Raw genomic sequence first — 54,663 nt, 5'->3', positions numbered from 1 at the left:
CTCGGCGTCGTCTACGGCGACATCGGCACCAGCCCCCTCTACGCCTACAAGGAGGCCGTGAAGGCGGCCGGCGGCGGGGCCGTGACGCCGCCCGTCGTCGTCGGCGCCGTCTCGGTGATCTTCTGGGCGCTGATCCTCATCGTCTCGCTGAAATACGCGATCCTGATCCTCCGGGCGGACAACCGCGGGGAGGGGGGGATCGTCGCCATGCTGGCCCTCCTCGGCGCCCGGCAGGCCCAGCCGGGGACGTGGCAGGCGCTGCTGCTGGTGGTCGGGCTCGTGGGCGCGGCCCTGCTCTACGGGGACGGGGCGATCACCCCCGCCATCTCGGTGCTCTCGGCGGTGGAGGGGCTGAAGGTCGATGCGCCGGGCCTCGCCCACTACGTGGTGCCGATCACCCTGGTGATCCTGGTCGGGCTGTTCGCGGTGCAGTTCCAGGGCGTGGCCCGGATCGGGCGGATCTTCGGGCCGGTGATGCTGGTGTGGTTCGCCGCCCTGGCGCTGCTCGGCATCGGCGCGATCCTGCGCGCCCCGCAGATCCTCGAAGGGCTGAACCCGTTCCGGGCGGTGGACTTCCTCGTCCATGCCGGCTGGGGCGTCAGCTTCGCTATGCTCGGCGCCGCCTTCCTCGCCGTGACGGGGGGCGAGGCGATGTACGCCGACCTCGGCCATTTCGGCGCCCGCCCGATCCGGCTGGCGTGGTTCGCCCTGGTCCTGCCGGCCCTGATGCTGAACTATTTCGGCCAGGGGGCGCTGCTGCTCGCCGAACCGGACGCCATCGAGAACCCGTTCTTCCGCCTCGCCCCCGACTGGGCGCATATCCCGCTGGTGGGCCTCGCGACGCTGGCGACGATCATCGCCTCGCAGGCGATCATCTCCGGCGTGTTCTCCCTCACGCAGCAGTCGATCCAGCTCGGCTTCCTGCCGGCCATGCGGATCGTCCAGACCGCCAGCGACGAGCGCGGGCAGATCTACGTGCCGGCGGTGAACTGGCTGCTCGGCATCGCCACCCTGGTGGCGGTCGTCGTGTTCGGCTCGTCCGACGCCCTCGCCGGGGCGTACGGCATCGCCGTGTCGATGCTGATGGCGATCACCACCCTGCTCGCCGCCCTCATCGCCCTGAAATGGGGCTACAACCCGGTGGCGGTGTTCGCCGTGAACGGCTTCTTCCTCGCCATCGACCTCGTGTTCCTGGGGGCCAACAGCGTGAAGCTCATGGAGGGCGGGTGGTTTCCCCTCGTCCTCGCCGGCATCGTCGCGCTGATGATGCTCACATGGCGCAAGGGCAACATGCTTGTGGAACAGGCCCGGGTCGCCCTCCGCCAGCCGGAGGATGCGTTCCTCACCGGGCTCCGGCATCAGACGATCACCCGCCTGCCGGGCACGGCGGCCTTCCTGTCCTCCGCCGAGCACGGGATCCCGCTGCATCTCTCCCGCTTCGTGGAGCGCAGCCATGCCCTGCACGAGCGGGTGCTGATCGTCACCGCCCTCTACGAAGAGACGCCGACCGTCCCCCTCGAAGGGCGCGCCCAGGTGTCGATGATCTCGCCGGATTTCTACCGGGTCGTGCTGCGCTACGGCTTCATGGAGGACGCCTCGATCCCGCAGGGAATCGCCTGCGCGGTCGAGGCCGGCCACCTGCCGCCGCAATGCATCGAGGACGTCACCGTATTCATCGGTCACGAGACCGTGATTCCGAAGGACGACGAGCGCGGCATGGCGATCTGGAGGGAGAATCTGTTCGCATTCATGCAGCGCAACGCCGAGCGTACAGGGGCTTTCTTCGGCGTTCCAACCCGGCAGGTGGTGGAAGTGGGCACCGAGATCGAGATCTGAAGGCGAAACACTCTGGTGGAACCTTGGCGGCCCGCCGCCGTTCGAGTCGCCTGAATGGGCAGTCGGCCACGGGCCGCTGCCGCAACGACGGAGACGTCCGATGAACAGAGATCGTATGGAAGGCGGGATCCGCCACATCCGCGGCCGGGTGAAGACCGCCACGGGGGCCCTGCGCGGGCAGCCCGGCCGGCAGGTCGAAGGCGCCCTCGATCAGGCGGCCGGTGCCGCCCAGTACGCCTACGGCCGGGCGCGGGAGACCGCCCACGACCTGCGCCGGGATGGTGAGCATCTCTACGAGGACGGCCGCAACCGCGCCCGCGCCCTGGCCGACGAGGCGCGCTCCCGCGGCGAGGCCTTCGCCGACGAGGCCGTCCAGCGCGGCCGGCAGGTCCGCTCGCAGGCGGTCCACCACGGCCGGGATATCGCCCGCCGCGCCGACGAGAACCGCGGGACCACCCTCGCCCTGGTGGCGGCCGTGGCCTTCGGCTTCGGGCTGCTGATGCGCTCCGGCCGCCGCCACTGAGGGGGCTGCGCCGGGCCACCGGCCCGGCGCCACCGCCACAACGCATAAAGACATCTTTATGTCTTGATTGCTTCCCCGCCCGCGAAGTGCTAGTCCGGCCCCCGGATCGCAACGCGAGCGCGGAGGGCTGCATGGCCAAGGATTACGTCGTCAGGGATATCGGGCTGGCCGAGTACGGCCGGAAGGAAATCTCCATCGCCGAAAGCGAGATGCCCGGCCTGATGGCCATCCGCGAGGAGTACGGCGCGCGGCAGCCCCTGAAGGGCGCCAAGATCGCCGGCTCGCTCCACATGACGATCCAGACCGCGGTCCTGATCGAGACGCTGAAGTCCCTCGGCGCCGACATCCGCTGGGTCTCGTGCAACATCTACTCGACCCAGGACCACGCCGCCGCGGCCATCGCCGCCGCCGGCATCCCGGTCTTCGCCGTGAAGGGCGAGACCCTGGAGGAGTACTGGGACTACACCTCGCGCCTGTTCGACTGGCATGACGGCGGCATGCCGAACATGATCCTCGACGACGGCGGCGACGCGACCATGTTCGTCCACCTCGGCCTGCGCGCCGAGAACGGCGACACCGCCTTCCTCGACAAGCCGGAGAGCGAGGAGGAGGAGATCTTCTTCGCGCTGCTGAAGAAGAAGCTCGCCGAGAAGCCGAAGGGCTGGTTTGCCGGCCTCGCCGAGGCGATCAAGGGCGTCTCCGAGGAGACGACCACGGGCGTGCACCGCCTCTACGTCCTCGCCAAGGAGGGCAAGCTGCTCTTCCCGGCGATCAACGTGAACGACTCGGTCACCAAGTCGAAGTTCGACAACCTCTACGGCTGCAAGGAGTCGCTGGTCGACGGCATCCGCCGGGGCACCGACGTGATGATGGCCGGCAAGGTCGCCATGGTCGCGGGCTTCGGCGACGTGGGCAAGGGCTCGGCCGCCTCCCTGCGCAACGCCGGCTGCCGCGTGATGGTGTCGGAGATCGACCCGATCTGCGCGCTCCAGGCGGCGATGGAGGGCTACGAGGTCGTGACGATGGAGGACGCCGCCCCGCGCGCCGACATCTTCGTCACCGCCACGGGCAACCGCGACATCATCACCCTCGACCACATGCGGGCGATGAAGGACCGGGCGATCGTCTGCAACATCGGCCACTTCGACAACGAGATTCAGGTCGCCGGCCTGAAGAACCTCAGGTGGTCGAACATTAAGCCGCAGGTGGACGAGATCGAGTTCGCCGACGGCCACCGCATCATCCTCCTGTCGGAGGGGCGCCTCGTGAACCTCGGCAACGCGACGGGCCATCCGTCCTTCGTGATGTCGGCCTCGTTCAGCAACCAGACGCTGGCCCAGATCGAACTCTGGACCAACCCGGGCCGGTACGAGCGGCAGGTCTACACCCTGCCCAAGGCCCTCGACGAGAAGGTCGCCGCCCTCCACCTCGCGAAGGTCGGCGCCACCCTGTCGAAGCTGCGGCCGGACCAGGCGGCGTATATCGGCGTCGCCGAAAGCGGCCCGTTCAAGCCTGATCACTACCGCTACTAGAACTATCAGACACGGTACAACAGAAGGCCCGGCGTCCCTCGCCGGGCCTTTCGTTTGTCAAGTCGAAAACCGCACATTCGGGTGTGTCTTCTGAGTGTCGTTAACGGGCGATTTACCCGCCGCGGCCACGGCCACGCTTCGTTCTCCTTCCGGCCGGAATCTCCCCCACGGTAAGGTGCCCGCGACTCAGTAACAGGGCGTTCCGCCGTGGCTCCGACGGGGCTGCGGCAGCGACGGTGCGTTTCGCGCCGCGCGGGCGCACGCCGGCGGTGACGAGAGCTTTGGGGGCAGGGCGAATGCGGGTCGGACGTGCGGCGCAGCTGCGGGTCGGCGTGGGGATTCTCGCGCTGTTCGCAGCAGGCGCGGCCTTTGCGGAAATGCCGGAAGTCCCGGCCACCCACGGACCGCGGGAAATGCACGGCGTGGCCGGGCTCGCCGTGTTCGGCGGGCTCGTGGCCTTCGCCGTGATCGTGGCCCTTCTCTATCTGTACGAGCGCGCCCGCTGGACCCGCCGGGAGCAGGATCTCGTCGCGGCCCTCAACATCCTGCGCGGCGCGCACGACCGGGCGGAGATGCTCCTCAACGCCGACCGGCAGGTCGTCATCACCTGGGACGAGGCGAGCGAGCCGGTGATCGAGGGCGATGTCGGCATCGCCCTGGACGGCGACCGCCCGGCGGCGGGCTCGGCCCGGCGCGTCCTCGCCTTCGGCGCGTGGCTCATCGCCGCCGACGCCCATGCCGTGGAGGCCGCCCTGGAGACGCTGCTCACCCGCGGCAGCGGCTTCTCCCTCGACCTGCGGACCCAGACCGGCCGCAGCATCGAGGCCCAGGGGCGGACGGTGGCCGGGCGGGCCCTGCTCCGCCTGCGCGAGACCAGCTCCGAGCGGCGGGAGATCGCCGACCTGCGGATCACCCTCGATGAGACCCGCCGCGGCCTCTCGGCCCTGTCGAGCCTCCTCGATGCGATTCCGCAGCCGGTCTGGCGGCGCAACAGGGATGGGGCGCTCGCCTGGGTGAATGCCGCCTACGTGGCCGCCGTCGAGGCGGGGAGCCGCGAGGCCACCCTCGATGCGGGGCTCGAACTGCTCGACCGGCCGGCGCGGGAGACGATCGTCCGCGAGGAGGCCACGCTCAGCGCCGGCGCGTCCCGCCGGGCGACGCGGGTCTCCGCAGTGGTGGCGGGCACCCGCCACGTCCTCGACGTGTACGAGGCTTCCCTCGACGGGGGGAAGGTCGGCATCGCCGTGGACGTCTCGGAACTGGAGAGCGTCCGCGCCGACCTCCAGCAGCAGATGAACGCCAACGCGCGCACCCTCGATCAATTGCCCACCGCCGTGGCCATGTTCGACGTCGGCCAGCGGCTGATCTTCCACAACACCGCCTACCGGGCGCTCTGGGACCTCGATCAGGCCTTCCTCGACAGCCGCCCCTCCGACGGGGAGATCCTCGATCACCTGCGCTCCCAGCGGAAGCTGGAGGAGCACGCGGATTTCCGCGCGTGGAAACACGGGGTGCTCGCCGCCTACCGCGCCGCCGAGGCGAACCAGGCGTGGTGGTATCTCCCCGACGGCCGCACGCTGCGCGTCGTGGCCGACCCCAACCCACAGGGCGGCCTGACCTACCTGTTCGAGGACATGTCGGACCGGCTCAACGCCGAGTCGCGCTACAACGCCCTGCGCCGCCTCCAGGCCGAGACCCTCGACACCCTGGCCGAGCCGGTGGCGGTGTTCGGCGCGGACGGGCGCCTGCAGCTCGCCAACCGCGCCTTCACGACAGCGTGGCGCCTCGAGCAGGAGATGGTGGACGCAAGGCCGCACGTCGATGCGGTGATCGCCCGGTGCAAGGCCTTCGCCCCGGCCGAGAACCAGTGGCTCGACATCCGCGACGCGGTGGTCGGCCTGGAGGCCCGGGCGGCCCTGGCCCGGCGGATCGAGATGGTGGACGGCACCGTCCTCGACTGCGCGATACAGCCCCTGCCGGAGGGCGCGACCCTGCTGACCCTCATCGACGTCACCGCCAGCGTGAACGTCGAGCGGATGCTCACCGAGAAGAACGAGGCGCTGGAGAAGGCGGCCGACCTGCGGGACACCTTCGTCCACCACGTCTCCTACGAGCTGCGCTCACCCCTCACCAACATCATCGGTTTCACCCAGCTCCTCGGGGACGAGACGGTTGGCGACCTCAACACCCGGCAGCGGGAATATGCCGACCACATCATGCGCTCGTCCGGCGCCCTGCTGGTGATGATCAACGACATCCTCGACCTCGCCTCCATCGATGCCGGCTCCCTGGAGCTGCAGCGCGAGGACGTGGACGTGCAGGCCACCGTCGATGCGGCCGTGCGCGGCCTGGAGGACCGGCTCGCCGAGGCGCGCATCGCCCTCTCCGTGGACGTGGCGGAGGATGTCGGCAGCGTCCGGGCCGACGGAAAACGGATCCGGCAGATCCTGTTCAACCTGCTCTCCAACGCGGTGGGCTTCTCGGATCCCGGCCAGCGGGTGGAGATCGCGGCCCGCCGCTCGGCGCGCGACCTGATCCTCAGCGTGCGCGACCACGGCTGCGGCATGACCCCCGAGGTCCGGGACCTCGTCTTCAACCGATTCGAAAGCCACACCCGCGGCACCCGCCACCGGGGGGTGGGGCTGGGCCTCTCCATCGTCCGCTCCTTCGTGGAGCTTCACGGGGGCCGGGTGGAGCTGGAATCCGAGCAGGGCATCGGCACCTGCGTCACCTGCATCTTCCCCCTCCAGGCACCGGACGAGCCCCGCCACACGCCCATGCCCCGCACCGAGCGCTCGCGGATCTCGGTTGCCTAGGGCCGCCCCCGCGCCCGCCATCCCGGTGGCGCGGGCGCAGGATGGCGCAGGTCGGCGGCGGCCTGCGCCGATGTCATCCGGAAACATGGGTCGTGCCACCGGATCGCACCGCCGCGCTTGATCTCGCCCGGCCCGAGGCCCACGGAAGCGGGATGTCCGAGAGAACAGAATCCGGGTGGGCCGTCTTCGCCATCGGCGATTTCCGGCTGTTCGGTGGGGCGCGCTTCCTCACCGGCCTCGCCTATCAGATGCAGGCCGTGGCCATCGGCTGGTTCGTCTACGACCTCACGCATTCCGCCCTGGCCCTCGGCCTCGTCGGCCTCGCGGGGTTCCTGCCGGCCATGCTCAGCGCCCTGGTGAGCGGCCACGTCGCCGACGTCTACGAGCGGCGCATCGTCGGGTCCGCCGCCTTCGCCCTCCAGGCCGTGGCGAGCTTCGGCCTCCTCGCCTACGCGCTGAGCGGTGCGAGCGCCGTCTGGCCGCTCTACGCCCTGGTGGTGGTGGTCGGCACCGCCCGCGCCTTCGCCAACCCGGCCCTCCAGGCCCTGCTGCCGACCCTCGTGCCGACGGAGCTGTTCGGCTCGGCAATCGCCTGGAACGCCTCCCTCTGGCAAACCGCCTCGGTGATGGGGCCGGCGCTGGGGGGCCTGCTCTACGCCCTCGGACCGAAGGTGGTGTTCGCCGCGGCGGGCACGAGCTTCGCCCTGGCGAGTATCGCCGTCGCCCTCATCCGCCACCGCCCCGCACCGGTCACCGAGCGGCCAGCGATCACCTGGGCGGCGCTGCTCGCGGGCATCGGCTACATCCGCTCGCAGCCGGTGGTGCTCGGTGCCATCAGCCTCGACCTGTTCGCGGTGCTGTTCGGCGGCGCCACGGCGCTGCTCCCGATCTACGCGGCCTCCGTGCTGCATGTTGGGCCCCTCGGCCTCGGCCTGCTGCGGAGCATGCCGGCGGCGGGCGCCGTCACCACCGCCGTGCTCCTCGCCTACTACCCCCTGCGGCGCCATGCGGGCGTGCGGATGCTGCGGGCGGTGGCGGTGTTCGGCGTGGCGACGGTGGCCTTCGGCCTCTCGACCTCCCTGCCGCTCTCCATGGCCTGCCTGTTCGTCACCGGCGCCGCCGACATGATCTCCGTCTACGTCCGCCAGAGCTTCGTGCAGGGCGAGACGCCGGACGCGATGCGGGGGCGGGTGGCGGCGGTGAACACCGTGTTCATCGGCGCCTCGAACGAGCTCGGGGAGTTCGAATCGGGCCTGCTGGCCGCGGCTGTGGGGGCGGTGCCGGCGGTGGTCCTCGGCGGCCTCGCCACGATCGGGGTGGCGGCCCTGTGGGGGCGCCTGTTCCCGCCGCTGAAGGCGCGGGACCGGCTGCTGACGCAGGCCTGAGAGGCGGGCGCCGCCGTCAGACCGCCCGGGCGCGGACGGGGCTGCACACCGAAACGATGGTCTCGCGCAGCGCCGCGGGGGTGAAGGGCTTGATCAGGCAGGCGTTGACCCCGGCGCGGCGCGCGGCGGGGAAGCAATCGGCATTGGCCTGCGTCGTCATGATGATGAACGGGATCTCGCGCATCGCCCGATCCGAGCGCACCCGCCGGAGGAGCTCGTAGCCCGTCATCGGCGTCATGTTCCAGTCGGAGATGACGAGCCCGTAGCGGCGCTCCGCCAAGTGGTCGAGCGCCGCGCTGCCGTCGGCGGCCAAATCGATCTCATGGAAGCCGAGGCGGCCCAGGATGGCCTGCACCACCTCCGCCACCATCGGCACGTCCTCGACGAGGAGGACAGGCGGGAAGCCGGTGAAGGGCATAGGTCTTCCGCGAGCGAGGGCGCCGGGTCCGGTCGCGATGACACAACCGGATCGTCCACACCTTTCCTGCCAGACCGGGGTTAGCGAAAAGCTGACGGCGTGTGCCCCGGCCGGGGAAGCGACACTATGTCCGATACCGGACTCAGCGCCCCGCCAGGAGGGGCGACCAAGTGGGGTCGGAGGCGTAGCTCGGGGTCGGCACGGGCTGCTCCACGTGGCCGGTGATGTCGACCATGAACAGCTTGCCGCCGCCCTGGCCGCCCGGATCGCGGAAGAACACCACGTACTGCCCGTTCGGCGAGAAGGACGGGCTCTCGTTGTGGAAGCCCTCGGTGAGGACGCGCTCGCCGGTCCCGTCCGTCTTGGCGACGCAGATGGCGAAGCCACCGTTGCGCTGGCGGGTGTAGGCGATCAGGTCCCCCCGGGGCGACCATGCCGGCTGAGACGCCGAGCCGGTGCCGAAGGTGATGCGGTGCGGGTTCGAGCCGTCCGCACCCATGACGTAGACCTGCTGCGAGCCGCCACGGTCCGATTCGAAGGCGATCTGGCTGCCGTCCGGCGCATAGGTCGGCGAGGTGTCGATGGCCAGTCCGCTGGTGATCGGCTTCTGCACCTTCGAGGCGATGTCCATGGTCACGATGTCGGCGTTGCCGCCCTGCTGCACGCTCATCACGAGGCGGCGGCCATCGGGGGAGAAGCGCGGGCTCGCGCTCATGGAATCCACCGAGCCGAAGGCCGTCCGGGAGCCGGTCTCGAGGTTGATGACCTGCACCCGCGGCTGGTGTCCGCTGGCCTGGGCCATGAAGGCGATGTCCTGGGTGGTGGGCGAGTAGCGCGGGGCGACGATCGACATCTCGCCGCTGGTGATGGCGCGGACGTTGGCGCCGTCCTGGTCCATCACCATCAGGCGCTTGCGGCGGTTCTCCTTCGGGCCGGTCTCGTCCACGAAGGCGATGCGGCTGTCGAACCACGGCCCGAGGCCGGTGATCTTCGTGTAGACCTGGTCCGAGACGAGGTGCCCGGTGCGGCGGGCATTGGCCGGATCGGTGGCGTATTGCTGGCCGATCATCTGCTGGCCGGAGGTCACGTCCCAGAGGCGGAACTCCACCTTCAGCCGCCCGCCGGCGTCGCGCACGACCCGGCCGGTGACGAGGCCCTGCACCCCCGTGGCCCGCCACTTCTCGAAGTTCGGCGCGGCGTCGAAGGGCGGGTTCTCGGGGAAGCGGGCGCGCTCCAGGGGCGTGAAATAGCCCGAACGGCGCAGGTTGTTGGTGACGACGCCGCTCACGAGCCCGCCCAGGCTCGGATCGCCGCCGAACTCGGCCACCGCGATGGGCATGGGCTGGAAGCTGCCCCCGCCGATTCGCAGCTGGAGCTGCGCCTGGGCCGGCCCGGCGAAGCCGATGGCCGCCGCGAGCAGGGCGAGCAGGGCCAGGAGAGGGCCGGGCAGCGTGGAACGGTGCCGGCGAGTCGGGCTGTCGATCATCGTCTCGGTCGTCATGCGGACGGGGAGGGTGGCGGCGGCGACGCGGGTTCCGGCGTCACGTCGCCGTGAACTCGAACTCCGCATTGATCGCCTTCCAGTCGTTGTAATACGGCGCGTAGGTGGCCGGTATGCGATAGGGCGCGCACCGCCTCACCGCCCGAAGCGCGGCCTGGGCGATGGACTGGTCCACGGAACTCGCCCCGCCGCGCATGATGCGCGGCTCGGTGCTGAGGGAGCCGTCCTGGTTCAGGCGGATATCCAGCACCGGCAGGACCACGCCCTGCGCCGCGCCGGGGGGCGCCGAGTAGCACCGCTCGATCTGCTGCTGCAGCATGCCGACCAGCGCGTCGCGCAGGGACGGCGACAGGCGCTGGGCCGTGCCCGTGGCGGCGCCGAGGGCGGCCATCTTCTGCACCGCGTGGCCCGTGGCCCCGGTCGATTGCGAGGGCGCCTTCGACGCCAGCACGGAGCGGATGTCGCCCGCGTTGAACTTGTCCGCCAGGGCCGACTGCTGGCGCGCCTTGGCCTCCGCATCGGCCGTGCCCTTCGCGTCGGCGAGGGCCTTCGCCTTGGCCTTGGCGGCGGCCTCCGCCTTGGCGGCAGCCTCGGCCTTGGCCTTCTCGGCGGCCTCCGCCTTGGCCTCCGCGGCGGCCTCCGCCTTCTCGCGCTCCGCCTCGGCTTTGGCCTCCGCGAGCTCCTTCTGGCGCTCGGCCTCCGCTTCCGCCTTGGCCTTCGCCTCAGCGACCTTCTTGGCCGCCTCAGCCTTGGCCTTCGCCTCCGCCGCCTTGGCCTCGGCCGCCTTCTTGGCCGCGTCGGCCTTGGCCTGGGCGGCGGCTTCAGCCTCCTGGCGCTCGATCAGCTTGTCCAGCTGCTCGCGCTTCTCGGCCTCGGCCTCGGCCTTCGCCTCGGCGGCCTTGGCGGCGGCGTCCGCCTTCGCCTTGCTCTCGGCGGCGGCGGCCTTTTCCGCAGCGGCGGCTTTGGCGGCGGCGGCCTTTTCCGCGGCGGCCGCCTTGTCGGCAGCGGCCTTTTCGGCGGCGGCCTTGGCCGTCTTCTCGGCCTCGCGCTTCTCCTGCGCCGCCTTGGCCGCCTTGGCGATCTCGGCCTCGGTCACGTCGGGCTCGGCGCGGAGCGGCATCTCGTCCGCGTTGGCGAGCTTCATCTGCGCCGTGCGCGTCGGCGCCGTGGGGGCGTCGGTCTTGGAATTCTCGGGCTCGCGGTCCTCGACCTTCTCGGCCTGACGGTCGGCGCGGCTCTGGGCGTTCGGCATCGGCTTGTCGGCCTGCCGCTCGCCCTTGGTGATCTCGGAGAACTGGTTCTCGGTGATCACCTCGACGGGCACGCCCTCCTGCGCCTCGGGGAGGGCGGGGGCGGAGACGCCGAGCAGGACGAGGCCGAGCAGGGCCACGTGGGTGCCGGCCGAGATCCAGACGCCGGGCTCCCGGCGGTCGAACGCGGGCAAGGAGATCGCCAACTCAGCGCCCCTCTAGTGCTCGGGCTCGGTGACGAGGGCGACGTGACGGAAGCCCCCGCCCGTCACGATGGCCATGACCTGCGCCACGCGGCCGTAATCGACGCGCTTGTCGCCGCGGACGAACACCCGGTCCTCGGTGCCGTTCTTGGCGGAGGCGGTGAGCTTCTGCACGATGGTGTCGTCGGTGAGTTCGTCCTCGCCGAGGAAGATCTGGCCGGTCTGGCGGATCGAGAGGGTGATCGGCTTCACGTCCGAGTTCAGGGGGGAGGCCTTGGACTGGGGGAGGTCCAGGGGCACGCCCACCGTCATCATCGGCGCCGCCACCATGAAGATGATGAGGAGAACGAGCACGACGTCGATGAACGGCGTCATGTTGATTTCGTTGATGGCGCCACTGCGTCGGCCGCGCCTGCGCCGCCGCTTCGTCCCGCCTTGCCCAGCCCCTGCCGCCATGGCCATCGGTCGGTCTCCTCAGGCGGCCAGCGACAGGCGTTCGTCGATCTGCCGCGACAGGATCGCCGAAAACTCGTCCGCGAAGCCTTCCAGGCGCGACTGGGCTTTGGAGACCTCGGCCTGGAGCTTGTTGTAGGCGAGCACCGCCGGGATGGCCGCGAACAGGCCGATGGCGGTGGCGAACAGGGCCTCCGCGATGCCCGGCGCCACGACGGCCAGGGAGGTGTTCTTGGAGGCCGCGATCGAGGTGAAGGCGGTCATGATGCCCCAGACCGTGCCGAACAGGCCGATATACGGGCCGGCGGAGCCGATGGAGGCGAGGAACAGCAGGCGCGATTCGAGCCGCTCCACCTCCCGGTGGATGGTGACGTCGAGCTGCTTCTCGATCCGCTGGGAGAGCGACTGCACCTGGCGGCCGGAGCCCTCGAAGGAGCGCTTCCACTCGCGCATGGCCGCCACGAACACCGCCGCCAGGCCCGTCGCCGGACGGTCGTTGAAGGAGCGGAACAGCTCCTCCAGGGAGCGGCCGGACCAGAACGCGTCCTCGAACGCGTCCATCTCCTTGCGGATGCGGCGGAAGAGGATCGTCTTGTCGACGATGATCGACCAGCACCACACCGAGGCGCTGAGCAGGCCCAGCATCACGATCTTCACGACGAAGTGCGCCTGGAGGAACAAGCCGAGCAGGCTCATGTCGGCCACGGGGGCGGCGGCCTGCATCGCGTCGGCTGGGTTCATCCGTCGAAGTCTCCTGCTCCGGGCCGGCGCGGGCAGGCGCATCACCGCCCCGCTGCCGGAAATTCGAGCGATATCAATGCTATCGCTCGCGAATCTGTCGAAAGTAAGGGCCGGACCCGTCCGGGCACGTTCGCGTGGTCTTCCGGATTTTAAGGGCTTGCCAGGGTTAAGGATCCGTTGAGAACCCGGCGATCTTGAGGCGATTCCGCCCCGGCGGCTGGACCGGGGCGGGGCGGTCTCCCTATGGTGCGCGCCAAGAGGAACGCCACAGGACTCCGCCGTGACCGCACCCGTGCCGAATCTGCCCGACATGCTGCGCGGAGAGGGCGGCCGTCTGCTCGGCTGGTCCTGCCTCGCCGACGTCGCCCTGGCAGGCCTGATGGCCCAGGCGGGCTTCGACGTCGTCCTGCTCGATCAGCAGCACGGAACCTACGACGTCGCCACCTGCACCGCCGGCCTGACCGAGCTGGCGCTCGCGGGCACGCCGGGCCTCGTGCGGATCGCGGTGGGCGATTTCGCCATGGCCTCGCGGATGCTCGACGTCGGCGCGGCCGGCATCGTCGCGCCGATGATCAACACCGAGGCCGATGCCCGGGCACTCGCCGCGGCCACGAAGTTCCCGCCCATGGGCCAGCGCAGCTGGGGGCCGGACCGGGCGATGTGGTTCTCCGGCCTCGCCGACCCGCAGGCCTACCTGACGCAGGCCAACGCCCGGACCATGACCATCGCCATGTGCGAGACCAGGGAGGCCATCGCCAACCTCCACGCCATCCTCCGGGTGCCGGGGATCGACGGCATCCTCGTGGGGCCGGGCGACCTGTCCATCGCGCTCTCGAACGGCGCCAGCTTCGATCCCACCGGCAGCGCGGTCACGGAGGCCCTTCGGGAGATCGTCCGCACCACCCTCGCCGCCGGCAAGATTCCCTGTGCCTTCGCCGCCGGCCCCGCCCGCGCCCGGGAGATGCTGCAGATGGGCTTCAAGCTGGCCTCGATCGGCTACGACGGCGTCCTCGTGGCGGACGCGTTCGGGAAGGCGCTCGCCGAAGCGCGGGGGTGATCCCTCCCATCCCCGTCATCGCTTCGCTGCGCGCACGATGACCGGGGTGGCAACGTGAGGGCGATCCCACCGTTACGGACCGGGACGCCGCCCCGGCACATGTGACTGGCACGACGAAGAACGGCGCGGTAAGGCCGCATCGCCGAGAGGCGGGGAAGGGAAGGGTACGCCGATGCCGACAGCCTTCATCTACGACCATGTCCGCACCCCCCGCGGGCGCGGCAAGGCGGATGGTGCCCTCCACGAGGTGACGGCCCTGCGCCTGGCCGAGACCGCCCTGCGCGCCCTCAAGGACCGCAACGGCCTCGACACGCGGCTGGTGGACGACGTGATCCTGGGTTGCGTCGATCCGGTGGGCGAGGCGGGGGGCGACATCGCCCGGGCCGCCGCCCTGGTGGCCGATTACGGAATCCACGTCCCGGGCGTGCAGATCAACCGCTTCTGCGCCTCCGGCCTGGATGCGGTGAACTTCGCCGCGGCGCAGGTGATGGCGGGCCAGCACCACATGGCGGTCGGCGGCGGCGTCGAGTCCATGAGCCGCATCGGGATCGGTGCCTCCGGCGGCGCCTGGCCCGTCGATCCGGCCATCGCCGTCAAATCCTACTTCATGCCGCAGGGCATCTCGGCCGACCTGATCGCCACGAAATACGGCTTCAGCCGCGACGCCTGCGACGCCTACGCCGTGCGCTCGCAGGCGCTGGCCGCCCAATCCTGGCAGGACGGCCTGTTCGACCGCTCGGTGGTGCCCGTGCGCGACGTGAACGGCATCACCCTCCTCGACCGGGACGAGCACATGCGCCCCGGCACCGACATGCAGTCGCTCGCCGCCCTCAAGCCGTCCTTCGTCCAGATGGGCCAGATGGGCGGCTTCGACGCCGTGGCCACGGATGCGCACCCGGATGTCGAGTTCGTGGAGCACGTCCACCACGCCGGCAACTCCTCCGGCATCGTCGATGGGGCGGCGGCCGTGCTGATCGGCTCGCGGGAGGCCGGCGAGGCGGCGGGGCTGAGGCCCCGGGCGCGGATCCGCGCCTTCGCCAACATCGGGTCGGATCCGGCGCTGATGCTCACCGGGCCGGTCGACGTCACCGAGAAGGTGCTCTACCGGGCGGGCCTGACCCTGGACGATATCGACCTGATCGAGGTCAACGAGGCCTTCGCCGCGGTCGTCCTGCGCTTCTGCCAAGCCTTCGACCTCGACCCCGACGCGGTGAACGTCAACGGCGGCGCCATCGCCCTCGGCCATCCGCTGGGCGCGACGGGGGCGATGATCCTCGGCACCGCCCTGGACGAGCTGGAGCGCACCGGCAAGGAGCGCGCCCTGATCACGCTCTGCATCGGCGCGGGCATGGGCACCGCCACGATCATCGAGCGGGTGTGACCGCGCCGCGACGGCGACGTGCCGGACAAGGACTTGCGGCCGTATCGTTTTCCACGGAAACGGGCGGTGCGCCATGACGGCCGGGACAACGAGCCGGCCGCCCATCCACGCCACATCACGGGAGGACACCCCTTGAACCGCCTGATCGCCACCCTCTGCCTCGGCGTCGCCCTGTCCGCGCCGCTCGCCGCCCGCGCCGACGACATGGGCGACCGGGTCGCCGCTGCGACCAAGCTCGTCAACAAGACGCTGATCAAGAACCTCCAGACCGGCTTCGGCGTCGCCCTGGAGAAGACCACCGCGGCCATGCCGGAAGCCCGCGCCGACGCCGTGCGCAAGGAGCTGAACGCCGAGTTCGAAAAGCAGCGCGCCCTGATGGTCGAGGGCCTGTCGAAGGACTACGCGGAGAAGTTCAGCCTCGCCGAGCTGAAGCACCTCGACGAGATCTATTCCGACCCGGTCTACGAGAAGTTCCAGACCATGAACGCCGATCCGAACTCCTCGGTGACGGCGATCTCGCAGAACTCGGTCACGAAGCTCCTGAACATGCTGGCCGTCGCCTCGGCGACGGACAACACGCCCCCCGGCGCGCCGCCGGTGCCGGTGGCGCCGCCCGCCGCGAAATAAGGGCCGGCGGCCCGTGGTGACCGGGCGGGGCTCGGCGTTCCGTCACGCGGCTTGCGCGGCGGATGCCGGCGCCAAGCCCGGCACCGCGGGCAGCGCCTCGATGAGGGGACGGGCGAAATGGTAGCCCTGCACCAGATCGATGCCGAGGCCGCGCACCGCGTCGAGTTCCGCCGCGGTCTCGATGCCCTCTGCCAGCAGGGCGATCCCGAGGGACCGGCCGATCGCCACGATGCCGGCGACGATGCTGCGGCGGCGCGGGTCGGCATCGATGCCGCGCAGGAGGTCCATGTCGATCTTGATGAGGTCGGGCTGGAAGTTCGCCAGCAGGCTGAGGCCCGCGAAGCCCGCGCCGAAATCGTCCAGGGCGGTCATGAAGCCCTGCCGCCGGTAGGCCGCGACGATGCGCTTCACGTGCTCGATGTCCCGGAAGCGCTCGTTCTCGGTGAACTCGAACATGATGCGGTCGTGGGAGAAGCCGACCCGCCGCGCAGCCTCCAGGGACGCTTTGATGCAGGCATTCGGCTCATAGACGGCGTTCGGCATGAAGTTGATGGAGAGGCGCACGTCGTCATGCGCCGGGAACAACCGCCCGGCGAGTTCGATCGCCTTCACCCGCGCCGCCTGGTCGAAGCGGTAGCGGATGTCGTCATCGACCTGAGACAGGATCGCGCCGGCCGGCTCGCCTCCGGCCCCGCGCACGAGCGCCTCGTAGCCCCATACCCGCGCGGTCGACATGTCCAGGATCGGCTGGAAGGCCATCGTGAACGCGAACGGCAGCGGCGTGGAATCCCGGCAGGCGGCACAACCAGGGTTTGCTCTCATCTTCATGTCCCGCGACGGCCCCCCGGCGCCCGCGGGTATGCGACGGAAAATCTATACGCCCGATTAAAAACGACCGACATGTATTGGACAGGCGAGACTTGCGGAGGAAAGACGGCATGACTTCAGATCACTTCCGCTTAGAGACGGATGCCGACGGCATCGCCCTGGCCGTGTGGGACATGGCGGGCCGCTCGATGAACGTCATCACCGAGTCGGTGATGGAGGAGCTGTCCGCCATCATCGAGGCGGTCGCCTCGGACCCGGCGATCAAGGGCTGCGTCATCGCCACGGGGAAGGAGAACTTCTCCGGCGGGGCCGACCTCACCATGCTCCAGGGCCTGCGCGCGGCCTACGAGCGGCTGCGGGCCGATGAGGGCGAGGAGGCGGCCATGCGCCGCTTCTTCGAGGAATCCCGGCGCCTCACGCTGCTGTTCCGGCGGCTCGAGACCTGCGGCAAGCCCTTCGCAGCGGCCATCCACGGCCTGTGCCTCGGCGGCGCCTTCGAGCTGGCCCTGGCCTGCCACCACCGGGTGGCCTCGGACGCACCCCATACCCGCATCGGCCTGCCGGAGATCAAGGTCGGGCTGTTCCCCGGCGGCGGCGGCACCCAGCGGGTCGCCCGGCTGATGCAGACCGGCGACGCCCTCCAGATGCTGTTCAAGGGCGAGCAGATCCGCGCGCCCATGGCCAAGGGCATGGGCCTCGTCCATGCCGTGGCTCCGGTGGCCGAGATCGTCGCGCAGGCCAAGGCCTGGATCCGGGACGGCGGCTCGGCGGTCGCCCCCTGGGACGTGCCGAAGTACAAGGCGCCCTCGGGCAAGGTCTACTCGCCGGCCGGCATGCAGGTCTGGCCGGCGGCCAACGCGATCTACCGCCGCGAGACCCACGACAACTACCCCGCCGCCAAGGCGATCCTCGCCTCGGTCTACGAGGGCCTGCAGCTGCCGATGGACTTGGCGCTGAGGGTCGAGAGCCGGTACTTCGCACAGATCCTCCGGACCAAGGAGGCGGCGGCGATGATCCGCACCCTGTTCCTCTCCATGGGCGAGCTGAACAAGGGCGCGCGGCGGCCGAAGGACGTGCCGCCCGCCAGCCTGCGCAAGGTCGGGGTCGTCGGGGCGGGCTTCATGGGCGCGGGCGTCGCCTATGTCAGCGCGCTGGCGGGGTTCGAGGTCGTGCTGATAGACCAGAGCGTCGAGGCGGCCGAGAAGGGCAAGGCCCACGCCCACGCCCTCGTCACCGGCCAGATCAACAAGGGCCGGGCCAAGACCGCCGACCGCGACGCCCTGCTGGCGCGCATCACCGCCACGGCGGATTACGCGTCCCTCGAAGGGTGCGACCTCGTGATCGAGGCGGTGTTCGAGGATCCGCGGATCAAGGCCGAGGTGATCGGCCGGATCGAGGCGGTGATCGGCCCGGACACGGTGTTCGCCTCCAACACCTCGACGCTGCCGATCACCGGGCTGGGGCAGCACAGCCGGCGGCCGGACCTGTTCGTGGGCATCCACTTCTTCTCCCCCGTCGAGAAGATGATGCTGGTGGAGATCATCAAGGGCGGGGCCACGGGGGACCGGGCCATCGCGGTGGCGGTCGACTACGTCCGGGCGATCAAGAAGACGCCCATCGTCGTCAACGATTCCCGCGGCTTCTTCGCCAACCGCTGCGTCGGCGCCTACCTCCTCGAAGGCCACAAGATGCTCGCCGAGGGCGTGCCGCCGGCCATGATCGAGAGCGCGGGGCGGCAGGCGGGCATGCCCGTCGGCCCCCTGTCCCTCAACGACGAGGTCGCCCTGGACCTAATCCTGAAGATCGCCAGGGCCACGGAGGCCCAGGTGGGCCCCGAGGCGGTGGATCCCGCGCAGAGGACGATCCTGACGACGATGGTCGAAGGGCAGGGCCGGCTCGGGCGCAAGAACCGCAAGGGCTTCTACGACTACCCCGAGGGCGCGCCGAAGCGCCTGTGGCCGGGCCTCGCCGCGCTCCAGCCGAATCGGCTGGCTGCGGAGCAGGTGGACTTCGCGGAGCTGAAGCACCGCCTGCTGGTGGTGCAGGCGCTGGAAGCCGCCCGCACGGTGGGGGAGGGGGTCGTCACCGATCCCCGGGAGGCCGATGTCGGCTCGATCCTGGGCTTCGGCTTCGCGCCGTTCACGGGCGGGGTGCTCTCCTATATCGACTTCATGGGCGTGCCGGAGTTCGTCGCCCTGGCCCGCGGCCTCGAAGCCGTCCACGGCCCGCGCTTCGCGGTGCCCGACAGCCTCGCCGCCATGGCCGAGAACGGGGGGACCTTCTACGGCGCCGCGAAGCAGGCGGCATAATAGGGCCTCACCGCCACCCCCGCGCCGCCCTCGGGAGCCCGGCGCGGCGATCCACGGGCTCGCGACGCGGGGGAGGGTGCCTCACGCCACCCGGACCAGCCGCGTCGCGAGGGTGGCGAGGTCCGAGGTGTTGTCGGACAGGAGGTCGGTGACGTCGCCGACCTCGAGGGCCTTCACGTGGCGGCAGCGCTGGCCGAAGCGGCCAGCCATGCAGGTGCAGCGCAGGACGGCGCCGCTCGTCCGCTCCTCCAGCGTCACGGTGTAGCGGTTGCCCGTGGAGCCGCGCATCTGGAAGCTGAGGGAGGCCGAAGTCGGTGCGAACGCAGCCATGGCCCGTCCGCTGATCCCCCCGCGTCCCGGCGCCGGGCGGGCCGACTCGCCGGGCACCGCGGTCACCGGCACGCCGATGGCGGCGGCGAGGCCGCGGACATCCGCCGCCCCCGTCTCGCCCATGGCGGCCAGCGCGATGCGCGCGCAGGCATAGGCGTCCTCGCCCGCATCGTGATGCTCGAAGGTGATGCCGAGCCGCCGGGCGACCTTGCCGAGGCCGCACCCCTCCGGCGCGGGGAACACCCGCCGGGCGACCTGGACCGTGCAGAGATACGAGAAATCCGGCACCGGCAGCCCGGCCCGCCCGAGCCCCGCCCGCAGGACGCCGAGATCGAACGTCGCGTTGTGGGCAAGGATCACCCCGCCCGCGAGGTCGGCGAGGTAGGGCGCCATCACCTCCGCGAAGCCCGGCTCGCCGGCGACGTTCGACGGGAGGATGCCGTGGACGCGGATGTTGCCGGGGGAGAAGCGCATCTCCGGGGGCCGGATGAGGTGGCTCTCCCGGCGCACGACCCGCCCGTCCGCGATCCAGGCGAGGCCGACCGCGCAGGCGCTGTCGCGCCGCTCGTTGGCGGTCTCGAAGTCGAGGGCGAGGGTGATCATGGGGCCGCGCGTTCCCGGAGCGTTCCCCGAAACTACGCCGCCCGCGACTCCGGCTTCAAGCCCGTTCCACCAGGGCGAGCCAATCCGCCTCGCTGACGACGCGGACGCCGTGCTTCTCGGCATCCTTCAGCTTGGAGCCCGCGCCGGGCCCCGCCACCACCAGATCCGTCTTCGCGGAGACCGAACCCGAGACCTTCGCGCCGAGGCGCTCGGCCACCGCCTTCGCCTCGTTGCGGGTCATCTGTTCCAGGGTGCCGGTGAAGACCACCGTCTTGCCGGCGAAGGCCGTGGCGGAGGCGGCGCGCTCCATCGGTTCGGTGCGGACCTCCTTCAGGAGCTCCGCCACCGCCGAGGCGTTGTGCGGCTCGGCGAAGAACTGGATCAGCGCGTCGGTCGCCACCGGGCCGACCTCGCCGTCGTCGGCGAAGGCGCGGTAGGCGTCGCCGGGCCGCTGCCCCGCGGCCCGTTCCAGGGCCGCGCGCGCCGCGTCGATGTCGCCGTAATGGGCGATCAGGCTGTCCCGCTGGCTCGACGTCAGGCGCACCCGCTCGCCCGGTATCGGCTCGGCCCCCTCGGGGGGAAGGCCCGAATCGAGCAGGCGGTCGCGGGTGGTCGGGCCGATCCGGGGCACGGCGGAGACCTCGATCCAGTCGAGCCCGCCCTGCGTTCGCGCCGCCGCATCGATCCCCGCGATCAGCGCGGGCATGTCGGCGAACCGCTTGGCCAGGGCCTTGGCCGTGGCCTCGCCGATCTGCGGGATGCCCAGGGCGAACAGCAGGCGGTTGAGGGGGATCGAGCGTCTGGCCTCGACCCCCGCCAGCAGGTTCTTGATCGCCTTGTCCTCGTCGTCGCCCTTCTTCTTGGCGGCCTTCTTCGGCAGCTCGGCCCCGGCCCGGCGCTCGGCGGACAGCGCCTCTCGCCGGGCCACCACGGCGTCCTTCAGCCTCTCGAAATCGAGCCGGAACAGGTCGGCGGGTTGGCGGACGAGCCCCGCCTCGAACAGCACCTCGATATAGGTCTCGCCGAAGCCCTCGATGTCGAAGCCGTTGCGCGAGACGAAGTGCTTCAGCCGCTCCACCCCCTGCGCCGGGCAGATAAGCCCGCCGGTGCAGCGGCGCACCGCGTCGAGCTTGCCCGTGCGCGGGTTGACCGCCCGCACCGCCCGGCTGCCGCAGGCGGGGCAACGCTCGGGGAACACGAACGGGGCGGAATCCGCCGGGCGCTTGGCGAGGTTGACATCCATGACCTTGGGGATCACGTCCCCGGCGCGGACCACCGTGACCGTATCGCCGACGCGGATGTCGCGGCCCTCGCGGATCGGCTCGCCGTCGGCGCCGACGCCCCTCACGTAGCCCTCGTTGTGCAGCGTGGCGTTGGAGACGACGACGCCGCCCACCGTCACCGGCCGCAACTTGGCGAGGGGGTTGAGGGAGCCGGTGCGGCCGACATTGATGACGATGTCCTCCAGCACCGTCGTCGCCTCCTCGGCCGCGAACTTGTGGGCGAGCGCCCAGCGCGGCGAGCGCGAGACGAAGCCGAGGCGCTTCTGGAGGGCGATGTCGTCGACCTTGTAGACGACGCCGTCGATGTCGTAGCCGAGGTCGGCCCGCTCGGCGGCGATGCCCCGGTAATGGGCGAGCATGCCCTCCGTGTCGGTGAAGGTGCGGGTGCGCGGGTTCACCGGCAGGCCCCAGGCGGCGAAGCGTTCGAGCACGCCGGACTGCGTGTCGGCGATCGACGCCGAGACCTCGCCCCAGGCATAGGCGAAGAAGCGCAGCGGCCTCGAGGCGGTGATCGCGGGGTCGAGCTGGCGCAGGGAGCCCGCCGCCGCGTTGCGCGGGTTGGCGAAGAGCGGCTTGCCGGCCGCCTCCTGCCGGGCATTGATGCCGGCGAAATCCTCGTGCGACAGGTAGACCTCCCCCCGCACCTCGCAGGTGTCGGGCCAGCCCGTGCCCTTCAGGCGCTGGGGGATGTCGTGCACCGTCAGCGCGTTGGCCGTGACGTTCTCGCCCTCCTCGCCGTCGCCCCGGGTCGCGGCGGTGACGAGCCGGCCCTTCTCGTAGCGCAGCGACAGGGACAGGCCGTCGATCTTCGGCTCGGCGGTGAAGGCGAGCGGCCTGTCCTCCGGCCAAGCCAGGAACCGGCGCACCCGCGCCACGAACTCCGCCACCTCCTCGTCGGCGAAGGCGTTGCCGAGGGAGAGCATCGGGACCGCGTGGCGGACCTTGGCGAACTTCTCCGAGGGCTTCGCCCCGACCGCGGCGCTGGCGGCGCCTGTCCCGGCGAGGTCGGGGAAGGCGGCCTCGATGGCCTCGAGGTGGCGCCGCAGCCGGTCGTACTCGGCATCGGAGATGTCGGGGGCGTCCTCCTGATGATAGAGGCGGTCGGCCTCGGCGATCCGCTCCGAGAGCTGCGCGTGCTCCGCACGCGCCTCCTCGGCGGTCAGGGGGGACAGGTCGGGGGACGGGTCGGTCTGCGCGGCGGCCATGCCGGGCTTCTAGGGCATTTCGGGCCGGATTGGAGGCCTCCCGGCACCGGAATCTGCGGCCCGCCCGATGAATGACGGGGGATACGGAGCATGGCGCGGGCGGATGTGGTCGTCGTCGGCCTCGGCCTCGATCCGGGGCGGCTCGCCCGCTGTGCGGGGGTTCTGGATCCGGAGGAGACGGACCGCGCCGGCCGGTTCCTCCGCGCTGCCGACCGGGCACGCTTCCTCGCCAGCCACGCCGCCCTGCGCGCCGTCGTCGGCGCGGCGCTCGGCCGCCCGGCCGCCTCCCTGCGCTTCGGGCGGGACGCCGATGGACGGCCGTTCCTGGCGGAGCCCGCCGGCACCGGCCTCGACATCAACCTGTCCCATTCGGGGGGCGTCGCCCTGGTCGGCCTCGTCCGCAGCGCGCGGATCGGCGTCGATGTGGAGGTCCGCCGGCCCTTGCCCGACGCCCTGCGCATCGCCCGCGGCCACTTCGCCCAGGACGAGGCCTGCGCCCTCGAAGCGTTGCCGCCGGAGGCCCGGGAGGCCGCGTTCTTCGCCCTGTGGACTCGCAAGGAGGCGGTGGTGAAGGCCCTCGGCGCCGGCCTCTCCCTACCCCTCGCCGCATTCTCGGTCAGCGTGCCGCCGGCCCCGCCGCGGATGCTGCGGATCGCGGGGGAGGCGGCGGGCTGGACGCTGGCCGCCATCGAGGCCGGACCCGGCGTCTGCGCCACGGCGGCGGTCCCCGCGGCGGGCTGCACGATCCGCACGACGGCCCTCCCGGCGGGCTGGGCGGACGAGTTCGATGCGAAATGACGCTCCGGGCGCTTGCGGCCTGGGAATGGCGTCGCTATAAGCCGGCTCGCCGGTCGCGCCACAGCGCCCGCCGGCCTTCGGAGTGTAGCGCAGTCTGGTAGCGCACCACGTTCGGGACGTGGGGGTCGCAGGTTCAAATCCTGCCACTCCGACCAAATTTCCCGCTTTCATCGCATGAGCCGTGTTCCGCATTGCGGCGGTGGCCCGCCGTCCGGCAGGGCGACGGTCGCCGGGATCGGTGACGTTCTCCCGCCCTTCTTCGCCGATGCGCTCGACAGGGCGGGACCGGCGAGACTACTCCCTTGTCCCATGCTGTCTTCCCCGGGGATGGGACGGTGCTGACCGACACGCAGCGTCAGGCGCTCGCGGCGCTGGCGGATTGCTTTGCCGAAGACGGCATCCTCATCGATGCCCAGAACATCCGTGCGGCCCTGGCCTGCATTCAGGATGCGGCGTTCCGTGCCTCGGCGGCGGAGGCCGATGCCCTGCGCGTGCGGAGCCAGCTCGACGAGGCCCGGCAGCGGGTGGCGACCTTCGAGACGGCGGGGGTGGCCGGGGGCTGGAAGCAGCGGGCGCAGATCGCCGAAGCCGAGGCCGAGCGCCTCAAGCGCGAGCGCAACGAGGCGCGCTCCACCGCCCAGGGCATCCTGGCCTCCCTCAAGCAGCAGGGCGAGGCCGCCGACGCCGCCGAGGCGTCCGCCGCCGCGCTGACGTCACGGGTCCAGGACCTGGAACGCGCCCTGCGCGAGGCGGTCTCGGCCATGCGCAGCTGCGTCGCCCTCACCGCGCCGTTTCGGCCGAGCCCCTTCCCGGACATCGGCGCCGGGGGCGATCCGCCCCCTCAGGAGGAGGCGACGGCGGCGGAGGATGCCGGGGCCGAGGCGCCCTAGCGCTCCGACGCACTCACTTCATTCGTGCACATGAGCACTCGCTATTCGTGTTTGCATCGATTTTTCCAGACACGGCTGTTGCCTTCGTCTGGATCGACGCCCTAGCGAATCTCGCCCGACAGGCGGCCGCGCAGCGCTCCCAGGAGGGTGTAGCAGGCGATGACGCAGCCGACGCTCATGGCACCGAGGCAGCTGATGGTCCGCACCGGCTCTCCCCGCGCCAGGACGATGGCGACGGTGACGGGAATGACGGCGAGGACGAACAGGACGGTCATCGCGATACCCTTACGGAACCTCTCCGACCCTTGGACCGAATTGGTTAACGGATTGCGCGGCCCCCGGCTCAAGGAAACGGGCGATGCTCCGTTGACTTGCGTCGGAACGGGTCTCTAATTCCTTGGACATTCGGACGCAGAGGAGGAAGCATGCGGTCATTGCGCGTCACCGGCCACGGGGTGGATCTCGGTGAGAGCCTGCGCACCCGGGTGGTGGAACGGATGGCGGCGACGCTGTCCAAGTACCTCGACCCGCACATGCAGGACGGGTGCACCGGCCACGTCACCCTCCGCCGCGACGGGAGCTCCTATCGCACCGATTGCGTGCTGCACCTCGTCTCCGGGCTGACGATGGAAGCGGTGGGCTCCGCGCATGACCCCCGCGCGAGCTTCGAGCAGACCGCCGACCGGCTGGAGACGCGCCTGCGCCGCTACAAGCACCGGCTGAAGGAGCACGCCTCGGCCCCGAAGGACGGGGGCGGGATGGAAGCCGCCTACGCCGTGCTGGCCGCCCCCGATGAGGAGGATATCGAGCCCGAGCCGGAGGGCGATGCCCATCCCCCGATCGTGGCCGAGACCACCCGAGCGCTCCAACGCCAGACGGTGGGAGAGGCGGTGACCGCCCTGGACCTGACAGGATCTCCGGTGGTTGTCTTCGTCCACGCTGGCACCGGACGCGTCAACATCGTATACCGGCGCAGTGACGGGGCGATCGGCTGGGTCGATCCTCCGGCTGGCGGCGCCTGAGCACCATCGGGTCGCCGCGGAACAGAGCCGGAACCGTCTCCGTGGTCCAGCATTGGACCGAGGCGTGTCCGTCTCCGGTTGGGCACGGCGATCTTGAGGGGCCGGCTCCCTGGGGGAGCCCGGCGGCGGGGCAACGGTCGTTCCATGCCACTACTCGCGTTTCTTGACCCCGAGTCGGTGGTCTCCTCCCTGCGCGCCCGCTCGAAGAAGCAGGTGCTGCAGGATCTGGCGGTCCACGCGGCCCGCCGCCTGCCGATGCTGGCGGACAGGGCGGTGTTCGAGACGCTCCTCCAGCGGGAGCGCCTCGGCTCGACCGGGATCGGGGAGGGCGTGGCGATCCCCCACGGCAAGCTGCCCGGCCTCGACCGGCTATTCGGCCTGTTCGCGCGCTTCGACCGTCCCATCGACTTCGAGGCCCTCGACGGCGAGCCCGTCGATACCGCCTTCCTCCTGCTCGCCCCGGAAGGGGCGGGGGCGGACCACCTCAAGGCCCTAGCGCAGGTGGCGCGCGTCCTGCGCGAGCCGGGGATGCTCGCCAGCATCCGGGCCGCCCGCGATGCGGGGGCGCTCTATGCCCTGCTCACGCGCAACGCCGCCTCCCGGGCCGCCTGATGCCGCTCCGCCGTCCGTTCGCCGCGTTCGCCATCCTCGGCTTCGCGGCACCCGCCCTGGCCCAGGGCGGCGATGCGACCTGCCCGCGGGACGTGCTGGTCGCCCAGTCGATGCAGCGACAAGCCATCGACCAGCTGGAGCAGGCCGACGTCAGCGACACGGAGAAGAGCTGCCGGGTCTGGCGCCGCCATGTCGAGACGATGAGGCGGGTCGCCGCCGTCTACGGGCGCTGCCTCTCGGGCACCGAGCGCACGAGGGGACTCGCGCAGGTGCAGGGCTCCGAGAAGGAGTTCGCGGTGGCCATCCGCGACCGCTGCAAGGGCCTGTAGAGCGCCGTCTCCGAACCCTGGATCGTGAGCCGCGATGCGCGTTCCTCGCGACGCGGGGGAGGGGGCTCAGACCGCGCTGCGCGGAGGCGTGGTCCCCGTTGGGCGGACCGTGGGCCGGCGGGAAAAGGCTGGATGAATCAGCCAGCCGTCATGATCCCGTGCCGTCATTGCGAGCGCAGCGACGCAATCCAGGGACGCGCCACGTCCTGAGAGGGTCTGCTGCCCTGGATCGCTTCGCTGCGCTCGCAATGACGGAAGGGGCACGTTCTCCCATGCCGAGTCGGTGCAGACGGCTCACTCGATCCCGCGTATCAGCGGCTCGGCCACCATCTTCACCGGCTTGCGGCGGCCCATCAGGATCGCCGCCCTCGACCGCTCGGGATCCGCCTCGAAGCGCGTCCGGACCCAGCTCACCAGGAACTTCAGGTATTCGGAGGCCAGAAGCCGCGCCGCGGGCGGGTTACGCCACCACGCGTCCGCATCGAACCCCTCCGTCACCACCGGGTGCGGGACGATCCGCTCGCTCTCCTGCAACGCGTGGTCCAGTTCGATCAGCGTGCGCGGCATGTGGTAGTTCGAGGTCACCACCGCCACGGTGCTGAAATGGTGTGTGCGCATCCAGCGCCGGGTCTCGATGGCGTTGCCGATGGTGTTCCGCGCCCGGTAATCGAGATCGACGCAGCAGGCGATGAGGTCCCGTTGGGTGGGGTTGAGGCGGGCGATCTCCTCGCGGCTCGTGCGCTCGTTCACCCCGGTGATCAGGAGGCGGCGGCCGTAGCCCGCCGCCAGAAGGTCGATCGCGTCGCCGATCCGCTGTGCACCGCCGGTCAGGGCGACGATACCGTCCGTGCGGCCCTCGGGTATGCGCTCCTGCCGGGCGACGGTGCCGACGAAGGTGAGGAAGCCGCCGACCAGTGCGACGACGCCGAGGCCGGCGGCGACGGCACCACAGCGCAGGGCCCTGTCCCGGCCCGCATGGCCCGGCCCGGCGCCCGGTCCCTGGGTCGTCGGCGCGTCCGCACGCTCGTGCCAGACCCAGCCGATGGCATCGGTCGCGAGGGAGACGGGAGCGCGCGTCATCCGCGTGTTCATCCTCCGGAGCCTAGCGCCGAATGCGGCGTGGTGGAGGCAGCCGGTGCGGCTGCCCACAGATCACTCTCCCAACAGGTTGCCAAACACTTAAGGTTCCCCGCGGTTCACACTGCTGAGTTGCGGGCTAAACCCAACTGCAATCAGCCGAGGTAGCGTCGCACCGTGAGGCGGGAGACGGCCCCCGTGACGAGGGATGCGATTCCCCCGATCAGGGCGATGCTGAAGAAGCCGCGCCAGCCGATATGGAAGGCGCCGAACAGGGCCTCGATCTCCTGCCCCGCCGGCCCCGACGAGGCCGAGCCGGTGACGAGCCCGGCGATCACGAAGGCCAGGATCGCGCAGGCCGCCCCGATCCCGCCGCCCCGGAGGCCGAGGCCGAAGAACCGGGCCTGGAAGGCGCGGGCGATGTAGTCGTCCCCTGCGCCGACGAAGTGCAGCACGTCCACCACTTCCTTGTTGCCCGCCATCGCCCCCCTCGTGGCGAAGGTGACGGCGAGGCCGGTGGCCACCAGCACCAGCACCACGAGGCCGATGCCCGCGCCCACGAAGGCGCTCGCGGCGGTGGAGAGGCGCTGCAGCCAGAGCGCATGGTCGTCGAGGCTCGCAACGCCCGGCAGGGCCGCGACGAGCTTCGTCCTCAGGCTCCCGAGGTCGACCCTGTCCCCCGACATCCGCAGGGCGATCAGGCGCGGCACCGGCAGGTCCGACAGGTCGAGGCCGCTGCCGAGCCAGGGTTCGAGCAGCCGCTCCGATTCGGATTTCGAGAAGATGCGGGTCCGGGCGACCCCGGGCTCCTGCTTCGCGATCGCCTCCGCCTTGGCGACGTCGGCGTCCACGTCGCGCCCGGGGCCGGGGCGGACCTGGATGGTCACCTCCTGCGCCACGCTGCTCTGCCACTGGGCGGCATTGGTCGCCACCATCTCGGCGGCGCCCGCGCAGAGCCCGGCGAGGAAGGTCAGAATGGCGATCACCGCCGCCAGCGAACGCCCGGCGGCGGTGTCGGTGGGCACCAGGGGCGCGTTGCGCCGCAGGTTGGCCGGGAGTGTCGGATCGGTGGGGAACGCCGCCGCGGCGCGGGCCCGGGCCTTGGCCGCGATGCTCATTCCTCGATCCGCAGCCGGCCGGCATTCAGCACCATCCGGCGGGCATTGACGGCATCCATGATGCCGAAATCGTGGGTCGCGATGATCACGGACGTGCCGAGCTTGTTGAGTTCGAGGAAGAGGCGCAGGAGCCGCCGGCCGAGGGCGGGATCGACGTTGCCGGTGGGCTCGTCGGCCAGCAGCAGGTCGGGCCGGGCGATCAGCGCCCGGGCGATGGCCGCGCGCTGCTTCTCCCCGCCCGACAGGAGGGGAGGGAGGGCGTGCATCCGCTCGCCGAGGCCGACCCAGCGCAGCAACTCCACCACCTCCCCCCGGTAGCCCGATTCGGAGCGGCCCTGCACCCGCAGGGGGAGGGCGACGTTCTCGTAGGTCGTGAGGTGGTCGAGGAGGCGGAAATCCTGGAAGACCACGCCCATCCGGCGCCGGAGCAGGGTGAGCTTCTCGCTGGAGATGCCGGACACCTCCTCGCCGAAGATCGCCACGGTGCCCCGCGTCGGGCGGACGGAGAGCAGGATCAGGCGGAGCAGGGTCGTCTTGCCGGCGCCCGAGGGGCCGGTGAGGAACTGGAAGGAATGGGGCGCGATGCGGAAGCTGACGTCGGAGAGCACCTCCGGCCCCAGGCCGTAGCGCATGCCGACGTGCTCGAACTGCACCACGGGCCGTTCGGCCCCCGGCAGCAGGCTCTTCATGGTTGCCTGAAGGTTCAACGCCGTCCCGCTGCTTCGCCCGTGGGCTGTGTTCCGGAGCCACCGCGCCGGGCGCGGCGGCAGCCCTTGCGGCTTCACGCGAGGTTAACCCCGTTCCGGCACCTTTTCTCAAGAGTTTTTCTGCCGTCCGGCGTCGCGGGGCGGCGGAGCGGCTGCGTCGAGTATCCCGCCGATGTTGATTACCTGCCCGACCTGCGCCAGCAGCTACCGCATCGATGCGGCGAAGATCGGGCCGGAGGGCAGGTCCGTCCGCTGCGCCGCGTGCCGCGAGACATGGTTCCTCACCCCCGGCGACGCCACCGAAGAGGCGGCGGAGGCGGACGTCGCCGCCTCCGCCGAGGCCCCCGCCGACCCGGTGACGGAATCCGCCTGGGAGGAGGCCACGGCGGCGGTCCGCGAGGCCGCGGCGCCGGACACCGTGCCGGACGAGGCCCCCACGCCCCGCACGCGGAAGGCCAGGGGGACGAAGACCCGCCCGGCGCGGCGTCCCTTCGCCGCGGCCGCCCTGCCCCTGTCGCCGGCGGCGCTCGTCGTCCTGGCCCTCCTCGCCGCCCTACCGGTGGCCTGCCTCGCCCGGAACGCCGTCGTCCGGATGGTGCCGCAGACCGCCTCCGCCTTCGCGACGGTCGGCCTGCCGGTGAACCTGAGGGGCCTGGAGATCCGCGACGTCGTCGCGGTCCAGCACCCGGCCGTGGAGGATCGCTCCGCCGAACTGGTGGTCGAGGGCGACCTCGTGGGGGTGGGCCGGGCCGACATGCCGGTGCCGGCCCTGCGGATCGAGATCAGCGATGCCGCCGGCAAGCTGCTGCGCGCCTTCCCCGCCCCGGCCCCCCGGGCGATCCTCGGGACCGGGGAATCGGCCCGGTTCCGCGCCCGCCTGACCGATCCCCCGGCCGAGGGCCGGGCGGTCGTGCTCCGCTTCGCCGACGCGGCGCCCGGCGACCGTCGCTGACACCGCGCGGATCCGCGACACTCGGCGGCGACGGCCGGGCTGCGCCGTGGCGCGGGGACCGCTATAGCTGCCGGCGTGCCCTTCACCGAGGGCCGCGCCGACCGGGATCCCGCCGCGATGTCGTCCAACACCCTCGTCCTCGTCGCCTGCCTCGCCGTCGCGGTGGTGCTGGCGCTCGGCCTCGCCAACATGATGCGCGGGGGCAGCGCCAGCGTCTCGCAGCGGCTGATGCGCCTGCGGGTGCTCCTGCAATTCGTGGCGATCGTGCTCATCATGGGCGTGGTGTGGTGGCGCTCGGCCTGACCGCCCCGCCACTGTGACCGCCGCGCCGCATGCCCGGCTTTTCAGGGACCGCCGGGGATGAAACCGGCTTCAACGGCCCAGCTCCGTGATAGTCTGTTCGGACTTTCACGCCGTCGTCCCGTCCGCCGAGCCCGCATGACCGCTTCTTTCCGCGCCCTTCTCGCAGGCCTCGCCATCGGCGCCGCCCTGGTGCCCGCCGCCGCCGCCGACCTCGGCTCCGCGCCGGCCCCCATCGCCTACGCGGCCCCGGCGCAGCCCCTCAGCTTCGTCTCGGAGCTCCGGATCGGCGGCGCGGTCCAGGATCCCGGCAGCGCGGAGGGCAAGGCCCGGGGCTTCAGCACGGAGAACGTGAACGGCGAGGTGCTGCTGGCCAAGCCGGTGATCTTCCAGGATCCGTTCTGGCAGGCCTTCATCCCGCGGCCGACGGTCGGCGGCAGCTACAACACCGGCGGGCGCACCAGCTACGCCTATCTCGGCGCCACCTGGACCGTCGAGATCCTGCCCGAAACCCTGGGCCACCGCGTCTTCATCGACGGGTTCTTCGGCGGCGCGGCCCATAACGGCTACACCGGCCCGAAGGCGACGACGCCCTACGGCTTCAACACCCTGGGCTGCTCGCCGCTCTTCCGCGAGGCCGCCGCCCTCGGCTATCGCCTGACCGAGCATTGGTCCATCATGGCCACCGTCGAACACATGTCGAATGCCGGCCTCTGCGCCAACAACCGCGGGCTGACCAATTTCGGCGGCAAGCTCGGCTACACGTTCTAAGAGCCCCTCACGACACTCCCGCTGCGCCGTCCAGGCCGGCGGGAGGGCGCCCGATGACCGGGCGCCTCGTGGGGCGCTCTAAGGCGCCCCCGCCGGCACGGCGCGGGGCGGCGCGGGAGCAACCCTTGGTCAAGCTGAACCGGATCTACACCCGCACGGGCGACAACGGCACCACCGCCCTGGCGGACGGCCAGCGCCGCTCCAAGGCGGACCTGCGCGTCGAAACCTACGGGACGGTGGACGAGACGAATTCCTGCCTCGGCCTCGCCCGCCTCCACGCGGACGAGCACTTGGACCGGATGCTCGGCGCCGTCCAGAACGACCTGTTCGACCTCGGCGCCGACCTCGCGACCCCCGAGGGGCCGAAGCCGCTGCCCTACGAGCCGCTACGGATCGTCGCCTCGCAGGTCCAGCGGCTGGAGCGGGATATCGACGCGCTCAACGCCACGATCCCGCCGATCAAGTCCTTCGTGCTGCCCGGTGGATCGGCCTGCTCGGCCTACCTCCACCTCGCGCGGACGGTGTGCCGCCGGGCCGAGCGGCTGGCCGTGAACCTCGCCGCGACGGAGGGGGAGATCGTCTCACCCGAAGCGATCCAGTACCTCAACCGCCTCTCGGATTTCCTCTTCGTCGCGAGCCGTGCGGCGAATCGGGACGGGGCGGACGACGTGCTGTGGGTGCCCGGCGCGAACCGCTGAGGCCGGGCGGAATCAACCGCTCGGGCGAGGCCGCCCCGCGTTGACAAGGCAGAAATGTGGCCGCTACGGTCCCGCCGCCTTTCGCGGGGGTCGGCCGTGCGCGCCTGCGGCGCGTGGCCGTCCTGCGACGACAAAGAAGAACAGCGGGAAGGATCGAGACCGCCATGAAGGTTCTGGTGCCCGTCAAGCGGGTGGTCGACTACAACGTCAAGATTCGCGTGAAGGCGGACGGCTCGGGCGTCGAGCTCGCCAACGTGAAGATGTCGATGAACCCCTTCGACGAGATCGCGGTGGAAGAGGCGATCCGCCTGAAGGAGAAGGGCAAGGCGACCGAGATCGTCGCGGTGTCGATCGGCCCGCAGCAGGCGCAGGAGACCCTGCGCACCGCCCTCGCCATGGGTGCCGACCGGGCGATCCTCGTGAAGACCGACGTGCATTGCGAGCCCCTGGCCGTGGCCAAGCTCCTGAAGGCAATGGTCGAGAAGGAGAGCCCGCAGCTCGTCATCCTCGGCAAGCAGGCGATCGACGACGATTCGAACCAGACCGGCCAGATGCTCGCCGCCCTCCTCGGCTGGCCGCAGGGCACCTTCGCGTTCAAGATCGAGCCCGGGGAGGGAAGCCTCGACGTCACCCGTGAGGTCGATGGCGGCCTGCAGACGGTGACGCTCCAGCTCCCGGCCATCGTCACGACGGACCTGCGCCTCAACGAGCCGCGCTACGCCTCCCTGCCCAACATCATGAAGGCGAAGAAGAAGCCCCTCGACGAATCGAGCCCCGAGGCCCTCGGTGTCGACGTGACCCCGAAGCTGACGGTGCTGAAGACCGCCGAGCCGCCGGGCCGTTCCGCCGGCGTCAAGGTCGGCTCGGCCGCCGAGCTGGTCCAGAAGCTCAAGGTCGAAGCCGGCGTCATCTGACACCCCTCACCGAGGCTGCGCTCCCGCGGTGGCGGTCGAGCGCGGCCCCCACCAATCGGGATTTTCGCACATGACCACGCTTCTCTACGTCGAGCACTCCGACGGGCAGATCAAGGACGGGACGCTGAAGGCGCTGAGCGCGGCCAACCAGATGGGCGCGCCCGTGCACGCCCTCGTGGCCGGCAGCGCGGGGAAGGCGGCGGCCGAGGCCGCCTCCAAGCTGGAGGGCGTCGAGAAGGTGCTTCTGGCCGAGGACAGCGCCTACGATCACGAACTCGCCGAGCCGGTCGCGGCGTTGATCGAGGCGGTGGCCGGGCCCTACGACGCCATCGTGGCCTCGGCCTCCACCACCGGCAAGAACGTGCTGCCGCGGGTGGCGGCGCGCCTCGACGTCGCGCAGGTCTCCGACATCATCAAGGTGATCTCGGCCGACACGTTCGAGCGGCCGATCTACGCCGGCAACGCCATCCAGACGGTGCAGGCGCCGGGCGCGAAGAAGGTCATCACCGTCCGCACGGCGGCCTTCAAGGCGGCGGGGGAGGGCGGTTCGGCCGCCCCCGTGGAGCCGGTCTCGGCGCAGGCATCCGCCTCGGGCGCGACCTTCAAGGGCGAGGAGATCGCCAAGTCCGACCGGCCGGAGCTGGCCGCGGCGCGGATCATCGTGTCGGGCGGGCGCTCCCTCGGCTCGGCGGACAAGTTCCACGAGCTGATCGAGCCGCTGGCCGACACCCTCGGCGCCGCCGTAGGGGCCTCGCGCGCCGCGGTGGATGCGGGCTACGCCCCGAACGACTGGCAGGTGGGCCAGACCGGCAAGGTGGTCGCGCCGGACCTCTACGTGGCGGTGGGCATCTCCGGGGCGATCCAGCACCTCGCTGGGATGAAGGATTCGAAGGTCATCGTCGCGATCAACAAGGACGAGGACGCGCCGATCTTCCAGGTGGCCGATTACGGCCTCGTGGGCGACCTGTTCCAGATCGTGCCGGATTTCCAGTCCGAGATCGCCAAGGCCAAGTAGGCCAACCCGGTCGCAAGGCGGGGCGGGAAGGACGGCGGGAGCTGTCCATCCCGGCGGGGCATAGCCGCCCGGGATGACGGCGTAGCGGGGAATATTGCACCGCACGCCTCGTCTGGGTTCCTTCCTCCCTTGCGATTGGTCTACAAAGCTGAGACGGCATGGAATTCCACGTGCCACCCCGCGGTCTCGGCCGAGCCGCAGGCCGGCGGCGGGGCGGGCACGGATCGGGGGCAAGGTCTTCAGATGGGCATCGAGATCAAGCGGGTCGGCATCATCGGCGCGGGCCAGATGGGCAGCGGCATCGCGCAGGTCTGCGCCGCCGCGGGTCTCGACGTGTTCCTGAACGACCGTGACGCCACGAGGCTCCATAACGGCATCGACGCGATCGAGAAGGGCTATGCCCGCCTCGTGTCGAAGGGCGCCCTGGCGGAGGACGACAGCCGGGTCGCCCGGGAGCGCATCAAGCCGGTCGGCACCTTCGAGGAGCTGGCCCCGTGCGACCTCGTGATCGAGGCCGCCACGGAGAACGAGGCCACCAAGCGGGACATCTTCACGAACCTCTGCCCGGTGCTGAGCCCCGAGGCGATGGTGGCGACCAACACCTCGTCGATCTCCATCACCCGGCTCGCCGCCTCGACCGATCGGCCGGAACGGTTCATCGGCATCCACTTCATGAACCCCGTGCCGGTGATGCAGCTCGTGGAGCTGATCCGCGGCATCGCCACGGAGGATTCCACCTACGAATCCGCCAAGGGCTTTATCGCCAAGCTCGGCAAGACCGCGACGATGTCGGAGGATTTTCCGGCCTTCATCGTCAACCGCATCCTGCTGCCGATGATCAATGAGGCGATCTACACGCTCTACGAGGGCGTCGGCTCTGTGGAATCCATCGATACGGCGATGAAGCTCGGCGCCAACCACCCGATGGGGCCGCTGCAGCTGGCGGACTTCATCGGCCTGGATACCTGCCTGTCGGTGATGCAGGTCCTCTACGAGGGGCTGGCCGATTCGAAGTACCGGCCGTGTCCGCTGCTCGTGAAGTACGTGGAGGCCGGCTGGCTCGGGCGGAAGACCAAGCGGGGGTTCTACGATTATCGCGGCGTGAACCCGGTCCCGACCCGCTGATACTCCGCACCACCGTCATTGCACACGCAGTGAAGCAATCCAGGGCGGCGCGACGTCGCCCGACGTGGCGCTTCCCTGGATTGCTTCGCGTTGCACGCAACGGCGCTGCGGGTGAAGCTTACTTCGCGCTGCCGCCGTTCGCGTTCTGCTGCGCCGGCTGCGGGTAGGAGGGGTTGCCGCCGGGCACCGCCGTGGTGTTCGACGAGGACGGGTTGGAGGTGCCGTTTACCGAGCCGGTGATCTCCTTGCGGGAGGCGTCCTGGCTCTGGGACGCGTAGTCCTTGGGCGAATTCGCCCCGTTCCAGGTCAGAAGGCCGATCGTGGCCACCGCCAACAGCACGAGGCTCCCGATGAGGACCCACAGCATGGACTTGCCGCGCTCGCCCTGACGGCTCTCCTGCGGTGTCAGTTTCTCGACCATCGACCATCCCTCGCTGATGTTGCGCGGCACGCCCGGTGGGCGACCCGCAACACGATTGCGTTATCGGGCGCCAACGCCTTGGCCGGGAGGGGGTTCCGAGGCGCAGCCCGTTCAGCGCCCGGTGGTCAGCAGGATCTTGCCGAGATGCGCGCTGGATTCCATCAGTTCGTGCGCCTCCCTGGCCCGGTCGAGGGGGAAGGTCGTGTGCGTCACCGTCCGGATGCGCCCGCTGGCGAGGTGCGGCCACACATCCTTGCGCAGGCCGGCGGCGATGGCCTCCTTATCCGCCTTCGGCCGCGGGCGCAGGGTCGAGCCCGTGAAGGTTAGGCGGTTGCGCATGATCGGGGTGATGTTGAGCCCATCGACCTTGTAGCCGCCCATCAGGGCGATCATCACCAGGCGCCCATCCGGGGCGAGCGACTTGAGGTTGCGCTGGAGGTAGCTCGCGCCGATCATGTCGAGGATCACGTCCACACCGCGCTTGTCGGTGAGGCGCTGCACCTCCTCGGCGAAGTCGGCTTGCTTGTAGTCGATGGCGGCCGTGGCCCCGAGTTCCTCGCAGAACCGGCACTTCTCGGCCGAGCCGGCCGTGGCGTAGACCGTGGCGCCGAACAGTGCCGCCATCTGGATCGCCGTGGCGCCGATCCCGCTCGACCCGCCATGGACGAGGAACCTCTCGCCCCCGGTGAGCCGCCCGCGCTGGATCACGTTGGAATAGACCGTGAAGAAGGTCTCCGGCAGGCCGCCGGCATCCACCAGGGACACCGCCTCGGGCCGCGGCAGGCAATGCCCGGCCTCGGCGACGGCGAACTCGGCGTAGCCCCCGCTGATCACCAGGGCGCAGACCTCATCGCCCAGGGCGAGGCCGGTGACCCCATCCCCCAGGGCGGCGATCCGGCCCGCGACCTCCAGGCCGGGGATCTCCGTGGCGCCGGGGGGCGGCGGGTAGCTGCCCGCCCGCTGGGCGACGTCGGGCCGGTTCACGCCGGCGGCCACGACCTCGATCAGCACCTGTCCCGGCCCCGGCCGGGGCACGGGCGCGGTTTCGACGGCGATGACCTCGGGGCCGCCCGTTCCGTCATAACGGATCCGGCGCATCGTCTCGGGCAGGGCGGGGCTTCCCATGTCAGGTTCTCCGAAGAATCGCCGGGGGACATCTGCGCCCCGGATGCGTCTCGGCAAGCCCGCTCACCGGGTGCCGTACATCCGGTCGCCGGCATCGCCCAGGCCGGGGACGATATAGCCGTGATCGTTGAGGTGGCTGTCGATGGCGGCGGTCCAGACCGGCACGTCGGGATGCGCCGCCGCCAGGCGGGCGAGGCCCTCCGGGGCGGCGAGGAGGCACACGAAGCGCAGGTCCACGGCGCCGCGCGCCTTCAGCCGCTCCAGGGCCGCCACCGCCGAATTGGCCGTGGCGAGCATCGGATCGAGGACGAGGACCGTCCGGTCGGCGAGGTCGGACGGCGCCTTGAAGTAGTACTCGACCGCTTCGAGCGTCTCGGGATCCCGGTACAACCCCACATGGGCGACCCGGGCCGAGGGCAGCAGGGAGAGCATCCCGTCGAGGAAGCCGACGCCCGCCCGCAGGATGGGGGCGAGGACGAGCTTCTTGCCCTGGATCTGGCGGCCGACCATCCCGCCGATCGGGGTCTCGATCTCGACGGGTTCGAGGGGGAGATCGCGGGTCACCTCGTAGGCGAGCAACATGCCGATCTCATTGAGGAGGCGGCGGAAGCCCTGGGTCGAGCGGTCCTTGTCCCGCATCAGGGTCAGCTTGTGCTGCACCAGCGGGTGATCGACCACCGTGACACGCCCGCTCGACATCGCCCCTCCCGCCCCGTGACGCGCGAGCATTGCCGGAGGAGGCAACGCGGCGCAACGCGGTGAGCGGGCCTCCGACACAATAAGGCCGTGCCGGACCCCGCGGGGTCCGGCACGGCCAATCGTCCGTCGGCATCGTCAGACGGTGCGCGGGCCTTCGTGTCCGCCGGCACGGCGCTGGGCCATGAAGGCGTCGAACTGCTCGCGGTCCTTGGCCCGCTTCAGCTCATCCACGAAGGCCGAGAAGGCACGGCTCTCCTCCTCGAGGGCGCGGCGCTGCGCCTCGAGACGGTCGAGCTCGGCCCGACGATACTCGTCGAACGCGGCGTTGCCGCTGCCACGGTTGGCCGCCTCGAAGGCGCGGGCGAACCGCGACGCCGGACGGCTGGCATTGAAGTCGGTGAAGTTCCGGCGTGCGGTGTCCCGCATTTCGGCGAAGGCCGGATAGCCGGTGAGCTTCCAGGCCAACAGGGCGAGTCCCACCGGCCACCAATAGATGAAGCCGATGACGATGGCGCCGATCTCGAAGGAGCGGCGGGGGAATGGGCCGGACCGGGGGACCCGGCCAGCGCTGAAGGGTGAGGTCGAGGACGTGTTCACGGGCAAGCTCCGCGTTCATGTGAACGATGTTAACATGCGGATCGCGGAGGCGCCTTTCAAGGGGGCGGCGCGCGGGCGCCGGCCGGCCCCCTCACGCGCACCGGGTGGCCCCGTGGACGAGGGCCAGGACGCCGGCCCGCAGGAGTTCGAACTTGTCGGGGATGCCGGGGCCGGTGGGCAGGTGTCCGGCGGAGGAAAGGGTCGCCAGCCCGTGGGCCAGCGCCCACACTTCGAGGGCGATGAAGCGGGGGGTGACGCCCCCGAACCCATCCGTGAAGGTCGCCTGCAGGGCTTCGACCAGCAGGTCGAACGGGCTCGGCCGCCCGTCCGCGTCCGGGGCGGCGTGGATCCCCCGGGTCTCGAAGATCGCGGCGTAATAGGCCGGCTCTTCCTCGGCGAAGGTCAGGTAGACCTCGCCCATGCGGGTGAACCGCTCCAGCGGGGTGCCGCGGGAGGTGAGGGCGCGGGCGAGCCGGCTCGCCAGCTCGTTGAAGCCGCGCCCGGCCAATTCTTCCAGCAGGGCCTCGCGTCCGCGGAAGTGGCGATACAGGGCCGCCGGCGTGACGCCGACGAGCCGCGCCGCCTCGACCAGCGTGAAGCCGCCGATGCCGCGCTCGGCGATGAAGCGCCGCGCCGCCTCGACCAGAGCCTCCTTCAGGTTGCCGTGGTGATAGCCCCGCCGGTCGCCCGGCCCGTCCCGCCAGTGTCGCAAGACACCGATACTCCTGCTCCGAACCCAAACCCCGCGACGTCGCAGGACATCCGGCCGCCGGAATGCCGGGCGCCCGGGGCCGAATGGCATTACGGACGAGGGACGTGTTTGTTGCAACACGACCGCCTTCGTGGCCCCACGCCACGGTGGAAAACGCCCCATCGCCCCGGCGAAGACTACGGCACCGGGCGGCGGTTGACGATGGCGACGTAACATTGTTTCAAGCGCCGACGGCGGCTTGGGCCGCCGCAGATCGGCGAGGATGGACCGGCGATGGCCTTCGTGAGCCTCAAGGCGTGGCGCGCCCGGTCCGCCGAGCGGGCCGCCCTCGCCGCCCGCCTCAAGGGGGAGATCGCCCCCGCCCTGGGGCTCGGCCCCGACGACGCCCTGTCCGTGAACGAGATCGCCTGCGCCGATCCGGGCTGCCCGGACATGGAGACCGTCGTCCTCGTCATGCGGGCGGGTCGCCCGACCCGCGCCCTCCGCATCCGCAAGGCGATGGAGGCGGTGGAGGCGGCCGACATCGCCGCCCTGGTGGCGGACGAGCGGGCGCCCCCGCCGCCGGGTGCGGCGTGATGGCCATGCGCCTGGCGGACGCCTTCGTGTACCGTGGCGGGTGGACCGACAAGAGTCCGCGGGAGGAATTGCCATGACCAGCCGGCGCCATCTCCTCGCCCTCGTGGCCCTCGCCCTGGCCGCGGGATGCGGCCCCGCCCTCGCGGGCGAGACGATGCCCTTCACCCCCGCCGCGTTCGACGCCGCGCAGAAGGCCGGCAAGCCGATCCTGGTGGAGGTGAGCGCACCCTGGTGCCCGATCTGCAAGACGCAGAAGCCGGTTCTCGCCAAGCTCGCCGCCGAGCCCCGCTTCAAGGACCTCGTGGTCTTCGACGTCGATTTCGACAGCCGGAAGGACGTGCTGAGGCAGCTGAACGCCCGGATGCAAAGCACCCTGATCGCCTACAAGGGCGAGACCGAAGTCGGCCGCTCCGTGGGTGAGACCCAGCCGGAATGGATCGAGGGCCTCGTGGAGAAGACGCTCTGACCGGGCGGCGCCTTCTGTTCCCGTTCAGGTCGCCCGGCCGATAAGCCGTCGCGCGCCGGCCCCTCGGCGCGAACGAGACGCCCCGATGCCGAGCCCCGCCCCGACTCCCACCGCCGTGGTCGCGGTTCCGGTGCGCAACGAGGCCGAGCGGATCGCGGCCTGCCTGCGCGCCATCGACGGGCAGGAGGGGATCCCCGCCGGCGCGCTGGGCGTGGTCCTGTTCCTCAACAACTGCACGGACGGGACCGCGGCGATCATCGCCGGCCTGCTGCCCTCGCTGACGGTGCCGGTGCGGGTGCTGACGGAGGATTTTGCCGGGGCCCATGCCGGGTGGGCCCGGCGCCGGGCCATGGACGCCGCCGCCGCGTGGCTCGGGGAGGGGGGTGCGATCCTGTCCACCGACGCCGACAGCCGCGTTCCGCCGAACTGGGTGGCGCGCACCCTCGCCGCCCTCGCCGCGGGGGCGGATGCCGTCGCGGGGCGGGTGGAGCTCGATGTCGAGGAGGGCAAGCTGCTCCCCGACTCGCTCCACGCCCGCGGCCGGCTGGAGGACCTCTACGACGCGCTGATCACCGAGGCGGAGGCGCGCATCGATCCCGATCCGCACGATCCCTGGCCCTGCCACCGCACCACCATCGGCGCGACGCTCGCCGTCACCCGTGACGCCTACCTCGCGGTGGGCGGCATGCCGGAAATCCCCCTCGGGGAGGACGGCGCCTTCATCGCCCGGCTGATCGCCCACGGGATGCGCGTCCGCCACGCCACCGATGTCTGCGTGACGATCTCGGCCCGCCTCACCGGCCGGGCGCCGGGGGGCGTGGCCGACACGATCCGCTCCCGCTGCGAGGAACCGGACGCCCTGTGCGATGCGCGGATGGAGACGTTCCCGCGCTGCGTGCGCCGCTATCTCTGGCGCGCGAAGTTCCGGCGGATGCACGGAACGGGCGCGCTCTCCCGGGACACGGCCTGGGCGATGTGGCTCGGCATCGCGCCCGCCGACGCCGCCCGCATCGCCGCGCTGCCCCTCGGCCACGCCATCTCGGAGGCCGAGAAGGCGAGCCCCCGTCTGGCCTATCGGCCGATCGGCCCGCGGCAACTGCCGGGGCAGATCCGCCTCGCGCGCCTCGCCCTCGTGCCGATCCGCATCCTCACGGGGCTGCGGGACACGGCGAAGCCCTCCGGCGCGGCGGCATCCGTCCCGCCGCCGCTCAGCCGGACCGCGTGATCCGCCCTCAGGCGACCCGCGAGAGGTTGCCGCTCCCGGCGGATTGGGCGCCGGTCTGGGCATAGGCCCGGTGGCGCAGGGCGGCCTCGCTCGGGAGCTGGTCGATCACGTCCCCGGAGGTCTGATCGACCACCTGGAACACGATGGCCCTCGTATCGATGTCGCGCACGAAGCGCGCCTCGTGCGCATCCTTGCCGATATCGACCTTCACGGCCGGTTCGAGGGAATTGGACGGGGTCGCCGTCGATTCGGGGGTCGGGGCGGCTGGTGCCGCAGTGGCGGCCAAGGCGTCGAGGCCTTGCGGCCCCTGCGCGACGCCGGAAATCGTTCTCATGTCCATGACAGGCTCCTTCGATCCTGTGATGGAAGGATTGCACCATCTCGCCATTAAGCGGCGCTTAATTCCGACATGCCCTCGGCTGAACCGACAGGCAGTTTCGAATTCGCAATGAAGAATTCGTGAACGGTCCGATAAAATTTCGCGTGACTTTCAGCGGTTGCGCCCTGCGCGTGAATGATCAGCGAGCAATACAACTGCTGGAACACTGGCTCGGCGCCCATCGGCTGCTTAGGATCCGACCGTTCCTCCGATTCGGCGTCCCTTCCCATGACCGCCACGTCCGCCCACCGCCGCCGGATCGCGCGTGCGGTCCGTCGTCGAGGCCTGTGGCGACTCGTCCCTGCCTCCGCCGCCCTGATCGGCGCGGGCATGCAGCCGGCGGCGGCCGACGCGATGCAGCATGCGGCGTTCATGGCGAAGTACCGGTGCCCGGTCGTGGCGGTCCTGACCGAGATCCACCTTCGGGGGCCGGTCGGCCGCTCGTGGAACCGGTTCCTCTCCCTCAGCCTGCGGGGGGTAGCCCAGAGCTACGTGCAGTGCATGTTCATCGAGCGCGACACGGCCATGTACTGCGAGGCGTCCTCGGGCGCCTACGGCCCCGCGACGGATCAGCCGTTCCACCTCGTCCCGCCGGAGGAGGCGCGGGCCGCCCTGCACAGGCTCGGCTACCGCCAGAACGATCCGTCGCGAAACTACGAGCGGATCCTCCCCCTCGGGACGCCTCCGAATGTCGGCCTCGCCGCCGACCTGATGCTGGCGGCGCTGTTCCACGCCTACGGCGCGCGGGATTGGTCCACACTCGAGGTGGAGGCCCCCAGGGGCGGGGATGCCGCCCTGAGCTGCGGCGCGCCCGTGTCGTGACGGGCGCGCCGGGGCCGCCTCACTCGGCGGCGTCGACGTAGAGCTTGCCACCCTCGGCCAGGAACTCCCGCGACTTCTCGCGCATCCCGGCCTCGGCCTCGGCCTGCGACATGGCGGGGGCCTGGCCGATCACCTGGCCGGCCTCCTCCATCGCCAGAACCTCGGCGCGCAGGTCCTGCGTGATCTTCATCGAGCAGAACTTCGGCCCGCACATCGAGCAGAAATGCGCGACCTTGTGGGCGTCCTTGGGCAGCGTGGCGTCGTGGTAGGCGCGGGCCGTGTCGGGATCCAGGGAGAGGTTGAACTGGTCCTCCCAGCGGAAGTCGAACCGGGCGCGGCTCAGGGCGTCGTCGCGCAGCTGCGCGGCGGGGTGGCCCTTGGCGAGGTCGGCGGCATGGGCGGCGATCTTGTAGGTGATCACGCCCACCTTCACGTCGTCCCGGTCCGGCAGGCCGAGGTGCTCCTTCGGGGTGACATAGCAGAGCATCGCCGTGCCGAACCAGCCGATCATCGCCGCGCCGATGCCGGAGGTGATGTGGTCGTAGCCGGGGGCGATGTCGGTGGTCAGCGGGCCGAGGGTGTAGAACGGCGCCTCGCCGCACTCCCGCAGCTGCTTCTCCATGTTCACCTTGATCTTGTGCATCGGCACGTGGCCGGGGCCCTCGATCATCACCTGACAGCCCTTGTCCCAGGCGATCTTGGTGAGCTCACCCAACGTCTCCAGTTCGGCGAACTGGGCGGCGTCGTTGGCGTCGGCGATGGAGCCCGGCCGCAGGCCGTCACCCAGGGAGAACGACACGTCGTAGGCCCGCATGATGTCGCAGATCTCGTCGAACCGCTCGTAGAGGAACGATTCCCGGTGCCCGGCGAGGCACCAGCGCGCCATGATCGAGCCGCCGCGGGAGACGATGCCGGTGACCCGGCGCGCGGTGAGCGGAACGTGGGCGAGGCGCACGCCCGCATGGATGGTGAAGTAATCGACGCCCTGCTCGGCCTGCTCGATCAGCGTGTCCTTGAACACCTCCCAATCGAGCTTGAGCGGATCGCCGCCGACCTTCTCCAGCGCCTGATAGATCGGCACGGTGCCGATCGGCACGGGCGAGTTGCGGATGATCCACGAGCGGATGTTGTGGATGTTGCGGCCGGTGGACAGGTCCATCACCGTGTCCGCGCCCCAGCGGATCGACCAGACCAGCTTCTCGACCTCTTCCGCCGCCGAGGAGGTGACGGCCGAGTTGCCGATGTTGGCGTTGATCTTCACCAGGAAGTTCCGGCCGATCGCCATCGGCTCCACTTCGGTGTGGTTGATGTTGGCGGGGATGATCGCCCGGCCGCGGGCGATCTCGTCGCGCACGAATTCCGGGGTGATGAAGGGCGGCACCGCCGCACCGAAATTCTCGCCGTCGGCCAGCGCCGCCTCGGCCCGGTCGAGCATCCGCTCGCGGCAGAGGTTCTCGCGGGAGGCGACGTAGATCATCTCCTCGGTGACGATCCCGGCGCGGGCGAACTCGTACTGCGTCACCATCTGGCCGGGGGCGGCTTTGCGCAGCGTCCGGGTGGCGGGGCAGGGGGCGACGAGCTTGTCCGCCGAGGCGAAGCCGTTATCCTCGGGCTTCACGGCGCGGGGCTCGGCCACGGCGTAGCCGCGGGCCTCGATCCAGGGGGCGCGGACCTGGGGCAGCCCGGCGGACAGGTCGATGCGCGCGTCGGTCTCGGTGTAGGGGCCCGACGGATCGTAGACCCGCACCGGCGCCTCGTTCGGATCGCTCAGGACGATCTCGCGGAAGGGGACGCGGATATCCTCCCGTCCGGCGACCGCCGCGTAGACCTTGCGCGAGCCCGTGACCGGCCCCGTCGTCACGGTCTCGGGGCTTCCCTTCACATCCTTGGGCAGCACGGGTGCGTTCATCTGGCCTCTCCTGGCGCTGGAGCGGTCCAATTGCGCGACGACGATGGGAGAAAGACACGGCTTCCGAAGAAAGCCGCAGGTTCCCGTCCCTCCGCCGGTACGAACCGGATCAGGTTCAAGGGTCAGGGCTTTCACCCAATCTCAGCCCGGTCTGGGCCCCCCTCGGAACGCCGGGAACCTCTGTGGTTTGCCGGATGATGTCAATGCCGCCGGGTTCGGCCGGGTGACAGCGCGTCCCGCTCCCGCCTCCGGGGCGTCGCCTGGGCCCCCCACCGGGCGCCCGGCCGGCGCGACATCGGCGGCGGTGGCGTGGGTGGGGGCCGCGCCGCTAGGCTCGCGGCGATGGTGGGAGAGGCGAGACCTTGGGCAGACGCGAACGCCTGTGGCGCGACGACGATCCGGAGACCCACGGCCCCCAGGCCGCCGCCCCCGTCATCTGTCCGCTGTGCGAGCGCCCGATCCCGCGGGGCGCGAAATCGAGCCTGCACCATCTGACGCCGAAGCTGAAAGGCGGCACCCACCGGGGCACGGTGCGGCTGCACCAGGTCTGCCATTCGGCGATCCATGCCCGCTACAGCGAGGCGGAGATCGCCCGGCGCCTCGCCGATACCGAGGCCCTGCGGGCCGACCCGGAGCTCGCCCGCTTCGTCGCCTGGGTCCGCACCAAGCCCGACGACTTCCACGCCCCGACCCGGCCGACCCGGGACCGCCGGGCGAGCCGGCGGAAGGACTGAGCCTCCCTCAGGCGAAGGTGATGCCGGCGCGCTTCTCCCTCTGCCATGCGACCGTCGCCCCGCGGAACGGCGCCTCCGGGGAGAGGCGCACCCGGACCTCCTTGGGCAGATCGAGGGGCGTCTCGATCTCGATCAGCGCCCCCGTGTCGTTCACGTCCCAGACGAGACAGTCGACCTGCCCTTCGGCGGTCTCGATCGCGCCGAAGGTGAAGGCGTTGCGGCGGTAGGCGCCGCGCCGGTCGTCGGACATCCCGTGCCTCCCTCAGATCCGCGGTGGCGAACCGGCCGGCTCACTCGTCGTCCGGCACGCTGCGGTAGCGGCGGCGCGGCGGGGCATCGTCGTAGTCCTGGCGGGGCCGCTCGTACCGGGGGTCCGCGTCCCGGCGGGGGCGGTCGTCGTACCGGTCGCGGTCGTCGCCCCTGGAGCGGTACTCGTCGCGGGGGCGGTACTCGTCACGGGGGCGGCCATCGTCCCGGTCGTCCCCGCGCCGGCCGCGGCTGTCGTCCCGGTAGCGGCCGCCGCCGCCATTGCCCGTGAGGCGCGGCGCATACCAGCAGCTCTTGGGCTGGCCGGGGGCCGGGTCGCCGAAGCTCTGGACGTTGCAGGGGATGCTGCCGCCCTGCGGGAACGGCCGGCCGTGGGTCTTGCCCGGCACACCGAAATAGACGTTCGTCGGGTAGGGCATCCGGCACACGCCGCCCTCCTGCGCACAGGCGATGGTGTTCACGGTGTCGAGGCGGATCTCGGCCTGCGCCGGCCGGCCGGCGAGGAGCACCGGCCCGAGGCCCAGCGCCGCCGCCGCGATAAGGGTGACTGCCCGCACGATATCCGTTCTCCTGCCCGAGACGGCGCGCACCATAAGGTTACGCTCGCGCCGAAACCAGGGGCGGCCGATGGGAATAGTGTTGTCGGCCCGCCCCGAAAGATGGCCCCGGATCCGGCGCCGGGACCCTTAACGGCCCCTTAAACCGCCGCATTTAAATCGTCTCAGAACGCGCCCATCGGACCGCCGCGGCGAGGCGGGGATGGGCTTCCAGGGCGGGTTGTGCGACGGCGCGGGACTGAGGAGCGGTCCCCCGCGGGAACGCGGTCGGACGGGCTTCGTAGCGGGTATCGATGGCGCAAAAGCGTGGCAGGGGCGAGCCGAATTTCGATGTGCCGGAAGGCCGTCCCGGCCAGCGCGGCGACCTCGACCTGCGCCTGTCCCGCGAGGACCGGGCCGGCGGCGCGGAGGCGAGGAGCGAAGGGCGCGTGGGCAGGCAGACGGGCAAGCGATCCACGGCGTCCCGCGGGGCCTCCGCGGGCAGGGGCGCGTCCGGCCGGGGCTCCGCCCGCCGCAAGCCGCGGCGGTCCTGGATCGGCCGCATCGTCTATGGCGGCGTGGTGCTCGGCCTGTGGGCGCTGATCGGCCTCGCCGGGCTTATCGCCTACCACGCCTCGCAGCTCCCGCCGATCGACCAGCTCGCCGTGCCGAAGCGGCCGCCGAACATCGCGATCCTGGCGAGCGACGGCTCGCTCCTCGCCAACCGCGGCGAGACGGGCGGGCGCGTGGTCTCGATCAAGGAGCTGCCGCCCTACCTGCCCCGGGCCTTCGTCGCCATCGAGGACCGGCGCTTCTACGGCCACATGGGCATCGATCCGGTCGGCATCGTCCGGGCCATCGCCCAGAACCTGACCCGGCGGGGCGTCGCCCAGGGCGGCTCGACGCTGACGCAGCAGCTCGCCAAGAACCTGTTCCTGACGCAGGAGCGGACGGCCTCCCGCAAGATCCAGGAGGCGATCCTCGCCCTCTGGCTGGAGCACAAGTACACCAAGGACGAGATCCTCGAACTCTACCTGAACCGCGTCTATTTCGGCGCGGGCGCCTACGGGGTGGAGGCCGCGGCCCAGCGCTATTTCGGCAAGCCCGCCAAGGACGTGAGCCTCGCCCAGGCGGCGATGCTCGGCGGCCTCGTGCAGGCGCCCTCGCGGCTCGCGCCGAACCGCAACCTCCCGGCCGCCCAGGCCCGCGCGGCGCAGGTGCTGGCGGCGATGCAGGAGCTCGGCTTCGCCTCCCCGCAGGACGTGAAGGTCGCCCTGGCGCAGCCGGCCAAGCCCGCCGGCATCCGCGGCGGCGGCTCGGCCAACTACGTCGCCGACCTCGTGATGGACGTGCTCGACGACTACGTCGGCAAGTTCGACACCGACATCACGGTGCAGACCACCGTCGACACCGCCCTCCAGGCCGCGGCCGAGCGGGCGCTGGTGGATGAGCTGAACAAGCAGGGGGCGCGCTACAATGTCGGCCAGGGCGCCCTGGTCTCCATGCGGCCGGACGGGGCGATCCGCGCCCTGATCGGCGGGCGGGATTACGCCCAGAGCCAGTTCAACCGGGCGACCACCGCCAAGCGGCAGCCGGGCTCGTCGTTCAAGCCCTTCGTCTACCTCGCCGCCGTCGAGCGCGGGGCGACGCCCGACACGGTGCGCGAGGACGCGCCGATCAAGATCGGCACCTGGGCGCCGGAGAACTATTCGCACCGCTACGAAGGTCCGGTGACCCTGCGCACGGCGCTGGCCCACTCCCTCAACACGGTGGCGGTGCGGCTCGGCCAGGAGGTCGGCCCGAAGGCGGTGGTGCAGACCGCCCAGCGCCTCGGCATCACCTCCCCCCTCCAGGCCAACGGCTCCATCGCCCTCGGCACCTCGGAGGTCACGCTGCTCGAGATGGTCGGGGCCTACGGCGCCTTCGCCAATGGCGGCATGGGGGTGATCCCCTACGTGGTGTCCTCGGTGAAGGGCGCCGACGGCAAGGTGCTCTACAAGCGCACCGACAGCGGCCTCGGCCGGGTCATCGACCCGAACGCGGTGGGCATGATGAACGCCATGATGCACGAGACCTTCGTCTCGGGCACCGCCAAGAAGGCCGATCTGCCGGGCTGGGATCTCGCGGGCAAGACCGGGACCACGCAGGAGTACCGCGACGCGTGGTTCATGGGCTACTCCGGCAGCCTCGTGACCGGCGTCTGGCTCGGCAATGACGACGGCGATCTGACCAAGAAGGTCTCGGGCGGCAACCTGCCGGCCGACATCTGGAAGACCTACATGGCCCAGGCGCTGAAGGGGCAGACGCCCGTGCCGCTGCCGGGGCTCAACCGCTGGCGGAAGGCGCCGGAGACGACCGCCTCGGTCGCCAATGCCAGCCCCGCGGGCGTCCTGAACCAGATCTTCGGGGATGCCATCGCCCCCGCGGCGCAGCCCGAGGCGCCGGCCCGCCGCGCCGGGCGGCAGCAGCGCGCCGAGCCGAACTTCTTCGAAAAGCTGCTCGGCCTCGGCGAGTAGGGGCGAGGGCCCCTACAGCATCGGCAGGATCCGCGGGCGCGGCCCGCGGGGGAAGTGCGCGTCGATCAGGGCGATCTCGGCGGCGTTCAGGTGGATTTCGGCCGCCCCGGCATTCTCCACAGCCCGCTCCGCCCGCGCCGTCTTGGGGATGGTGAAGACGTTCGGTAGCCGCAGCAGGAAGGCCAGGACGACGGCGTGGGGCGAGGTGCCGTGCGCGTCGGCGATGCCCTGCAGCACCTGACCGCCGGGGCTCGCCGGTTCCGGGAAGTCACCGCTGCCGAAGGGCGAGTAGCCCACGAGGGCGACCCCGTGCGCCGTGCACCAGGGCAGCACCGCATGCTCGATGGCCCGCTCGGTGGGGCAATAGTACACTTGGTTGCAGGCGATGCGGTCCGGCCCGGCGATGGCCAGCAGGCGCTCCAGGTCGTCCACGTCGAAGTTGCTCACCCCCCAGGACAGGATCTTGCCCGCCCGCCGGAGGTCCTCGAAGCCCGCCACGGTCTCGGCCAGGGGATGGCTGCCGGGCCAGTGCAGCAGGTAGCAATCGATGCGGTCGGTCCGCAGCCGGCGGAGCGACGCCTCGCAGGCCCGCGCCACGCCCCGGCGCGTGGCGTTGCTCGGCACCACCTTCGAGACGAGGAAGATCTCCTCCCGGCAATCCGCCATCGCCTCGCCGACGATGGCTTCCGCCTCGCCGTACATCTCGGCGGTGTCGATATGGGTCATGCCGGCATCGACCCCGGCGCGCAGGGCGCGCACGGCGGCCTCCCGCTCGGCACCGTCGATTCGCCAGGTCCCCTGGCCGATGACGGGCACCGCCACGCGTGCCGCCCCAAAGCCTCTCGCGTGCATGCCGCCGCCTCCCCGGTCACACCGCTCAGCCGGCGGCTCGCCGCACGCCTTACTCACGCCATCATGGCCGGGTGAGCAAGGCCCCGACGCGATGCGCGTCCGTAGACTTTAGGCTAGGGTCGAAGCCGTGTCCTCTGCGCCCGACACGAATTGCGAGGTGCGTTGATGCTGCCACCTCACCGCTGGTTCTGGGTGCTCATCGTCCTCGCGGCGGGCGCGGCCGGGCTCCTCTACAACTTCATCTTCGCCGCGGGCGCCTCGCCGTTCGCCGGCCTCACCTATGGCCTGTGCATGGGCGGGGCCGTCCTGGCCTTCGACCGGGGGCTGATCCTCGCCGGGCTGCAGGCGAAGATCCGCCGCTGGCCGGCATGGGCCTACGTGCCGGCGGCCGAGTTCGCCTACGTGCTGATGATCGCGGCCGGCTGCGCGCTCGGCGGCGCCGTGGTCTGGGCGCTCGGCCTCACCAACGACAGCCTCACCACCGCCACGCGGCTGACGCCCCGGGTGCTCGCCTACTCCCTCGGCGTCTCGGCGATGCTGGTCTTCGTGATCCGCATGCGCGACCTGATCGGCGGGGAGGTCTTCGTCAACTTCATGATCGGCCGCTACCACCGGCCGGTGGAGGAGGAGCGCATCTTCCTCTTCCTGGACGTGGTCGGCTCCACCGCTTTCGCGGAGGCCCATGGCGACCTGCGGGCGCAGGAATATCTCGGCGCGGTCTTCGCCGCCCTGGCCGAGCCGGTGCGGCGGCACAACGGCTCCGTGGACGACTATATCGGCGATCTCGCCATGATCACGTGGCCGATGGACCGGGGCCTGACGGACGGCAAGTGCATCGCCTGCCTGTTCGCCGTCCTCGACCGGATCGAGGCCGACGCGGAGGCCTGGACGGCGCGGTTCGGGACGGTGCCGCGCCTGCGGGCGGCGCTGCACGGCGGCTCGGTGGTGACGGCGGAAGTGGGCGTCGACCGGCACAAGATCGCCTATTTCGGCGATGCCGTGAACGTCACCTCGCGGATCGAGGCCCTGTGCCGGCCGCTGGGCGTCGGCATCCTGATCTCGCAGGATCTCCTGGACCGCCTCGGGGGCCTGCCGGCCGGCATCCGGGCGCGGTCTCTGGGCTCGCATGCCCTGCGGGGGCGGGGCGCGCCCCTCACCGTGGCGACCCTGGAACGCGGCCCGGCCATCGGCGCCCCGGCCGCGGCCCAGGCGGCCCTGCGGCTCGCCGCCATCCACTGACGGGCCGACGGACGATGGCCGCGCCGCCGCTATAAGCGCGCTCCACGGCCGGCATGCGGGAGGCGGTCCGGGGAAGCGGGCCATATGCGGACGTGGCGCGTCCCCGCATCGCTTCGCGGGCCTCGCGACGGCGGCAGGGGCATCGACCTCCCGGCCGCGCCGTCAGGTCAGGGGCGTTCTTCCGCTCGATCAGGGGTCGCGGCGGTCAGCCCTCGCGGGCGACGAGGGCCTTGAGCGCCGCATTGATGCGGTCCTGCCAGCCGGGGCCGTCCTTCTGGAAGTGCTCCAGCACGCTGGCATCCAGGCGCAGGCTGACGGACTCCCGGACCCCCGGCGCGGCCACGGGGGCGGCGGGAGCGGGCGAGGCCGCCACCGGCTTGGTGGTCGCCTTGCGGAAGGCCGCCTCGGCGGCGGCCCGGGCGTCGGTGGGGCGGCGGCGGTCGCGGGTCTCCACCATGTCGTGATTCAATCCTTCTTGGCCGACTTGCGCGCGGCTGTCTTGCGGGAGCGTTCCTTGGCCGCCTTGGCCTCGTCGGCCTCCTGCTTGGCGGTGGCGGCGGCCTGGGCGTCGGACGCCTCCTTGGCGAGCCGGAGCGAACGCAGGCGCTTGGTGCGCTCGTCGACGGCGACCTGCGCGGCGAGGTGTTCCGCCATCGCGGCGGCGCCTTCGCGGGCCATGCGCTCGGCACGCTCGGCGCGCTCGGCCTTGTTCTCGGCCCGCAGGCGCGCCTCGGTCTCCGCGGCGCGGATCTCCTCCGCCTCGTCGAGGTCGGTTTCGGCTTCGTCGCTCATTGGTTCCCTTTCGTCCCGCCCCGGGCGATGACAGCCGTATCGGGGACGACGCGGCGATCAGGGCAGGTCCGGCCGGTTCGAGGAGGGGGGAGAGTGGGGCCGGATATCCCCGCCCACCCCAAACCGCCGGATGGCGACCAGTTCGGGCCGGAATGTTACGCCCTTTAGCATGTCCACAATGGGTCTGGCGAATCCGGACGTCCCGAACACTTCTCAACGCACACGGTAATTCAGCGGGATGGTCACGGAGAGGCTCTGCTGCGTGACGCCAGCGGGCGCCGCCGGCAGGCCGCCCCGCACCGCCGCGAGGGCGGCGCTGTCGATCTGGCCGACGCCGCTCGACCGGGCGAGGCCGGCGCTGCTGACCGAGCCCGAGCGCATCACGGTGAAGCGCACCACCGCCGTCCCGCCCGCCGTGCCGGTGGCGGCGCCGGGGTTCATGCGGCCATGGATCGCGGCGCTGATCGCCCCGGTCCACTGCCGCATGGCGCTCGGGTCGCTGCCGGCCGCCGCGCGGCCCGCGGAGCTCTGCCGGCTCGCGGCCGCGGAATCCCGGGTCTCGCCCTGGCGGGCCAGGGCGGCCTTCGTCCGGGCCTCGCGGGCGGCCTTGGCCTTCGCCTCCTTGGCCTCGCGGATCTCCTCCAGCCGCTCCCGGCGCTCCTCCTCCTTGCGCTTCTCCTCCCGGATCTTGCGCAGGCGAGCCTCCTTCTCGGCCTTGAGCTTGGCGAGGTCGGGCTTCGGCTGCTCCGGCTCGACGGGCTTGGCGATCTCCTCCGGCGGCGGCGCGAGCGGCTCGGCCTGCTCGGCGGTGGAGGTCACGATCTGGCTCTGCGCCTCCATCGGCTGAACCTCCGTCGCGGCGACGGGGGGCGCGTCCTCGGGGGGCACCTCCGCCATCGCGGTGGGCGGAGGCGGCTGGGTCGCCTCCTCGACGGGCTCCTCGATCGGCTTCGCCTCGGGCGGGGCGGCCTGGACGGCCTGCTGCTCGGCGGCGGCCTGGGTCGGGGCCTCGGTCATCACGGGGGCGAGGTCGATCGTCACCTGCTGTTCGCCGGTGGGCGCCGGGGGCGTCAGCCGCAGGTACATCACCGCCGCGAGGGCGAGGCCGTGCAGCGCCAGCGCCACGAGGAAGGCGGGCAGCAGGGCCGACGGGCGGCGGGGCGGCAGGTGCGTCGAGGTCAGCGCGGTCATCGGCTCAGGGCGCGGTGGGGGCGGAGGCCGGCGAAGGGGCGGAAGCCGGGGAGGCCGAGGGGCCGCCCGGCGACTGGGCGACGAGGGAGACCTTCGAAAACCCCGCCTGGCCGACGAGGCCCATGACCTCCATGACCTTGCCGTAGGGCACGTCCCGGTCGCCGCGGACCAGCATCACCTGGTCGTTGTTCTCGGCGGCCATCTCGCGCAGGCGCGGCAGGATGCTCTCCATCGTGAACACCTCCTTCGCGATGGAGGGGTTGCCGTCCTTGTCGACGGTGATCTCCAGGGGCTTCTTGGCCTGGGCGACCTTGGGCGCCGAGGTCTTGGGGAGCTGCACCGGCACGCCGGTCGTCATCAGCGGCGCCGCGACCATGAAGATGATCAGCAGCACCAGCATCACATCGACCATCGGCGTGACGTTGATGTCCGCCATCGGGGCCGCGTCGAGGCCGTCCTCGTCGCCCGCGCCGTCGCCCGACCGGCTCGTGACCATCGCCATGCTCTCTCTCCGTCTTCCCGTTCCGCCGCCCGTCCCCCGGCCTATTCGGCCGCGGCGCGGTGCTGCCCGGCCCGGTCACGGGCGAGGCGGTTGCCCAGGAGGGAGATGCTGGAGGCGAAGGCGCTCTGGACGCCTCCGACATCGCTGGTGAGCTTGTTGTAGGCCATCACCGCCGGGATCGCGACGACGAGGCCGATGGCCGTGGCGAACAGGGCCTCGGCGATGCCCGGCGCCACCACGGCCAGGGATGTGTCCTGGCTGCGGGCGATGGACGAGAACGAATTCATGATGCCCCAAACGGTGCCGAACAGGCCGACGAAGGGGGCCGTGGAGCCCGAGGTCGCCAGCAGGGACAGGCCGGCCTTCAGCCGCTTCATCTCGATGGCCAGGGCCCCGCGCATGGCGCGCTCGATCCGCTCCCGGCGCTCGGCGCGGGTCTCGGTCTGGTCCTGGTCGCGCCACGCCTCCACCGCCGCCGAGGCGACGTGGCCGGCGATGCCCTTCAGCGCCGGATCGATGGCGCCGCCGGAGCGCACCATGGCCTCGAACGCCTTGGCCTGCCGGCGGGCGGCGGCGAGGCGCACGATCTTCTCGAACACCACGGTCCAGCAGGCGATGGAGGCGATGATCAGCAGGATCATCACGCCCTTCACGATCGGGTCGGCCTGCAGGAAGAGGCCGAGGAACGAGAAGTCGTGGGCGTCGATCGGTGCGGCCTGGGTCGGATCCATGTCGGGCTCCTCGCGTCGGGACTAGGGCGTCGGGTGTCTGCGGCCGGCCCCGCGGCCCGCGACGCGCGCCACCGTCAAAGCCGGATGCGCCCGGGCGGCAGCCGCCCGGGCGCGAAAGTCTCGGTTCGGCCCGTCCGCCTCAGCGGTCGAACGGGATGCCCGCCTTGCTGTCGATCTCCGTGCGGTCGAGGCAGCTCTCGCGGGCGCCCTCGGCCCCGTCGCAGGCGAGGATATCGTTGAGCAGGATCCGGCCGATCTTGGGGCAGGCGATGCCCTGGAAATCGAACAGCTTCACGATGGTCTTGCGCGCCGCGACGGGCCCGAGCTCGACGGTCACGCGCTTCTGCGCCACGCCGTCGGTGTCGAAGGCGAACAGGTCGACCTTGTAGCTCTTCAGGGCACCGCCACGCCCGTTGTCGACCACCATGGTCGCCCGGCAGGCGTCCCCCGCGGGGTCGAGCTTGTTGAGCTGGAGCTTGATCGGCGCCGGCTTCTCGCCCGCCGCCTCCTGGGCCGCCGCCGGGGCGGCGAGGGCCAGGGCGAGGACGCCGGACACGAGGGCGGAGCGGATCGCCGCGCCGCGCGGATGGAGATGGCCCCGGTCAAGCACTGTCGAATATCCCTCTCGTCGTGTCCGTTCGCGGTCTCAATGGAGGACGCCCGCCCCGCGGCATGCGGGTGCGAGGCGCACCGCCGCCGCATCGATGGTCTCGGCGGCCGCGCAGACCGCCGCCGTCAGGCGCGGCGCCGCCTCGCGCCCGGCCAGCGCGGCGGCCTCCTGCGCCACTTCGTCCCAAGCCCCCCGGCGGCCCCGGCCGATCAGGGCGACGAGGGCGCATTCGTGCCCGGTCAGGCGGCAGCAGCTCGCGGGCATGAACGACCAGTCGCCGTCGTGCTCGACCCGCAGCGCCCGCACGATGCCGACCATCCCCGCCACGAAACGCCCGCCCTCATGGGAGCCGAGCAGTTCCTCGGCGCCGTTGAAGGCGGCGTCCCAGCAGGCCACGTCGCCGGTCATGTAGCCGGCCGCCACGAAGCGGGCCACGGAGAGGGCCAGGATCTCGGCCTCGTCCCGGCACGCCTCGGCGACGCGCCGCAGGGGATTGCGGGCATTCGGGACCGACGGTTGCAATCGCACCTCCTGAACAGAAGCCGCGCCGTAGCGGAGCGCCGGGACACGGCGGCCGGAAGGGCGCCGCATTCGCGGTGTCGAGGTATCGGGAACCGCGCCCGGCTTCAAGGGCCGGAGCAAAAATCAGAGCCGTTCCAAACTGTTAGCGGGAAAATCTGGCAACGCGGTTCCAGGGCCCGCGAATTCCTGAGCCCGTGCCGTCTCTTGCGCCCGAAATCCGGCCCGGCGCGGTCGGGCGCAAGCGGGGGTGGCGCCCCCGTGCCGAGGCGGAGCCCCGCCGCTCCCTTGATGGCCCGGAACCGCTCGGCCATATCTTACCTGTCCCGGCGGTTCCGCCGGGCGGAGTGCTGCCCCGTGCGGGCTCCGTGGCGCCGAGGCGCTCGAAGGCCGGGCGGGCGCGGGTCGTCCACAGGCCTGAGGCCTCGCACTGAGAGAAGAGCCCGCGATGACCCGACCGTCGCCCTTCGGGCACCCTTTCCTGCTCGGCTTCGATGAGATCGAACAGGCCCTCGACCGGGTGTCGAAGGTCGCCAACGACGGCTACCCCCCCTACAACATCGAGCGCCTGCCCCGCACCGACCGGGAGCCCGAGCGCCTGCGCATCACCCTCGCGGTGGCGGGCTTCACCCGC

At 71.3% G+C, this 54,663-nt stretch carries 58 protein-coding genes, 1 tRNA gene and 1 riboswitch (2 of these 60 only partly in view); of the genes, 30 read left to right on the top strand and 29 right to left on the bottom strand.

Annotated features, from left to right (window positions below):
* The 5 genes from MKK53_RS14570 to MKK53_RS14550 all read left to right on the top strand — a co-directional run.
* Window positions 1–1,836, top strand: the 3' portion of a protein-coding gene (locus MKK53_RS14570; RefSeq protein ID WP_409564336.1) for a potassium transporter Kup. It extends 102 nt beyond the left edge of the window; the window shows 1,836 of its 1,938 coding nt (coding positions 103–1,938); its start codon lies beyond the left edge, outside the window; the stop codon is at window positions 1,834–1,836.
* Between the two features lie 100 nt (window positions 1,837–1,936).
* Window positions 1,937–2,359, top strand: coding sequence for a CsbD family protein (locus tag MKK53_RS14565; RefSeq protein WP_243929415.1), 423 nt, complete (start codon window positions 1,937–1,939; stop codon window positions 2,357–2,359).
* Window positions 2,360–2,490: 131 nt separating this feature from the next.
* On the top strand, window positions 2,491–3,891 hold the full coding sequence (gene ahcY / locus MKK53_RS14560) for an adenosylhomocysteinase (protein ID WP_243929414.1): 1,401 nt from the start codon (window positions 2,491–2,493) through the stop codon (window positions 3,889–3,891).
* Window positions 3,892–4,187: 296 nt separating this feature from the next.
* Window positions 4,188–6,707, top strand: coding sequence for a sensor histidine kinase (locus MKK53_RS14555; protein WP_243929413.1), 2,520 nt, complete (start codon window positions 4,188–4,190; stop codon window positions 6,705–6,707).
* A 152-nt stretch (window positions 6,708–6,859) separates the two neighbouring features.
* On the top strand, window positions 6,860–8,092 hold the full coding sequence (locus MKK53_RS14550) for an MFS transporter (protein ID WP_243929412.1): 1,233 nt from the start codon (window positions 6,860–6,862) through the stop codon (window positions 8,090–8,092).
* A gap of 16 nt (window positions 8,093–8,108) precedes the next feature.
* On the opposite strand, the gene MKK53_RS14545 is transcribed toward MKK53_RS14550, so the two are convergent.
* The 5 genes from MKK53_RS14545 to tolQ form a co-directional block, all read right to left on the bottom strand.
* Window positions 8,109–8,510: a response regulator gene (locus tag MKK53_RS14545; protein ID WP_243929411.1), complete on the bottom strand. Its 402-nt coding sequence runs from the start codon at window positions 8,508–8,510 to the stop codon at window positions 8,109–8,111.
* A 142-nt stretch (window positions 8,511–8,652) separates the two neighbouring features.
* Complete coding sequence (tolB, locus tag MKK53_RS14540) at window positions 8,653–9,996, bottom strand: Tol-Pal system beta propeller repeat protein TolB (RefSeq protein WP_243929410.1); 1,344 nt, start codon at window positions 9,994–9,996, stop codon at window positions 8,653–8,655.
* Between the two features lie 55 nt (window positions 9,997–10,051).
* Window positions 10,052–11,467 (bottom strand): cell envelope integrity protein TolA, encoded by a 1,416-nt coding sequence (gene tolA, locus MKK53_RS14535; protein WP_409564335.1) that lies wholly within the window; start codon window positions 11,465–11,467, stop codon window positions 10,052–10,054.
* Window positions 11,468–11,479: 12 nt separating this feature from the next.
* Window positions 11,480–11,926, bottom strand: coding sequence for an ExbD/TolR family protein (locus MKK53_RS14530; protein ID WP_243929409.1), 447 nt, complete (start codon window positions 11,924–11,926; stop codon window positions 11,480–11,482).
* Between the two features lie 12 nt (window positions 11,927–11,938).
* Entirely contained in the window at window positions 11,939–12,658 is a 720-nt protein-coding gene (tolQ, locus tag MKK53_RS14525) for a protein TolQ (protein WP_243929408.1), read from the bottom strand.
* Between the two features lie 280 nt (window positions 12,659–12,938).
* Between tolQ and MKK53_RS14520 the strand changes: the two genes are divergently transcribed.
* From MKK53_RS14520 to MKK53_RS14510, 3 genes are all read left to right on the top strand, one after another.
* On the top strand, window positions 12,939–13,715 hold the full coding sequence (locus MKK53_RS14520) for an HpcH/HpaI aldolase family protein (RefSeq protein WP_243929407.1): 777 nt from the start codon (window positions 12,939–12,941) through the stop codon (window positions 13,713–13,715).
* Window positions 13,716–13,887: 172 nt separating this feature from the next.
* A complete protein-coding gene (locus MKK53_RS14515) occupies window positions 13,888–15,096 on the top strand; it encodes an acetyl-CoA C-acetyltransferase (RefSeq protein ID WP_243929406.1) in 1,209 nt (402 codons plus the stop codon).
* 132 nt (window positions 15,097–15,228) lie between these two features.
* Window positions 15,229–15,723: a hypothetical protein gene (locus MKK53_RS14510; protein WP_243929405.1), complete on the top strand. Its 495-nt coding sequence runs from the start codon at window positions 15,229–15,231 to the stop codon at window positions 15,721–15,723.
* 42 nt (window positions 15,724–15,765) lie between these two features.
* Here MKK53_RS14510 and MKK53_RS14505 read toward each other — a convergent pair whose 3' ends face one another.
* On the bottom strand, window positions 15,766–16,545 hold the full coding sequence (locus MKK53_RS14505; RefSeq protein WP_409564334.1) for an EAL domain-containing protein: 780 nt from the start codon (window positions 16,543–16,545) through the stop codon (window positions 15,766–15,768).
* A 116-nt stretch (window positions 16,546–16,661) separates the two neighbouring features.
* Between MKK53_RS14505 and MKK53_RS14500 the strand changes: the two genes are divergently transcribed.
* Window positions 16,662–18,860 (top strand): 3-hydroxyacyl-CoA dehydrogenase NAD-binding domain-containing protein, encoded by a 2,199-nt coding sequence (locus MKK53_RS14500; protein WP_243929403.1) that lies wholly within the window; start codon window positions 16,662–16,664, stop codon window positions 18,858–18,860.
* A gap of 81 nt (window positions 18,861–18,941) precedes the next feature.
* Here the strand turns inward: MKK53_RS14500 and MKK53_RS14495 are convergent, their stop codons facing one another.
* Both MKK53_RS14495 and ligA read right to left on the bottom strand, forming a co-directional pair.
* A complete protein-coding gene (locus tag MKK53_RS14495) occupies window positions 18,942–19,793 on the bottom strand; it encodes a 3'-5' exonuclease (RefSeq protein ID WP_243929402.1) in 852 nt (283 codons plus the stop codon).
* A 55-nt stretch (window positions 19,794–19,848) separates the two neighbouring features.
* Window positions 19,849–22,281: an NAD-dependent DNA ligase LigA gene (gene ligA, locus MKK53_RS14490; RefSeq protein ID WP_243929401.1), complete on the bottom strand. Its 2,433-nt coding sequence runs from the start codon at window positions 22,279–22,281 to the stop codon at window positions 19,849–19,851.
* A 90-nt stretch (window positions 22,282–22,371) separates the two neighbouring features.
* Between ligA and MKK53_RS14485 the strand changes: the two genes are divergently transcribed.
* From MKK53_RS14485 to MKK53_RS14475, 3 genes are all read left to right on the top strand, one after another.
* Window positions 22,372–23,079 (top strand): 4'-phosphopantetheinyl transferase family protein, encoded by a 708-nt coding sequence (locus MKK53_RS14485; protein WP_243929400.1) that lies wholly within the window; start codon window positions 22,372–22,374, stop codon window positions 23,077–23,079.
* A 78-nt stretch (window positions 23,080–23,157) separates the two neighbouring features.
* A tRNA-Pro gene (locus MKK53_RS14480) sits at window positions 23,158–23,234 on the top strand.
* 147 nt (window positions 23,235–23,381) lie between these two features.
* Window positions 23,382–23,969 (top strand): hypothetical protein, encoded by a 588-nt coding sequence (locus MKK53_RS14475; RefSeq protein WP_243929399.1) that lies wholly within the window; start codon window positions 23,382–23,384, stop codon window positions 23,967–23,969.
* Between the two features lie 101 nt (window positions 23,970–24,070).
* Here MKK53_RS14475 and MKK53_RS14470 read toward each other — a convergent pair whose 3' ends face one another.
* On the bottom strand, window positions 24,071–24,244 hold the full coding sequence (locus MKK53_RS14470) for a hypothetical protein (RefSeq protein ID WP_243929398.1): 174 nt from the start codon (window positions 24,242–24,244) through the stop codon (window positions 24,071–24,073).
* A 150-nt stretch (window positions 24,245–24,394) separates the two neighbouring features.
* Here MKK53_RS14470 and MKK53_RS14465 point away from each other — a divergent pair, with 150 nt between their 5' ends.
* The 3 genes from MKK53_RS14465 to MKK53_RS14455 all read left to right on the top strand — a co-directional run bounded on the left by MKK53_RS14465 (window position 24,395) and on the right by MKK53_RS14455 (window position 25,932).
* Window positions 24,395–24,991 (top strand): HPF/RaiA family ribosome-associated protein, encoded by a 597-nt coding sequence (locus MKK53_RS14465; RefSeq protein ID WP_243929397.1) that lies wholly within the window; start codon window positions 24,395–24,397, stop codon window positions 24,989–24,991.
* Window positions 24,992–25,135: 144 nt separating this feature from the next.
* Window positions 25,136–25,603 (top strand): PTS IIA-like nitrogen regulatory protein PtsN, encoded by a 468-nt coding sequence (ptsN, locus tag MKK53_RS14460; RefSeq protein WP_243929396.1) that lies wholly within the window; start codon window positions 25,136–25,138, stop codon window positions 25,601–25,603.
* Window positions 25,603–25,932, top strand: coding sequence for a hypothetical protein (locus MKK53_RS14455; protein WP_243929395.1), 330 nt, complete (start codon window positions 25,603–25,605; stop codon window positions 25,930–25,932). The genes ptsN and MKK53_RS14455 overlap by 1 nt, the downstream gene beginning before the upstream one ends.
* 294 nt (window positions 25,933–26,226) lie before the next feature.
* Here the strand turns inward: MKK53_RS14455 and MKK53_RS14450 are convergent, their stop codons facing one another.
* The 3 genes from MKK53_RS14450 to ftsE form a co-directional block, all read right to left on the bottom strand.
* On the bottom strand, window positions 26,227–27,012 hold the full coding sequence (locus tag MKK53_RS14450) for a YdcF family protein (protein WP_243929394.1): 786 nt from the start codon (window positions 27,010–27,012) through the stop codon (window positions 26,227–26,229).
* Window positions 27,013–27,164: 152 nt separating this feature from the next.
* Window positions 27,165–28,127, bottom strand: a complete 963-nt coding sequence (locus tag MKK53_RS14445) for a cell division protein FtsX (RefSeq protein WP_243929393.1) — start codon at window positions 28,125–28,127, stop codon at window positions 27,165–27,167.
* Entirely contained in the window at window positions 28,124–28,816 is a 693-nt protein-coding gene (gene ftsE, locus MKK53_RS14440) for a cell division ATP-binding protein FtsE (RefSeq protein WP_243929523.1), read from the bottom strand. Before ftsE ends, MKK53_RS14445 begins: the two co-directional genes overlap by 4 nt.
* A gap of 190 nt (window positions 28,817–29,006) precedes the next feature.
* On the opposite strand from ftsE, the gene MKK53_RS14435 reads away from it, so the two are divergent.
* From MKK53_RS14435 to MKK53_RS14405, 7 genes are all read left to right on the top strand, one after another.
* Window positions 29,007–29,786, top strand: coding sequence for an MJ0042-type zinc finger domain-containing protein (locus MKK53_RS14435; protein ID WP_243929392.1), 780 nt, complete (start codon window positions 29,007–29,009; stop codon window positions 29,784–29,786).
* A 117-nt stretch (window positions 29,787–29,903) separates the two neighbouring features.
* Window positions 29,904–30,089, top strand: a complete 186-nt coding sequence (locus MKK53_RS14430; protein WP_243929391.1) for a twin transmembrane helix small protein — start codon at window positions 29,904–29,906, stop codon at window positions 30,087–30,089.
* 135 nt (window positions 30,090–30,224) lie between these two features.
* Window positions 30,225–30,857 (top strand): acyloxyacyl hydrolase, encoded by a 633-nt coding sequence (locus MKK53_RS14425; RefSeq protein WP_243929390.1) that lies wholly within the window; start codon window positions 30,225–30,227, stop codon window positions 30,855–30,857.
* Window positions 30,858–30,982: 125 nt separating this feature from the next.
* Window positions 30,983–31,555 (top strand): cob(I)yrinic acid a,c-diamide adenosyltransferase, encoded by a 573-nt coding sequence (locus MKK53_RS14420; protein WP_243929389.1) that lies wholly within the window; start codon window positions 30,983–30,985, stop codon window positions 31,553–31,555.
* Window positions 31,556–31,719: 164 nt separating this feature from the next.
* A complete protein-coding gene (locus MKK53_RS14415) occupies window positions 31,720–32,469 on the top strand; it encodes an electron transfer flavoprotein subunit beta/FixA family protein (RefSeq protein WP_243929388.1) in 750 nt (249 codons plus the stop codon).
* Between the two features lie 70 nt (window positions 32,470–32,539).
* Window positions 32,540–33,484, top strand: coding sequence for an electron transfer flavoprotein subunit alpha/FixB family protein (locus MKK53_RS14410; RefSeq protein WP_243929387.1), 945 nt, complete (start codon window positions 32,540–32,542; stop codon window positions 33,482–33,484).
* A 243-nt stretch (window positions 33,485–33,727) separates the two neighbouring features.
* Window positions 33,728–34,609, top strand: a complete 882-nt coding sequence (locus MKK53_RS14405; protein WP_243929386.1) for a 3-hydroxybutyryl-CoA dehydrogenase — start codon at window positions 33,728–33,730, stop codon at window positions 34,607–34,609.
* Between the two features lie 118 nt (window positions 34,610–34,727).
* On the opposite strand, the gene MKK53_RS14400 is transcribed toward MKK53_RS14405, so the two are convergent.
* From MKK53_RS14400 to MKK53_RS14380, 5 genes are all read right to left on the bottom strand, one after another.
* Complete coding sequence (locus tag MKK53_RS14400; RefSeq protein WP_243929385.1) at window positions 34,728–35,030, bottom strand: hypothetical protein; 303 nt, start codon at window positions 35,028–35,030, stop codon at window positions 34,728–34,730.
* 111 nt (window positions 35,031–35,141) lie between these two features.
* Window positions 35,142–36,155 (bottom strand): NAD(P)H-quinone oxidoreductase, encoded by a 1,014-nt coding sequence (locus tag MKK53_RS14395; RefSeq protein ID WP_243929384.1) that lies wholly within the window; start codon window positions 36,153–36,155, stop codon window positions 35,142–35,144.
* A 63-nt stretch (window positions 36,156–36,218) separates the two neighbouring features.
* Window positions 36,219–36,854, bottom strand: a complete 636-nt coding sequence (gene upp / locus MKK53_RS14390; protein ID WP_243929383.1) for a uracil phosphoribosyltransferase — start codon at window positions 36,852–36,854, stop codon at window positions 36,219–36,221.
* A 135-nt stretch (window positions 36,855–36,989) separates the two neighbouring features.
* Window positions 36,990–37,451: a DUF2852 domain-containing protein gene (locus MKK53_RS14385; RefSeq protein ID WP_243929382.1), complete on the bottom strand. Its 462-nt coding sequence runs from the start codon at window positions 37,449–37,451 to the stop codon at window positions 36,990–36,992.
* Window positions 37,452–37,542: 91 nt separating this feature from the next.
* Window positions 37,543–38,163, bottom strand: coding sequence for a TetR/AcrR family transcriptional regulator (locus tag MKK53_RS14380; protein ID WP_243929381.1), 621 nt, complete (start codon window positions 38,161–38,163; stop codon window positions 37,543–37,545).
* Between the two features lie 273 nt (window positions 38,164–38,436).
* Between MKK53_RS14380 and MKK53_RS14375 the strand changes: the two genes are divergently transcribed.
* From MKK53_RS14375 to MKK53_RS14365, 3 genes are all read left to right on the top strand, one after another.
* Window positions 38,437–38,739: a hypothetical protein gene (locus tag MKK53_RS14375; protein ID WP_243929380.1), complete on the top strand. Its 303-nt coding sequence runs from the start codon at window positions 38,437–38,439 to the stop codon at window positions 38,737–38,739.
* A 73-nt stretch (window positions 38,740–38,812) separates the two neighbouring features.
* Complete coding sequence (locus MKK53_RS14370; RefSeq protein ID WP_243929379.1) at window positions 38,813–39,205, top strand: thioredoxin family protein; 393 nt, start codon at window positions 38,813–38,815, stop codon at window positions 39,203–39,205.
* An 85-nt stretch (window positions 39,206–39,290) separates the two neighbouring features.
* A complete protein-coding gene (locus MKK53_RS14365; RefSeq protein ID WP_243929378.1) occupies window positions 39,291–40,430 on the top strand; it encodes a glycosyltransferase in 1,140 nt (379 codons plus the stop codon).
* Window positions 40,431–40,437: 7 nt separating this feature from the next.
* Here MKK53_RS14365 and MKK53_RS14360 read toward each other — a convergent pair whose 3' ends face one another.
* Window positions 40,438–40,770 carry a flagellar protein FlaG gene (locus MKK53_RS14360; protein ID WP_243929377.1) on the bottom strand — a complete coding sequence of 111 codons (333 nt, stop codon included), beginning with the start codon at window positions 40,768–40,770 and terminating at the stop codon, window positions 40,438–40,440.
* Between the two features lie 267 nt (window positions 40,771–41,037).
* Here MKK53_RS14360 and MKK53_RS14355 point away from each other — a divergent pair, with 267 nt between their 5' ends.
* Window positions 41,038–41,631 (top strand): TY-Chap domain-containing protein, encoded by a 594-nt coding sequence (locus MKK53_RS14355; RefSeq protein WP_243929376.1) that lies wholly within the window; start codon window positions 41,038–41,040, stop codon window positions 41,629–41,631.
* Window positions 41,632–41,650: 19 nt separating this feature from the next.
* On the opposite strand, the gene thiC is transcribed toward MKK53_RS14355, so the two are convergent.
* Window positions 41,651–43,540, bottom strand: a complete 1,890-nt coding sequence (gene thiC, locus MKK53_RS14350) for a phosphomethylpyrimidine synthase ThiC (protein WP_243929375.1) — start codon at window positions 43,538–43,540, stop codon at window positions 41,651–41,653.
* Window positions 43,541–43,609: 69 nt separating this feature from the next.
* Window positions 43,610–43,713, bottom strand: a riboswitch (TPP riboswitch).
* 189 nt (window positions 43,714–43,902) lie between these two features.
* Here thiC and MKK53_RS14345 point away from each other — a divergent pair.
* A complete protein-coding gene (locus MKK53_RS14345) occupies window positions 43,903–44,274 on the top strand; it encodes an HNH endonuclease (protein WP_243929374.1) in 372 nt (123 codons plus the stop codon).
* Between the two features lie 7 nt (window positions 44,275–44,281).
* Here MKK53_RS14345 and MKK53_RS14340 read toward each other — a convergent pair whose 3' ends face one another.
* Together MKK53_RS14340 and MKK53_RS14335 are read right to left on the bottom strand one after the other, a co-directional pair.
* Window positions 44,282–44,524 (bottom strand): PilZ domain-containing protein, encoded by a 243-nt coding sequence (locus MKK53_RS14340; RefSeq protein ID WP_243929373.1) that lies wholly within the window; start codon window positions 44,522–44,524, stop codon window positions 44,282–44,284.
* A 40-nt stretch (window positions 44,525–44,564) separates the two neighbouring features.
* Entirely contained in the window at window positions 44,565–45,098 is a 534-nt protein-coding gene (locus tag MKK53_RS14335) for a hypothetical protein (RefSeq protein WP_243929372.1), read from the bottom strand.
* A gap of 293 nt (window positions 45,099–45,391) precedes the next feature.
* Between MKK53_RS14335 and MKK53_RS14330 the strand changes: the two genes are divergently transcribed.
* Entirely contained in the window at window positions 45,392–47,593 is a 2,202-nt protein-coding gene (locus MKK53_RS14330; RefSeq protein WP_243929371.1) for a transglycosylase domain-containing protein, read from the top strand.
* A gap of 12 nt (window positions 47,594–47,605) precedes the next feature.
* Here MKK53_RS14330 and MKK53_RS14325 read toward each other — a convergent pair whose 3' ends face one another.
* On the bottom strand, window positions 47,606–48,445 hold the full coding sequence (locus tag MKK53_RS14325; protein WP_243929370.1) for an aldo/keto reductase: 840 nt from the start codon (window positions 48,443–48,445) through the stop codon (window positions 47,606–47,608).
* Between the two features lie 165 nt (window positions 48,446–48,610).
* Between MKK53_RS14325 and MKK53_RS14320 the strand changes: the two genes are divergently transcribed.
* Complete coding sequence (locus MKK53_RS14320; RefSeq protein ID WP_243929369.1) at window positions 48,611–49,684, top strand: adenylate/guanylate cyclase domain-containing protein; 1,074 nt, start codon at window positions 48,611–48,613, stop codon at window positions 49,682–49,684.
* A 205-nt stretch (window positions 49,685–49,889) separates the two neighbouring features.
* Here the strand turns inward: MKK53_RS14320 and MKK53_RS14315 are convergent, their stop codons facing one another.
* The 7 genes from MKK53_RS14315 to MKK53_RS14285 all read right to left on the bottom strand — a co-directional run bounded on the left by MKK53_RS14315 (window position 49,890) and on the right by MKK53_RS14285 (window position 54,032).
* Complete coding sequence (locus tag MKK53_RS14315; RefSeq protein WP_243929368.1) at window positions 49,890–50,141, bottom strand: BrnA antitoxin family protein; 252 nt, start codon at window positions 50,139–50,141, stop codon at window positions 49,890–49,892.
* A gap of 8 nt (window positions 50,142–50,149) precedes the next feature.
* Complete coding sequence (locus MKK53_RS14310) at window positions 50,150–50,476, bottom strand: hypothetical protein (RefSeq protein WP_243929367.1); 327 nt, start codon at window positions 50,474–50,476, stop codon at window positions 50,150–50,152.
* A 213-nt stretch (window positions 50,477–50,689) separates the two neighbouring features.
* Window positions 50,690–51,667: an energy transducer TonB gene (locus MKK53_RS14305; RefSeq protein WP_243929366.1), complete on the bottom strand. Its 978-nt coding sequence runs from the start codon at window positions 51,665–51,667 to the stop codon at window positions 50,690–50,692.
* Window positions 51,668–51,671: 4 nt separating this feature from the next.
* On the bottom strand, window positions 51,672–52,169 hold the full coding sequence (locus tag MKK53_RS14300; protein ID WP_243929365.1) for an ExbD/TolR family protein: 498 nt from the start codon (window positions 52,167–52,169) through the stop codon (window positions 51,672–51,674).
* 41 nt (window positions 52,170–52,210) lie between these two features.
* Window positions 52,211–52,900, bottom strand: coding sequence for a MotA/TolQ/ExbB proton channel family protein (locus tag MKK53_RS14295; RefSeq protein WP_243929364.1), 690 nt, complete (start codon window positions 52,898–52,900; stop codon window positions 52,211–52,213).
* Between the two features lie 139 nt (window positions 52,901–53,039).
* Entirely contained in the window at window positions 53,040–53,510 is a 471-nt protein-coding gene (locus tag MKK53_RS14290; protein WP_409564333.1) for a Tat pathway signal protein, read from the bottom strand.
* A 36-nt stretch (window positions 53,511–53,546) separates the two neighbouring features.
* Window positions 53,547–54,032 carry a hypothetical protein gene (locus MKK53_RS14285; RefSeq protein ID WP_243929363.1) on the bottom strand — a complete coding sequence of 162 codons (486 nt, stop codon included), beginning with the start codon at window positions 54,030–54,032 and terminating at the stop codon, window positions 53,547–53,549.
* A gap of 445 nt (window positions 54,033–54,477) precedes the next feature.
* Here MKK53_RS14285 and MKK53_RS14280 point away from each other — a divergent pair, with 445 nt between their 5' ends.
* A protein-coding gene (locus MKK53_RS14280) for an Hsp20 family protein (protein ID WP_243929362.1) crosses the window boundary here: on the top strand, window positions 54,478–54,663 show its start. It continues 243 nt past the right edge of the window; 186 of the gene's 429 nt are visible here — the first part of the coding sequence; it begins with the start codon at window positions 54,478–54,480; the stop codon falls past the right edge of the window.

It is taken from the genome of Methylobacterium sp. J-076, from assembly GCF_022829405.1.
In the GTDB taxonomy this organism is placed as follows: Bacteria; Pseudomonadota; Alphaproteobacteria; order Rhizobiales; family Beijerinckiaceae; genus Methylobacterium.
The sequence above is the reverse complement of the archived record's forward strand: the minus strand, read 5'-3'. Positions and strand labels throughout refer to the sequence as shown.

Coding starts and splice junctions, on each gene's coding strand:
- MKK53_RS14430 (WP_243929391.1), top strand. CDS start 29,904: ATGTCGTCCAACACCCTCGTCCTCGTCGCCTGCCTCGCCGTCGCGGTG.
- MKK53_RS14375 (WP_243929380.1), top strand. CDS start 38,437: ATGGCCTTCGTGAGCCTCAAGGCGTGGCGCGCCCGGTCCGCCGAGCGG.
- MKK53_RS14455 (WP_243929395.1), top strand. CDS start 25,603: ATGCCGCTCCGCCGTCCGTTCGCCGCGTTCGCCATCCTCGGCTTCGCG.
- tolB (WP_243929410.1), bottom strand. CDS start 9,996: ATGATCGACAGCCCGACTCGCCGGCACCGTTCCACGCTGCCCGGCCCT.
- MKK53_RS14395 (WP_243929384.1), bottom strand. CDS start 36,155: ATGGGAAGCCCCGCCCTGCCCGAGACGATGCGCCGGATCCGTTATGAC.
- MKK53_RS14370 (WP_243929379.1), top strand. CDS start 38,813: ATGACCAGCCGGCGCCATCTCCTCGCCCTCGTGGCCCTCGCCCTGGCC.
- MKK53_RS14555 (WP_243929413.1), top strand. CDS start 4,188: ATGCGGGTCGGACGTGCGGCGCAGCTGCGGGTCGGCGTGGGGATTCTC.
- MKK53_RS14495 (WP_243929402.1), bottom strand. CDS start 19,793: ATGATCACCCTCGCCCTCGACTTCGAGACCGCCAACGAGCGGCGCGAC.
- tolQ (WP_243929408.1), bottom strand. CDS start 12,658: ATGAACCCAGCCGACGCGATGCAGGCCGCCGCCCCCGTGGCCGACATG.
- MKK53_RS14485 (WP_243929400.1), top strand. CDS start 22,372: ATGGCGCGGGCGGATGTGGTCGTCGTCGGCCTCGGCCTCGATCCGGGG.
- MKK53_RS14470 (WP_243929398.1), bottom strand. CDS start 24,244: ATGACCGTCCTGTTCGTCCTCGCCGTCATTCCCGTCACCGTCGCCATC.
- MKK53_RS14320 (WP_243929369.1), top strand. CDS start 48,611: ATGCTGCCACCTCACCGCTGGTTCTGGGTGCTCATCGTCCTCGCGGCG.
- MKK53_RS14425 (WP_243929390.1), top strand. CDS start 30,225: ATGACCGCTTCTTTCCGCGCCCTTCTCGCAGGCCTCGCCATCGGCGCC.
- MKK53_RS14415 (WP_243929388.1), top strand. CDS start 31,720: ATGAAGGTTCTGGTGCCCGTCAAGCGGGTGGTCGACTACAACGTCAAG.
- thiC (WP_243929375.1), bottom strand. CDS start 43,540: ATGAACGCACCCGTGCTGCCCAAGGATGTGAAGGGAAGCCCCGAGACC.
- MKK53_RS14565 (WP_243929415.1), top strand. CDS start 1,937: ATGAACAGAGATCGTATGGAAGGCGGGATCCGCCACATCCGCGGCCGG.
- MKK53_RS14500 (WP_243929403.1), top strand. CDS start 16,662: ATGACTTCAGATCACTTCCGCTTAGAGACGGATGCCGACGGCATCGCC.
- MKK53_RS14360 (WP_243929377.1), bottom strand. CDS start 40,770: ATGGACATGAGAACGATTTCCGGCGTCGCGCAGGGGCCGCAAGGCCTC.
- MKK53_RS14340 (WP_243929373.1), bottom strand. CDS start 44,524: ATGTCCGACGACCGGCGCGGCGCCTACCGCCGCAACGCCTTCACCTTC.
- upp (WP_243929383.1), bottom strand. CDS start 36,854: ATGTCGAGCGGGCGTGTCACGGTGGTCGATCACCCGCTGGTGCAGCAC.
- MKK53_RS14405 (WP_243929386.1), top strand. CDS start 33,728: ATGGGCATCGAGATCAAGCGGGTCGGCATCATCGGCGCGGGCCAGATG.
- MKK53_RS14505 (WP_409564334.1), bottom strand. CDS start 16,545: ATGAGAGCAAACCCTGGTTGTGCCGCCTGCCGGGATTCCACGCCGCTG.
- MKK53_RS14330 (WP_243929371.1), top strand. CDS start 45,392: ATGGCGCAAAAGCGTGGCAGGGGCGAGCCGAATTTCGATGTGCCGGAA.
- MKK53_RS14365 (WP_243929378.1), top strand. CDS start 39,291: ATGCCGAGCCCCGCCCCGACTCCCACCGCCGTGGTCGCGGTTCCGGTG.
- MKK53_RS14310 (WP_243929367.1), bottom strand. CDS start 50,476: ATGAGCGACGAAGCCGAAACCGACCTCGACGAGGCGGAGGAGATCCGC.
- MKK53_RS14550 (WP_243929412.1), top strand. CDS start 6,860: ATGTCCGAGAGAACAGAATCCGGGTGGGCCGTCTTCGCCATCGGCGAT.
- ahcY (WP_243929414.1), top strand. CDS start 2,491: ATGGCCAAGGATTACGTCGTCAGGGATATCGGGCTGGCCGAGTACGGC.
- MKK53_RS14435 (WP_243929392.1), top strand. CDS start 29,007: ATGTTGATTACCTGCCCGACCTGCGCCAGCAGCTACCGCATCGATGCG.
- MKK53_RS14450 (WP_243929394.1), bottom strand. CDS start 27,012: ATGACGCGCGCTCCCGTCTCCCTCGCGACCGATGCCATCGGCTGGGTC.
- MKK53_RS14305 (WP_243929366.1), bottom strand. CDS start 51,667: ATGACCGCGCTGACCTCGACGCACCTGCCGCCCCGCCGCCCGTCGGCC.
- ligA (WP_243929401.1), bottom strand. CDS start 22,281: ATGGCCGCCGCGCAGACCGACCCGTCCCCCGACCTGTCCCCCCTGACC.
- ftsE (WP_243929523.1), bottom strand. CDS start 28,816: ATGAAGAGCCTGCTGCCGGGGGCCGAACGGCCCGTGGTGCAGTTCGAG.
- MKK53_RS14445 (WP_243929393.1), bottom strand. CDS start 28,127: ATGAGCATCGCGGCCAAGGCCCGGGCCCGCGCCGCGGCGGCGTTCCCC.
- MKK53_RS14400 (WP_243929385.1), bottom strand. CDS start 35,030: ATGGTCGAGAAACTGACACCGCAGGAGAGCCGTCAGGGCGAGCGCGGC.
- MKK53_RS14300 (WP_243929365.1), bottom strand. CDS start 52,169: ATGGCGATGGTCACGAGCCGGTCGGGCGACGGCGCGGGCGACGAGGAC.
- MKK53_RS14515 (WP_243929406.1), top strand. CDS start 13,888: ATGCCGACAGCCTTCATCTACGACCATGTCCGCACCCCCCGCGGGCGC.
- MKK53_RS14295 (WP_243929364.1), bottom strand. CDS start 52,900: ATGGATCCGACCCAGGCCGCACCGATCGACGCCCACGACTTCTCGTTC.
- MKK53_RS14545 (WP_243929411.1), bottom strand. CDS start 8,510: ATGCCCTTCACCGGCTTCCCGCCTGTCCTCCTCGTCGAGGACGTGCCG.
- MKK53_RS14315 (WP_243929368.1), bottom strand. CDS start 50,141: ATGGTGGAGACCCGCGACCGCCGCCGCCCCACCGACGCCCGGGCCGCC.
- MKK53_RS14325 (WP_243929370.1), bottom strand. CDS start 48,445: ATGCACGCGAGAGGCTTTGGGGCGGCACGCGTGGCGGTGCCCGTCATC.
- MKK53_RS14530 (WP_243929409.1), bottom strand. CDS start 11,926: ATGGCCATGGCGGCAGGGGCTGGGCAAGGCGGGACGAAGCGGCGGCGC.
- MKK53_RS14355 (WP_243929376.1), top strand. CDS start 41,038: ATGACCGCCACGTCCGCCCACCGCCGCCGGATCGCGCGTGCGGTCCGT.
- MKK53_RS14465 (WP_243929397.1), top strand. CDS start 24,395: ATGCGGTCATTGCGCGTCACCGGCCACGGGGTGGATCTCGGTGAGAGC.
- MKK53_RS14410 (WP_243929387.1), top strand. CDS start 32,540: ATGACCACGCTTCTCTACGTCGAGCACTCCGACGGGCAGATCAAGGAC.
- ptsN (WP_243929396.1), top strand. CDS start 25,136: ATGCCACTACTCGCGTTTCTTGACCCCGAGTCGGTGGTCTCCTCCCTG.